This is a genomic window from Winogradskyella vidalii, assembly GCF_013403955.1.
GTDB lineage: Bacteria > Bacteroidota > Bacteroidia > Flavobacteriales > Flavobacteriaceae > Winogradskyella > Winogradskyella vidalii.
This window is the reverse complement of sequence record NZ_JABFDG010000004.1, coordinates 288,358-346,028: the sequence shown is the minus strand read 5'-3', so window position 1 is coordinate 346,028 and position 57,671 is coordinate 288,358. Positions and strand designations below refer to the sequence as shown.

Below are 57,671 nucleotides of genomic sequence, written 5' to 3'. Positions count from 1 at the left end.
GCTTATAATTAATACTAAGTTTTTAATTTTTATGCTGTTTCGTTTTCAATATTATTGACTGAAATTTTAATACGCTTCAATTAGCAGAATTTAGTTTTTAAAATCAACTATTGTTTTTAGTATTTAGCAATACATTTAAAATACCAGTTGCATTATCACTTTACAAATTCCGTTCATTTTCCCTCCAATACTTAAACCTATAGCGATCTAACAACAATGTATGCTATTTTAACCCAAGACAAAATAGCACACATTCATCAGGTTAATTCTGTATATAAAATTGCCAAATTTGTTGTTTTCTATAATCTATAGCCATCATAAATTTGCAGTGTTAAAACGTTGTAACAGCAACGGAGATAAAAGAAGAAATAAAATATTATTAGTTAAAATAAAAATTATGAAAGCATTATTTAAAAACATTTTAGTATTAGCTGTGGTGTTAGGAACATTCACAAGTTACGCAAGCACAACTTTAGAAACAAACACTAATTTTAACGAAGTTAGTAAAGGAGATTACATTTCAGTATCTGATGCTTCAGGTGAAGTAATCTACAGTGGACTTATTAATTATAACGGTAACATTAAAAACCTTTATGATTTCTCACAATTGAAAGATGGTACTTATACTGTTGAGGTAAACAAAGATTTTGAAATTGAAATTAACTCTCTACAAGTAAATAAAAATGTAGTAACTTTTACTAATGACACAAGTAAAACTATCTATAAGCCTGTATTTAGAGCTGAAGATTCTAGAGTTATCATTTCAAAATTAGGTTTAGATATCAATGAAATGACTGTAGAGTTATATTTCAAAAACGAACTTATTCACTCTGAAACTGTAAAAGGAAACGATGTTTTAAACAGAGTTTACAAATTAGATCCATCTGTAAGAGGTAACTATACAGCAATCATCAAATCTAATGGACGTGTGTTCGTTGAAAACTTCAAATTATAGATTTTAAAAATATTTTAAATTGTTTAAAAGAGTGAGCTTTAATCGGCTCACTTTTTTTGTTTAAAATACCTCCTATCAAGACCTCTAGCACTTAAACAGCACTTCTACTCCACACTATCATTTTCTGTTTTCCTACCTATATATAATAGTGCCCTAATACACTTTGACATTCATACATTTTATAACGAGCTTCTAAAGTTTTCTATAAACTTAAAACTTGAGTTCGATATAAGTTTAGTTGTCAGTTGAATCGCTACAATAAATATTGAAACGAAACCTATTCGTAATTCTCGTTTTAATGACCTTTAGTTTTGTTTCGAAAGGTGATTTTAATCAAAATATATCTAGATTTTAGTAATCCTCAAAGTGACAATAATTGATTTCATTAACAAAACCCCTTAGAAATCTCATACATTAAGTTGAAATCACGCTTATAATTAATGCTGAGTTCTAATTTTATGCTACTCCGTTTTCAATATCATTGATTGGAATATTAATTAGCAATATTTAACTTTTTTAAATAAACTATTGTCAATAGTATTTAATAATACGTTTAAAATTCTAGTTGCATAATCGCTTTTCAAATTCAGTTTGTTTTTCCTACAAATCTTAAAACCTATAGCGATCTAACAAAAACATATACTATTTTAACCCAATAAAAAGAAACATAAATTCATTAGGTTAATTATGCATATAAACGTGCCAAATTTGATGTTTTCTATATTCTAAAGCTGCTATAAATTTGCAGTGTTACGTCGTTGTAAAAGCAACGATAATAAAAAAGAAGAATAAAATTATTTAAGAAATAGAATATTATGAAAGCATTATTTAAAAACATTTTAGTATTAGCTGTGGTGTTAGGAGGAACATTCACAAGCTACGCAGACACAACTTTAGAAACAAACACTAATTTTAACGAAGTTAGTAAAGGAGATTACATTTCAGTAGCTGATGCTTCAGGTGAAATCATCTACAGTGGACTTATTAATTTTGATGGTAACATTAAAAACCTTTATGATTTTTCACAATTAAAAGATGGTACTTATACTGTTGAAGTTAATAAAGATTTTGAAATTGAAATTAACTCTCTAGAAGTAAAGAAAAATGTAGTAACTTATACTAATAGCAGAAGCAAAACGATTTACAAGCCTGTATTTAGAGCAAAAGATTCTAGAATTATCATTTCAAAATTAGGTCTTGATATTAACGAAATGACTGTAGAGTTATATTTTAAAAATGAACTTATCCACTCTGAAACTGTAAAAGGTCAGGATGTTTTAAACCGTGTTTACAAATTAGATCCATCTGTAAGAGGTAATTATACAGCAATCATCAGATCTAATGGACGTGTTTTTGTTGAGAACTTCAAATTATAGATTTTAAAATATTTTAAATTGTTAATAAAAGTGAGCTTTAATCGGCTCACTTTTTTGGTTTAAAACAATTTCATTTGTCCATCTTTATAGGACTCATAGAGGCTTGTATTGAGTATTGGCATAGCTTTACCTTTAAAATATTTTAGCCTAGCCAATTTTACCAAATCATTTATTTGTTGAGCAATCTGCCCTTCACCACACATACGTTTACCATAGCGACTTTCATTGAGTGTACCGCCATGGCAACTTTCAATTTGATGCAGAACCTTATTTGCGCTATCTAGCATTGTTTTTTGTATCCAATCTGTAAATATTTCACCGATAGCGCCGTTCAACCGTACAATAGTATGACCAATACTTAAGGCTCCAGCTTCGGAAACTGCTTTAGCCATTGGTAAAATCTCATGACTATTGATTGATGGAATAATTGGCGCCAACATCACATTTACAGGAATCCCATGACCACTTAATTCTCGCACCACCTGAAGTCGTTTTTTAATAGTTGCAGTTCTAGGTTCAAGAATCCGTCTGGTATCTTCAGATAAAGACGTTATAGAAATATTTACAGCTATAAGGTTATCTTTTGCTAAAGCCCTTAACAGGTCTAAATCTCTTATTATTAACGCATTCTTAGTAGTAATACCAACAGGATGTTTGTATTTTAAGAAGACTTCTAAGCATTGCTTAGTGATTTCAAATTGCTTTTCTGCAGGTTGATAGCAATCGGTATTTCCTGACATTACAATGGTTTGCGCTTTCCAACTTTTCTTTTTAAGGTGTTTTTCTAATAGTTGGGCAGCGTCTTTTTTAACTAAAATTTTTCTTTCAAAATCTAAACCTGCACTATAACCCCAATACTCATGCGAATTTCTAGCATAACAATAAATACAACCATGTTCGCAACCTTGATACATATTCATCGAATATGCCATACCTACATCTGGACTTTTTACTTTATTGACAATCGTTTTTGGAAACACATTGAGATATTGTGTCTTGTTTTTATCTACAATTTCTCCTTCTTTATGACAGAACTCCAGAAAATCATCGCGTACTTCGTGAGACAGGTCAAAAAAACGGTTGTGGGTGTTTTGCTGTGCGCCTCGTCCTTTTATAGCTGATTTGGGGTTTATCATACGGTAAAATTAGTATGAAAACACAGCTGGTCTTGCTACGGATTGTAGTTTTAACTTATTGGGTACTTATCTAAAAACTTAGTTATGACAAAAAAGCCTTAATTGAAGATTAAGGCTTTTAAAATCGATTATTTATTATAATATTAATCTATTATTGGTGTTACTGTATAACCTGCGTTTTTAAGTAAGTTTATTACTCCTTGCTCTCCTCCTAAATGCCCACAACCCACAGCATAAAAAACTGAATTATCTTTGGAGTAGGCTTCTATTTTAGGAATCCATTTATTATTTCTGTCGTCGAGAAAACGCTTCACACCTTCGGTATCATCCTGCATATAGTCATCCATAAAGTCATATATACCATCTATATCTTCCGCAAGATAATATTGTAACAATTTGTTATAGAGTTCTTGACTATTTCCATTACTTACCATTTCAACTATAGTATCTATTTGCTCATCATATGGATCTGCGTCAAAAGCATTAATCTGATCGGCAATGTTTTCCAATCCACTCACCTCCTTGTTAGCCGTTTTAGCCATATTTATTAGACTCATCTCATAACTCTCTAAAGGTTCACCTCCAATAGTTGTCATTGTGAATACAGACATCAACATCATTGGTTTAAACATATTGTAATTACTAACGCCCACACCAGTCTTTTCCATTAAGTAAGTATTTAAAATTTCGAATTCAGCATCAGACATATACGATTTTAATGATTCGCCTTCCTTTAACATTGATAATTTTACAAAATCTTTATAATAATTAGGGTCGTCCATATCCAACTCTAATACAACTTTTTCAGAGCTATCAAAAGCACTTTGCACTTTGTTTTTCATTATGAAGTCTTTTTTCGGTATCATATGTATGGTTCCAAATAAATAAGATGTTTTTATATCATTTCCTTCTATTTTCCACAAATTAGTTTTGGTATTATTCTGTGCTACTATGTTAAATGTTGTTGCGATAAATACAACAATGACGAATGTAATTTGATTTAATTTTCTCATGATTATGTTTTTGTTTATGATGATTATTTAGGATAAAATTGTGATTAATGTTTCTATAATTAATTTAACTAGGATTACCATACTGTTTATATTTCTAATTGTCCGTTTTTAATTGTTATTGTGTCGTGTCTATCTTCTGAAATAATATCTAGGCTTATTAAGTTGAAGTTTTCTAGAGATTCAACATCATTTACCAATAATTGATGAATGCGATTGGCTTCTTTTTGTAAGGATTCGTATTTACAGTTCATTAAACTGAAACTTACATGCTCTACAGAAAACCCTTTAACATTAGAATATTGCACTCCTTTAGAATACATATCCTTTGAAATGCTCTCGCAATGGCAATGCGTATTTAAAGAGGCTTCAATTTGATTTACCGTGATTTCATCAGCTGTATAGCTATCATAAAAAGCACTAAAAACACCTACTAGAAAAGCACCTATTGCCATAGCGATTGAGATGTAAATAATTCGTTTTTTCATTTTTAAAAGAGATTTAATTGGTTTGTGATTGTGAACCCAAAGTACCTTTAAAAAAACGCGTAAAACAAAGGAAGCATACCCAGTTTTAAAAAAATAGGGCAGAAAAAACAAATCCTAATTAACTGAAATAAAAGTAATTAGAACACCAACAAGTAGTTTGACAGCGTTTTTATAGTGAAGCCCCTAAATTTATAAATTTAGGGTAAAAATGATTGTATTTCAATCTAAAGCATTCAACTTTTTAATGTAGAACGACGGATTTAATCCGGTTTGCTTTTTGAAATATTTGGTGAAGGAATCTGCACTTTTATAACCTACTTCTTCAGCGATGGATTGAATGGAAAACTTTCTAAAACGATTATCATTTTTGAGTTTTAAAACGGCATAGTTAATTCGTAAATCGTTGATATAGGCATTAAAATTTTTCTGGTAATGAGAATTTACAACCTTAGATAAGTACGACGTATTTGTTTTTATTTTCTTAGCTACATTGTAAGAATTGCAATCTTGCCTTAAAAAATATTCTTGTTCTTCTAACTTATTTAAACCTTCAAGAATCTGACGCTTGATAGTTTCATTTATATCCGAAGGATTAGCTTCTTGAACTTCATCTTTTACATCATCGCTAACAGAACCCACATTGTTTTCTGTATTTACCTTTTCTAAAAGCACCTTAAATTTTGCTTCATTTTTCTTTTTAAGCCTACTGAATCTAAAAAGAAAAACTAACAGAATAAGAATGATTACAACTGAAACCGCCACACTATATTTAAAGTTATTCTTTTCAGAATTTATAGCATCCAATTCGGTCTTAAAAGCCTTTAACTCTTGCTGTTTAAAAACACCTACAACTGTATCTTGAATTTTATTAAGTGCTTCAGTGGTAAGAATATATTTTTCAAAATAAAAATTAGACTTTTCTATATTACCATTGTATTTATAAGCTTTAGCTAACATTTTATAATGGTCCTCCATAAAGCCTTCTTCCTCTTCAGACACCTTATAATTATCTAATCCTTCTTGTAAAACTGTTTGGGCTTTTGCATACGCTTTTAAACCTATATACGCTCTACCATAAAGTCCGGAATAAACTAAAGATTCCAATTCACCTATTGGTAAACAATATGTTTTTGAGGTTTCAAAATCAGAAAGTGCTTCGTTATACTTACCATATAATATATTAACTTCACCTTGAGTTCTAAACAACGTTTTAGAAAGACAACTATCCTTTACAACTTTATTTAAGGTAATGGCTTGGTCTAAATATGCTTTAGCAGAATCTTTTACTTTAGATTTTATATAAGCCAGACTCAAATAATATAATGTAACTGTTTCTTTTTTTAAGTTACTTTCATAAGTAGAAGCGTTACGGTCTAAGTTTTTACGCCTACTTATAGTTAAGGCCTGTTTAAGATATTTTATAGATGCTTCCCGATCGCCAACAAAAGATTTTACATAACCCAATTGCATTAAAATGGTGCTTTCCAACTCCAATTTATTTTGTTTTCTGGCCAAGGCTAAGGCTCTATTTTGCATTTCCGTTGATTTACCAATACGCCCTTGAAAAAAATAACTGCGACCTAGCTGATAAACATTGATCGCCAATTCTTGCTCTAAAAGATTCGTTGTTGCTAAAGCAAACATTTTCTCTTGTTCTGCCTTAAATGTATCAAACTGTCTTAAATTAATATGAAGACCAATAAACTTGGATAACCCCCGAATTTCTTCTTTTGCATTAGATTCTCGCTCTGCTTTTTGAATATAATATGTGATTAACTCTTCAGCAAGCTCTAAGTCTTCTAGATAGCTTTTATCAATTAAACTAGAAAGATTATCGTAAGATTTCAAAAAAAGTGTATCGCGCTCTTGACCATTCAAACAGATCATGAATAGAGAACAAACAAAAACGAGAATTACTTTTTTCATTAAGTAGATTACTTCCCCGGAAACTCCGCTTTACGTTTCCCTAAAAATGCGGTAGTTCCTTCCACAAAATCTTCAGTACCAAAGCAGTTTCCAAAGGCTTCAATTTCAACATCAAAACCATTAACTCCAGTTTCGTAATTAGCATTAATCGCATGGATAGCTTCTGCAATAGCCACTGAAGAATTTCGCATTATTTTACTGGCTATCTTCTCCGCTAGTGGTAATAACTCATCTTGTTCAACCACATGATTTACTAAACCGTAATTTAGAGCTTTGTCAGCATCAATCATACCTGCTGTCATGACCATTTCCATAGCTCTGCCTTTACCTACTAATTGTGGCAAACGTTGTGTACCTCCATAACCTGGAATTACGCCAAGGGACACTTCTGGCAAGCCCATTTTGGCGTTGCTACTTGCCACTCTAAAATGACAGGCCATCGCTAATTCTAAGCCACCACCAAGTGCAAAACCATTTACTGCTGCAATAACTGGCGTACTTAAATTTGCAACAAAATCGAATAATAACTCATGACCTTGTGCGGCTAACTTTCCACCTTCTTCAACACTAAAATCGGCAAACTCACTAATATCTGCACCGGCAACAAAGGCTTTTTCGCCACTTCCGGTTATGATAATTACTTTGGTGTCTTCATCCGTATTTGCGGCATCAAAAGCTTCATGCAGTTCTTGTATTGTAGCTTTATTTAAAGCATTGAGCTTTTTTGGTCTATTGATGGTAATCGTTGTGATTCCGTTTGAGTATTTTGAAATAAGATTGTTGTAAGACATATTTTATTGTATTTTTATTGACTCCTCAACAAGTTCAGAGTGACAATTCCTAATCAATTTATTTTAATTCCTACGAAGATAAGAATTTCGTTACTTTATATTTCAAAGAATTTCTAAAGTTCGCGGTGAAGCATTTCTTTGTTCTGTATACTTTATTTCATTGCAAACCTTAAATAACTAGACTACATTTTTACATTTCAACAATCAGATTTCTGCTTTCAAAAGCCTCTAAGACGCAGGAAATGTAACTGTAAAAATAGTCCCTTTTCCCAGCGCTGATGTAAAGCTAATACTTCCATTATAAGTTTCTACAATATTTTTCACCATACCTAACCCTAAGCCCATACCACTAGATTTTGTGGTAAACTTAGGTTCAAATATTTTTGCTTTAGTATCCTCTGCTATTCCTGCGCCATTATCTTCAATTGTGATGATAACGTTTTCCATATCTGTAAATACACGGACTTCAATCTTAGGGTTTTCAGAATCTTCAGGAATAGATTGAATGCCATTTTTAACTAAATTAGTAACCACGCGTATTAATTGTGTTCTATCGAATTTAGCAATGATTTTATTGGTTTCAGAATGGAATTCTATATTATCTTCATTAAAAATATCGAGCGCTAACTTTACAATTTGTACCACATTAAGTTCTTCACTTTTTTGAGCAGGCATTTTAGCAAAATTAGAAAATGCTGAAGCAATTGAGCTCATCGTATCAATCTGTTGAATAAGCGTATCACTATATTCCTTTAGTTTTTGATGAATCTGTTCATCAGTTGGATCAAATTTACGTTCAAAACTCTGAACGGTTAATCGCATTGGGGTTAATGGGTTTTTAATTTCGTGTGCGACTTGTTTTGCCATTTCTCGCCAAGCTTGCTCACGCTCATTCATCGCTAAAACTACAGCACTCGCTTCAAGCTCATCAATCATACTGTTGTATGAATTTACTAGCGTTTCAATTTCTTCACTCGCCGATTTAATCTGAATTTTTTTATTACGCTTCTCCAATCGTGTTTCATTCATCTTATCACTTATTGTTCGTAGTGACTGGGTAATGAATTTAGATATAAAATAAGCAAAAATGATTGCGACAAGAATTAATACCAAGTAGGCGTAAGCTAAACGTGTTAAAAATTCTTTTAGTTCTTTATTAAAAAAATCATCATTCTCTAAATATGGCAGATTTAAAATGGCTATGGTTTTAAACTTTTCATCTGTAATGTAGGTGTATGAGGACTGAAACGTATGTCCGGCGACATTGTTTTTTACAACATGCCGATGTTCTAAAGTATTAGATAATATATTTAAAATTTCAGGATCTAAATAGTTCCCTATTGTATCGCGTTGTATGGTTCGTTTTGAGCTTTTTAATAGTTGCCCTTCTAAATCATAAAGGTTTATTTGAAGGTTATGAATCGCATCAATTTCAAATATTTCATCTTTAAAAATTAAGGGAATATTTGCTGTATTAACAGGGTACGTTGTTTCTTTAATCACAAAATCTATACTCTGTTTTATGGCTTTTTCTTTACGCTCTAAACGCTCTTTATGGTAATCCTTAGCTTCTTCCTTATATTGATAAATGGTTACTGCGGCGATTAAAACCGAAGCCACCAATACCAGAAGTATCATGTTTATAACTATTCGAGCACGTAAGGACAAACGTTTTATATTCATTGAAATGCCATAGTATGGCTGCGTTTTAATTCTAAAATTTAAATATAGCAATAATCAATCCAAAGACACTAAGTGTAAATTCCTATTTTGAAAAACTCAAGTTCTAATATAGGCATTTTGGAATTTAAATTTTGGGGGATTTTTTAAGCTTCCGGATTTTTAGAACGTATATTTTTATAAAGCTTGAAGCCCAACATGATTAAAACACCTAAAACGATTAAACCTAAAACTCCAAAAATCCAATTAAGCGCACTTTTAAGTATTACTAGAAAAACAACCGCAAACAGAATAAATGTTGCGCCTTCATTCCATATACGCATAAAACTAGACGTTATGTTAACCTCATCGTTTTGAAGCTGCTTAAAATAAACGTGAGTTTTGTAGTGATATATAAACAAGAGTAATACAAATAACAACTTTACATGCATCCACCCTTGGTGAAACCAACTGGGCATTAAAATCATTAACCAAACCGCAAATAAAGTCGCTAAAATAGCAGACGGCCATGTGATAATATACCACAAACGTTTAGCCATAAGTTTTAGTTGTGTTCCAAGAATTTCCTTCTCTGGTGATGGTTTATCAAAAGCTTCTATTTGATACACAAACAATCTCGGGATGTAAAACAAACCCGCAAACCAAGTGATAACAAAAATGAGATGAAAGGATTTTATATAAGGGTATAGGTTTTCCATGATGCAAAAATCGTGAATTTATGTGGTTTAAAAATGCGTTTTACTGAACTAATTTTAGCTTTAACTAAAGGCTCTTTGCACACTTAACAAGTTAATTAACGGCACAACTACCAACCATTACAGCTTCGTTTAATCAATATTAAACCTTTAATAAAATTTACTTTTTTAACGTAAACTACACAACCGCTTCAACTCAAAAGATAATGGGTGAACGCTATACGCTCACTTTTGGCTTTAAGTGTAATTTTAATTCACGATATAAAAAATAAGCAGTTACAATAGTAGATAACACATCTGAAATTGGAAATGCCATCCAAACCCCTAAAGCCCCAAAATAATTAGGCAAAATAAAAATCAACGGAATAAAGAAAAACCCCTGACGTGTTAAGGTTAGCAGTAGTGCCGGAATAGCCTTACCTGCCGCCTGAAAATAAGCTGACCCAATAAGTTGAATAGTAATAATTGGAATGGCTGCAAAGACCCAACGCATCGCCGATGGTGTTTCGGCAAGTACATTAGCCTCTTGGGTAAACAATCTTGTAATTGATTCTGGAAATATCATTAAAAACGCAAAAACAATCGTCGCTAGTAACACACCATATTTAATCGCCGTAAAAATAGCTTCCCTAACCCGTTCATATTTTTTAGCACCATAATTAAAGCCAGCAATTGGTAAAAATCCTTGTGTAATACCATAAATTGGAAATAACGCAAACATCAGCATTCTGGCCACAATGGCATAAGCTGTTACCGAAGTTTCACCGCCTAAATCAAATAGAATATTATTCATCAATAGATAGGTAACACTAACAATAGCCTGCCGTGTTAAGGTTACAAATCCTAGTGAACCAATCTCTTTGACGATAGATTTATTTAATCCAAAGTGATTAAAATTAATTTTTAATTCGGAATGTTTCGATCGGAAATACCAAAGCACAAATAAAAAACACAAACCATACGAAATTGTTGTGGCCCATGCAGCTCCTGCCATTCCCCAATCAAATAGTTGTATAAAAAGCACGTCTAATATAAGGTTTCCAACCGAAGGAAACATCATAGCATACATGGCAAATTTAGGTTTCCCTTCAGCTCTAATAACGGTATTACCCATCATACAAAGGGCTAAAATAGGCACGCCATACAATACAATTCTGTAATAGATTTTTGCAGGTTCAAAAATATCGCCTTTACCACCAAATGCTGGTACAATGGTATTAATATGCCACAGACCAAGAGCTACAAAAACAAGTGTTACTAAAATGGTTAATGTAACCTGATTTCCAAATGTTTTTAAAGCTTTGGCATTATTATTCGCCCCCAAAGCTCTTGATATTATTGAAGACCCTCCAATACCAATAGCCATACCTAAGGCAGCAATAAAAAAGGATACCGGAAGCACCACATTAATTGCGGCAATTGCTGTTGAACCGATCCAGTTACCTACAAAAATAGTATCGACCAATATATTAAGCGACATCACCAAAATACCTATAGATGCAGGTACGGCTTGCTTAATTAGTAATTTCCCAATCCGGCGATTACCTAATTCTTGTGACGATACGTTTGCCATTAAACCTCTGCGGTTTTACTAGTTGAAGCCCATTCTTGTATGATATTGGTGATGACTTGTGCAAAATCTTCACGCTCATTTAAACATGGGATAACAGTAAATTCTTCGCCTCCCATTTCGTGAAAAATCTCTTCACCTTCCATAGCAATCTCCTCTAAGGTCTCTAAACAATCACTGACAAACGCTGGTGTTACAATGGCCATTTTTTTAATACCTTCTTTGCCCATTCTTTCAATAGTTCGGTCTGTGTAAGGTTGTAACCAAGGATCAAAACCAAGTCTAGATTGAAACGTAGTAGAATAGGTTCCATTTTTTAACCCTAATTTTTTAGCCACATTCACAGTTGTAATTTCGCATTGATGACGATAACAAAACTCATGCTGTTTACTCCCCTTTTTAAAACAGCATTTACCGTTCATTTTACAATTACCATTAGTAATATCACTTTTTCGAATATGACGCTCAGGAACACCGTGGTAACTAAAAAGAACATGTTCATAATCTAGCGTGTTCAACGTTTCTCCAATACTTTTTGAAAGTACGTTAATATAATCTTCACGCTTGTAAAATGCTGGAGTTCTTGTAATGGTAACTTCAGGAAAAAACTCAGCAACCAACTCATCAACCTTAACGTCAATGGTCTCTGTGGTTGCCATTGCAAATTGTGGATATAAAGGCAGTGTCTTTATTTCAGTGCAACCTTTATCAACCAATTCTTGAAGTCCTTTTTTTATGGTCATACTTCCATAACGCATAGCTAAAGCCACAGGATAATCTACTTTTTCTTGTACTTTTTGTTGTAAACGTTCTGAAATAACAATCAGTGGCGACCCCTCGTCCCACCAAATTTTTTGATATGCTGCTGCCGAAGCTTTAGGTCTGGTATTTAAAATAATGCCTTTAACCAAAAGCGTACGCGCCCAAAGCGGGACATCAATAACACGCTCATCCATTAAAAATTCTCCCAGATATTTTTTCACATCTTTGGGTTTTGGACTATCTGGAGACCCCAAATTGACTAATAAAATTCCTTTTGACATAATTATATTCCGTAAAGCAGGACGCTTTTAATTCATCTCTTTCTTCAAAGAGCAAAAGTACAACTCTAAATACAATACTTAAGAATGCTTTTATTGGTTTTACTTATACTTGAATTATCAAATAATTTACGAAATTATAAGTTAATTAATTTAAAATAAGTATTTATGTTCTTCATATTTTATCGACTTTTATAAATTAGGTATGGCTATTTAAAGGAATTAAATACCTTTACAAGTCTTGATTAACTTTTAAATTAAGCCAATTATATCAACATTCTATCATTTTAAAACAGTGATAACCGAATAACTAAACGTGCCACCTATTAACTTTAAGAGTCAAGCCTACAAAAATAAACCCATGAAAAAACTCCTATTTATATGTCTTTCATTAGTTACAATAACCGCTTTCTCACAACAACAATATCAAAGTTTACTTTGGAAGATAACAGGTAACGGACTTGAAAAACCGTCTTTCTTATATGGCACCATGCACGTGAGCAAAAAAGTAGCGTTTAGGTTAGATGATGTCTTTTATAAAGCTCTAGAGGACAGTGATTGTATTGCTTTAGAGTCTGACCCAACCACATGGCCTGGTTACAATTATGACACGATGCTGAGCCAAATGGCTGCTTACAGCAATAATAACAATGATTTTTACACAAATTTATTCAAGCTAACGCATCCTGAAGAAATGGCAATTAGAGGGTCTGTAAGAATGGATAATAGTGCTGTAAACGCGTATTTGTATAGAAAAAATAGTGCTTCAGACAATTTTGAAGAAGAGACCTATTTAGACATGTTTATTTTTCAAGCCGGAAAGAAAAACGACAAAAACATATATGCTTTAGAAGATTTAGAAGAATCCCGTTATTTAACTACCAAAGCAGCTTACAATGCCAATAAAAAAGAGCTAGATCCTTGGGTACAAAAAATGTATGCTAAAGAAAATCCTTATTTAATTCAAGAAAACCTCTATCGCGACAGAAATTTAGATTTATTAGACTCCATTGGCGCAGGTGTAAACACTAATTTTTTTAGAGAGAACATGCTCTATATTCGAAATGAAAATATGGTGGTTTCTCTTGAAAAATTAATGCCTAGCAAATCGGTTTTTGCAGGTGTTGGCGCAGCGCATTTGCCTGGCGAACAAGGTATGATAAACATGTTACGCCAAAGAGGCTTTACGGTAGAAGCATTAACCTCCGAGCAAACCGATTATAGTAAAATAGAAAAAACAAAACTCGACAGCCTTTTTGTAGCTCCAAAATTAGAATATCACAGCACACCAGATGGTTTTTTAAGCATGAACACCTATGATGAGTTACGTGAATTCCCTTACGGTGGACAGAAATATTATTTAGACCCTGACATGACCAATGGCGCCTACTTAGCCATAAATAGAATTAGCCGTTTTGTGTATTTACCTAATGAGAAATCCACTATTACCTTAAGAGAGATTGACCATTTATTGTACGAAGACATCCCTGGAGATATTATAAAAAAAGAAGTACTAACAGCGCCGTATCCAGGCATTAGTATCGTTAACAAAACGAAAAAAGGAGAATTTCAGAAATACCATATCTACCAAACCCCTTTAGAGATTATCATCATAAAATTTGCTGGTCGTAGTGATTTTGTGCTCCAACATGAAGCCAAAATTTTTAATTCCATTACTTTAAAAACACCTTCTAATGAAACCCATGTATTGGTGTCGCCAAACAACAAATTTCAAGTTAATTTCCCTAAGTACTACGTAACTAGTAACATGGATAATTACGGTAAAAAATTAGTAGAAGGCTATAAAGACGACGCTTATTATTTTGTTGAAGAAGCCGTTTTAAATGACCTTTCTTACATAGAAGAAGACAGTTTTGAAGCCAAATATTTTCATCATGCTTTGTATAAAAACTATAAGCTTAAAGAAGCTGGTGGTGGATTTAAAGCAGGTGATTATAAAAATTATGAATCTTATGCTGTTTTAGATCCTTCTACAAACAAAAAATTACACCTGAAAACCATTGTTAAAGATGGCAGTTACTATTTACAAGGTTATGTTGGCAGCAATGACACAGATAAATCAGATTTTTTTAAGTCTTTTAAATTCAATAAAACGGATTATACCGGTTTTGAAAAAGTAAGAGATACTTCCTTATATTTTTCAGTTAAAACTAATGCTAAACCACCACTTCCCAATCCGTATAATTATAATAGTGGCCAAAAACCAAAACACTACGAACAAACACTAAAAGAAACTACCTATCTCACACCTACTAACGAAGAAATTTTGGTATCTAGAACTAAATTTCACGATTTGCAAATGTTTCATAACATTGATAGCCTTTGGAAAGAATTAGAAGATAAAGTCAATTATAGAGCGAAGTATTATAACGGTGCAAAAGCATTTAAAATTACGAATCGTTCGTCTGCAAAAAAGGATTCGGTTTACACACATCGTTTTAGTTATTCTGACTCAGCAAGTTCAAAACAAGTTTTAGTAAAAAATATTTTGAAAGAAGGCGTGCTTTTTGAATTGAAAACTTTGGTCGATTCTATTAGTGGCCCTTCAAAGTTTGTCACCGAATTTTACGAGTCCTTTACGCCAAAAGATACACTTCTAGGAAAAGATGTACTTCAAGATAAAACCGATTTATTTTTTAAAGCCTTAAGAGCCAATGATAGTATTGTTTTAGAATCTTATAACCTCGTTAAATTTAAAAAACATAACAGTAAAGATATTATTGCTGTGCTTAAGGATTTTGAATTCGACAAAGACCGTTTAAACATCAAATCTCATTTGGTAGAACAACTTATCACCATCGATTTAAAGAACAATCTGCCATTTATAAAACAATTGTATCACGATAGTTATTCTGACCCACAAACCCAAACAGCCATCTTAGAAGGTCTTTTAGATTCTAACAAAAAAGGAAATTACAAAATTGCTTTAGACCTTATGGAGCGCGATTTACCTCTAGGAAGTGTAGGTGCAATGTTTTACAATTATAACGGTAAAGACTCTTTAGAGTTAAAAGCATCTTTATTTCCTAAAATATTAGAATACAGCACCATTTCAGAATACAAACAACCGCTTTACACTTTATTGGCAAAAGTAAAAGATAGTGGATTTGTAAAACCAAAAACCTATAAAAAATATAAAAACCAGCTGATTAATGATGCTAAAATTGAAGTCAAACGTAATTTAGGAAACACTAACAATTACGGATACAATTCTTATTCTTATAATTTATCGACTTATGTACGGTTAATTTTTCCGTATAGAAATGAGCGCAGTGCAAAAGATTTCTTTGAAAAATTGTTGAATGTAGAGGACACCAACGCCTTAGCAAAATACTATGTTTTATTAACCAAAGCCAAAGAAACCATACCAACAAAACTTACCGAAAAGCTTGTAGAAGACGAGGAGAATCAATATTTACTTTTAGAGGAGCTAGACGAAGCTAAACTATTAAGTCAATTGAAATCGATTACTATTAATCAGCAACAATTCGCCAAATCAAAACTCTTATCAGATGCCAATTTTGAAAAAGAAAAAGACTCCATTCAGTTTCTCTTTAAGCGCGATTTTGTAACCGACAAAGGCAAAAATGCCCTAATGTATTTCTTTAAGATTGATAAAGATGATGAGTATTCTGGAAAGACTGAAGCTTTACATTACATCTCTTTTATTAAGCCAAAAGACCCAAAGCAATTGGTTGTAGATTATTATTCTAAATCTGAAAATTACGGTACCATGGTTGATAAAACGATAGAACCGGAAGAACAATATACCGAGATTATTAATCTAGCGACTTACAAGAATAGACAACGTGTGACGCCAATTGGTGGTGATGGGTATTATGATTATTAACTAGAAGCCTGAATATACTTCTTAGGCGTCGTCCCAAATTTCTTTTTAAAAGCGGCTATAAAATGGCTTCCTGTGCTATAACCTACTCTTAAGCCTACTTCATTCACATTATAATCGCCAGATTCTAAAAGTTTACGCGCCACTTCCATTTTATAATCGAACAAAAAGCTAAACACCGAATCGCCATAAATTTGTTTAAACCCTTCTTTTAATTTTTTAAGGCTTAAATCGATTTCATCGGCTAATTCTTGTAAACTTGGCGGTTCAGCCATATTGGCGATGATAATATCTTTGGCTTTTTTCAGTTTCGCCACATTCACCTCATCCACTAAAAAAGGACATTGCTCAATATCGGCATCTTCACTTCGGTTAAAAAACAGACTCAATAGTTCATAAGCTTTACCTTTAAAATATAGAGGCTTAATAGAACTATTAAGATTAAAACTAATCAGCTGATTTAAAACCACAGCCATCGATGGTGATATTTTTCCATCTTTATAGTATTTTTTATCCTTATTATCATCTGTTAAAAAGGTGACATAATTGGCGTCTTCGGAAAATAAACCATGAAATTTTTTAATAGAAATCACTAAAGATACCAACCAAGAATGTGGTTTTAATTCTAAATGAATCGGCAAATCACGTTGTGGATTATAAAGCAATAATGAGGTATCCTCATCAATGTTCAAGGTATAGTTGCCTTGATTAAATAAAAATCCTGCTGTTCCCTTGTTACAAAAATGAAACTGAATATAACTACTATCAATCTCACGCTCAAGAACTTTAATAGTATCATTGTCGTTTTTGCTTGTTAATACAAAAAAACCTTCTTCAATATATGTTTCTTCAAAAGTACCTTCAGCGATACTTTTTAAGCCTATTTTTCCTAAATCCATTTCAACACTATTTAGATTCGTTCTAAACAAAAAATTATAAAACCCTTTGTTTTACTACAAAAATATGATAATTATCATGTTATCGTTAAAATGAATCATAAAAAACCAGAAACGATACTTTAAGTTCTTCTAGCGTTGTTTTTTTATAAATATCACAATTACATTTGCGCTGTTACTTTCCAAAGTCAGGTAAACGAGCGAACGCAACACATGCAACATAAGAGTACATATTTTTATGCTATTGGTCTCAGCTATAAAAAAGCAGATGCCGAAGTGCGCGGTCATTTTAGTTTAAGCGACACCGCAAAACAAAATGTTCTAACACAAGCTAAGCAAACCGGAGTAGAAAGTCTAGTGGTGGTTTCCACTTGTAATCGTACAGAATTATACGGCTTTGCAGAACATCCTTTTAAGCTTATCCAGCTGTTGTGTAATAACACCAAAGGTACAGTTGACGAATTTCAGGAAGTTGCATATGTACACAAAAATAAAGATGCCATTAACCACATGTTTCGTGTTGGTTCTGGACTAGACAGTCAGATTCTAGGAGATTTCGAAATTATTTTTCAACTTAAAGCTGGTGCAAGAGCCTCTAAAAAAGAAGGTTTATTAAACTCCTTTACAGAACGTTTGGTAAATGCTGTGATACAAGCGAGCAAACGTATAAAAAACGAAACACAATTATCCTCTGGCGCAACATCAGTGTCTTTTGCTTCGGTGCAATACATTATGAAAAATGTTGAGCAAATTTCTAAAAAGAACATTTTACTCTTTGGAACTGGAAAAATTGGAAGAAACACCTGTGAAAATCTAGTAAAACACACTAAGAACCCACACATTACCTTAATTAACAGAACAAAAGACAAAGCTGAAGAAGTTGCTGGTAAATTTAACCTCGTTGTTAAAGACTACGATAACTTAGAAAAAGAAATCAATGCTTCTGATATTGTTATTGTAGCTACAGGCGCACATCAACCTACAGTTTATAAAGATTTAATTTCAACTCAGAAACCCTTATTAGTTTTAGATTTATCCATACCTAAAAATGTCAACGAAAATATTAGAGAACATGCTAATATTACCTTGGTACACCTAGATGATTTGGCTAAAATTACGGATGACACCCTAGAAAAAAGAAAATCATTTATTCCAGAAGCTGAAGCTATTATATTAGAAATTACTGCAGATTTTAACGCCTGGTTAGACACTTTAAAATTTGTTCCTACTATTCAAGCTATTAAGCACAAATTAACCGATTTTAAGAATACAGAACTTAACAATCAACGCAAAAAATTGTCTGATTTTAACGAAGACCAAGCTGAAATAATCAGTAATAATATCATTCAGAAAATCACCAATCAATTTGCACATCACCTTAGAGAAGACATCGACTCTTCAGATGAAAGCATAGCGCTTATCAAAAAAATATTTCAGTTAGAAACTACCCAGAATGTCTAAAATTATTCGCATTGGCACACGCGACAGCCAGCTCGCTATGTGGCAAGCAAAAACCGTTCAATCTCAACTTGAAAGATTGGGACACAAAACCGTTCTTGTCCCTGTAAAATCAACAGGAGATTTAGTCCTCGATAAACCCTTATACGAAATGGGGATTACCGGAGTATTTACCAAAACCTTAGATATTGCCATGTTAAATGGTAGTATTGATATTGCGGTACACTCACTAAAAGACGTCCCAACTAAATTACCAAAAGGCATTGTACAAGCTGCCGTTTTAAAACGAGGCAATATTAACGACACCTTAGTTTTTAAAGACAATGAAGAGTTTCTATCGGCAAGAGAAGCAGTCATTGCTACCGGAAGTTTAAGACGACGCGCCCAGTGGCTTAACCGTTATCCAACACATACCATTGTTGGTTTGCGTGGCAACGTGAATTCAAGATTAGAAAAACTGGAAGCCAACGAAGAATGGAACGCAGCCATATTTGCAGGAGCCGGTTTAGGACGTTTAAATATAACGCCCGAAAACTCTATCAACCTACATTGGATGATTCCTGCGCCAGCACAAGGCGCCGTTATGATTACAGCTTTAGAAGCCGATGACGACACTCGTGCTATTTGCGCAGAAATCAATCATGAAGAAACTGAAATTTGCACCTCTATTGAACGTGAATTTTTAAATCGTTTAGAAGGCGGTTGTTCAGCACCAATTGGCGCCATTTGCTATATAAACAAAGAGGAAGAAGTTAATTTTAAAGGCATTCTTTTAAGTACAGACGGCTCTAAAAAAATTGAAGTCACTAAAGTGGTTCCATTAGGAAAACACGACGAAATTGCTGAGTTCTGTGCAGACTATGTTATTGGTAAAGGTGGAAAGGTTTTAATCGACGAATTAACGCAAGGCGATAAAATCACAAATATCTTTTCCACAAAAAAATTAACTAAAGACCAAGTTGCTAAGTTTCACGATGCTGTTGTGCCTCAAAGCAATGATTTTATAAAGATTAATCCCAATCGATTAGCAAAAAGCATCGTTAGAAACGAAATTGAAAACGTCATTATTACAAGTCAAAATACAGTGGAATCGTTACTCACTAACTTTTCGGCCGTAGAATTACAATTCAAAAATATTTATTGCGTAGGACGAAAAACAAAGCGTTTAGTTGAAAAACGAATCGGAAAAGTGAAGCACTACGAACAGTATGCCAAAGATTTAGCCAATCACATGGTTGAATATATGGAGGGTTCGGAAGTCACTTATTTTTGTAGCAATTTAAGATTAGATACAATTCCAGATATTTTAACCGAAAATAATATTAAAGTCAACGAGGTTGAGGCTTACGAAACCAAATTCGATAGTGAAAAAGTTGAAGGTGATTTAGATGGCGTTATGTTTTACAGTCCATCAACCGTTCAGAGTTTTTTACAACAAAATAAAGCCAAAGGCATTGCCTTTTGTATTGGCGAAACCACCGCTGTAGAAGCTAGAAAGCATTTTGAAGAGGTTAGAGTGGCTAAAGTTCCTTTGGTAGAGAGTGTGGTGGAGTTGGTGAATGCGTTTTATGAGTAGCTGTTGGCTTTTGGCCTTTAGCTGTTAGCAACACTGTTGTCATCCCTGCGCAGGCAGGAATCCAAAATAATAAAGTCTAATTAAATAGATTCCTGCCTTCGCAGGAATGACAGAAACATGATAAAAAACGATTTATTCCTAAGAGCATTAAAAGGTGAAACTGTAGAACGTCCACCAGTTTGGATGATGCGTCAAGCAGGTCGCTATTTACCTGAATTTATGGAAATCAAAGCGAAATATGATTTCTTTACACGTTGCCAAACACCAGAATTAGCCAGTGAAATTACTGTACAACCGATTCGTCGTTACGGCATGGATGCTGCTATTTTGTTTTCAGATATTTTAGTGATTCCTCAAGCTATGAATATTGAGGTACAGATGAAACCGAATTTCGGTCCTTACTTACCAAATCCTATTCGTTCGCAAAAAGATGTAGACAATGTGATTGTTCCAGATGTAAAAGAAGCTTTAAACTATGTTTACGAAGCCATAAAAGCGACTAAGGAAAAACTAAATGATGAGATTCCACTAATTGGTTTTGCTGGTTCACCATGGACTATTTTGTGTTATTGTGTGCAAGGACAAGGCTCTAAAAACTTTGATAAAGCCAAAGAGTTTTGCTTTACTAACCCAATTGCTGCTCATGGATTATTACAGAAAATTACCGATACCACCATCGCTTATTTAAAAGAGAAGGTAAAGGCTGGCTGTAATGCAGTACAAGTATTCGATTCTTGGGGAGGCATGTTATCACCTGTTGATTATCAAGAATTTTCTTGGCAATATATCCAGCAGATTATAGATGCTTTAAAAGACGATGCACCAGTTATCGCCTTTGGGAAAGGCTGTTGGTTTGCATTAGATACTATGGCAAAATCTGGCGCTTCTGCTTTAGGAGTCGATTGGACATGTTCTGCAAGAAACGCTCGTTACTTAACTGGTGGGAATATCACTTTACAAGGTAATTTTGACCCCACACGTTTATTTTCGCCACCAGCAGAGATTAAAAAGATGGTGACCCGAATGATTAACGAGTTTGGAAAAGATAAATATATCGTGAATCTAGGTCATGGTATTTTACCAAATATCCCTCTAGATAATGCTAAGGCATTTATTGATGCGGTAAAAGAATATAAGAGCCCATCCTAGCCTTCTAAGCGAAACGAAACTTATTCTCGTCTACTTTTACTCTTAAAAGTTACGCTATCCTTTTAGGTATAAAGAAATAATGAATTAGACCTACAAGGCATGTACTGAACATGATTCGGTATCTAACCTTGCAGGTCTTCAAGAAAACGCTATGTTTCTATTAAAATCATTAACTTTAAAAACTGATTTTTTTAACTAAAATAAGATTCCTGATTTCGCAGGAACAAAAGGGATGATAAAGAACATATTAAAAGGCATACAAGCGTACTCAGGCACATTCGCTTTAATTTCAAAACTAAAACTTTGGGCGTATTTCGCCATTCCTATTCTTATAAGTATTATTACGGCTACAATTATAGGAATATCTGCCTATGGTTTATCTGACAACATGGGTCGCTTTATAGCCAAAGCCTGGATTTGGGATTGGGGAAAAGAAACCTTTACCACCATCTCTACATTTATTGGTGCAATAATGATTGTAGCTATTGGTTTAATCCTTTACAAACATATTATTATGGCTTTATCTGCGCCATTTATGAGTCCAGTGTCAGAGAAAATCGAAGCTCATTTAACAGGAATAAAACCTAAGAATCATAGAAACAGCTCGTTTCAAGCACAATTATGGCGCGGTATACGAATTAATGTCCGTAATCTAGGCAAAGAACTATTAGTCACATTACCTATTTTACTATTGAATTTTATTCCGCTTATTGGCAGCATTACAGCCACTGTTATCTTGTTTTTAGTTCAGTCTTACTACGCCGGATTTGGTAATATGGACTACACCTTAGAACGTCATTTTAAATACCGTGAAAGCATTCAATTTGTTAGAAAATACAGAGGCATTGCTATTGGAAACGGTATGGTTTTTATGTTGTTTTTATTTATTCCGGTTATTGGTGTTATTATCGTTTTACCCTTGAGTGTAACGGCTGCATCTTTAAGAACGGTAAAGCTTTTGCAAAATGAAAACCTTATAGATGTAAACCATTCTACTTTAGAAAAGTTAAGTTCCTAATCCTGCAAGGTTTCCAAAACCTTGTAGGTATCTAATAAAAAGTAAAATGAAACCAGTTACCTTAGAAAAAGACAATTATTACCATATATTCAATCGTGGAATAAACGGTTGTACCATCTTCAATTCAGATGAGAACAAACGTTATTTTCTAGAATTAGCTGGAAAACACTTAACTAAAAAGGCTTCTATTTCTGCATTTTGTTTATTAAACAATCATTATCACCTGTTAATTAAAGTCAACAGTGATACAGTAGAAATAACTCAAGCTTTATCTAATCTATTTAACGCTTATTCAAAAGCATTCAACAAACAAAACAATAGAACAGGAAGTTTATTTGAAAAACATTTTAAACGAAAAAGTGTAGATTCAGAAGACTATTTTAAAACCGTTATCTGTTATATTCATCGTAATCCAATAAAAAATTGGGAACACTATACATTTTCATCTTACCATCATTATATTGAAGATAAAACGCCAGAATATTTTAAACTAGATAAAATATATTGTTTGAATTTATTTAATGACTTGAATAATCTAAAATATGTTCATATTCAATTTAAGGAAAAAGACCTACAAGGTTTTAAAAACCTTGCAGGTCAAGAAACCAACAACCATAAACCTCACAACCTGCAAGGTCTCGGAGACCTTGTAGGTTTTAAACCCGAAAATACTATCAAAAACAAATTCTTCAACTACATCCACCAATTACAAGATACCATCACTTCTAAATTAGAAGAAGTAGACGGTAAAGCCAAATTTCAAGAAGACATCTGGGAACGCCCTGAAGGTGGCGGCGGAAGAACACGCGTTATAGAACATGGAAATGTTTTTGAAAAAGGTGGCGTTAATATTTCTGGTGTTCACGGCAAATTACCAGATTCTATGCAAAAATACTTTGGTGTAGAAGACGCTGATTTTTTTGCTTGTGGATTAAGTTTAGTCTTGCATCCTACAAATCCAATGGTGCCAACAGTACATGCCAATTGGCGCTATTTTGAAATGTATGATAAAGACGGAAACATTGTGGACCAATGGTTTGGTGGTGGACAAGACCTAACGCCTTACTATTTATTTGAAGATGATGCCAAACACTTTCATCAAACGTGCAAAACGGCCTGCGACAAACATCATCCTGAATTTTATCCAAAATACAAATCGCGTTGCGACGAATACTTTTACAATGCTCACCGTAACGAAGGTCGTGGTATTGGTGGATTATTCTTTGATTATTGCAAAGCCACAGACGACATGAGCATGCAGAATTGGTACGACTTTGTCACCGAAGTTGGCAACAGTTTCCTTGAAGCTTATGTACCAATTGTTGAAAAACGAAAAACGTTAGACTACACCAAAGCGCAACGCGATTGGCAAGAAATCAGAAGAGGACGTTATGTAGAATTTAATTTAGTTCACGATAAAGGCACTTTATTCGGACTGAAAACCAATGGACGCATAGAAAGTATCTTAATGAGTTTACCACCACATGTACAATGGGTTTACGACCATCAACCAGAAACTGGAAGTGAAGAAGAAAAACTGATTAAGGTCTTACAAAACCCTGTGGATTGGGTATAAACAGTTGACACTATCTCAGACCTAGCAGGTTTTCCAAACCTTGCAGGTCTCTAAAAAAATAGCATCCATGAATTGCCATTGCGGAAACGATAAAACCTATAAAGCTTGTTGTGAAGTATTTCATCGCAACAACGGAAAAACAGACACCGCCGAACAACTGATGCGGTCGCGTTATTCAGCGTTTGTTTTAGCGAATGGCAATTATTTAATGGCCACGCACCACAAATCTACACGACCAACAAAAGAGAAAAAAGCCATTGTAAAATGGGCCAAATCTGTGCAATGGATACGACTCGAGGTTTTAGAATCAACCAAAGGAACACAAAACGACACGGAAGGTACCGTAACCTTTAACGCGTACTTTTTTGAAAACGGAAACGTAGATGTCATTCATGAAAAATCAGCTTTTGTTAAAGAGAATGACCAATGGTTTTACTTAGGGTTGAGTGAATAAACATTAAAACTAAGACCTGACCTTGCAGGTTTTAAAAACCTAGCTGGTCTGCATGATAATCTAATATTACTTCCAAACCATTACCTCTTTAGTCACCTCTTTAAAAGCATTATACACATGAAACAATCGTGCTTTTAAGAGTAGTTTTCGACCTTCTATACGACGTGTAAATATGAGTTTTGTTTTTCCGAAATGAGAATTCCAATACTTCTGAAACACTAAGGCATTTTCCTTTTTATCCCCAAACAATTCTGGAACAGGATAGAAATTTTCAACATCTAAACGTTTTCTGAAAAGATTCGTTTTTATAATTAAATATCGAGGCGATTCAATCGGTTCTAAAAGTTCGCTCAAAGCTTTGGCGAATAATGAATTTTCAAGCGCATTGGCACCGACTAAATTACACACTACATCGCCTTTTCCTAATAAATGAGAGGTCACCAAAATAGCTTTTCTGTTGGAAGTAACATATCCCAATTCGTCTAAAGTATCTAAGATAACCCATCCCATTTTTTTGATTTTTTTATAGAGGTAGCCATGACGCAGATAAAGTTTTACAGCCTTGTAAAGTTTATAACCAAAAGTACCCAAGGCTGCAGCTAAAAAAGCATAGATGAAATAGTAAACTCCGCGTTGTAAAATAAGGTTATAACTATGTACTATAAATTCAACATAAAAAAGCATTATGGCCAAGAACAATTCTACTACAAAAAACCGAAGCGCATCAAAATAATAGATTTGATTCTGCTTTTTAAAAGGCCGTTGTCCGGAATGTAAAATCTTAACTTCTTTAGTTAGTTTCGTGCCTTTTCCGATGGCATTATTCCATTTTTCGGTAATTAAAACACGTTTTGTTGCCCGATTTATCGTTTCAGCATTTAAAGTTTCAAGAGATTCTACATTAATTTCGTCAGGAATATTTAAGCGTTCAAAACCATTTGAAATAAAAGGAATGGTGCTATTTGTTACACCTACAAATGCTTCGAAGCGTCGCTTTAAAGTATCTACTTCTTTTCCACCATCTATAGCGGTTGGGTCTACACAGGCTAAATGCCAAATGTTTCCGGTTTTGTTGGGTGCCTTTGCATCTTTCCGGATGGCGCGTCCGCGCATTTGATTAGACGACACAAACGAGCCAATAAATGACGCCAAAATTAAACTGTTTATAGATGGCGCATCCCAACCTTCTCCCAACAAGGATTTTGTACCAACGAGCACTTTAATATTTCCTGCTTCAAACAATTGTGTGACGATATTAACAATAGAATTTTTAGATGTTCCTTTTGCGTTCACTAATAAAAACGACGCGTCCACATCCAAAGGCGAAAAGCTAAAATTATCTAAGGTGGTAAGCGCTTTAAAAGCATTTAAAATGGATTGATGAATGATAACAATACTTCCTGAAAGTACCGCTAATTCTTCCGGCGAATTACAAAAATGTCTTATATATTGAAAAATAGGAAGCACACCAATTCTGTTGATGTCTTCTATGCTTTCTGCTTTACTATTTAAAAATTCCTTACGAATATAATCGGTAAGAATCACACATCGTAAATCGGTTTTTAAACTTTCACGCTCAGCATTAACAATGCTTACAATACTTTTTAGTTTACTCGGACTATTAGACAACGATTTGTAAAGTAGGTTTTCGCCTATAAAATCGACGGATTTCCGTTCAAAAACATGTAATCGTCTTAAGCGTTTTTCTATAGTTGAAATGTACTTTTCTTGGTCAACTAATTGTTCTCTATCAGAAACTAAGATATTCTGAAATAAAATGCCCAACCAATGTAAATCGAGTTGAGGAAACTGAATCATTTCTTTTTTATCAAACCCTAAAACTTCTAATTTTTGATGGTCGATTTCAAAACCACAAGCATATAAAAATATGAGAATAGCCGAAAAATACTCGGTATTCACATAAAGTTCATCCAAATGCCAATTCGGGCTTTTGTAAAAACGATGTTGGGTTAAAAAGGCAATAAAGTCTTCATCCTTTAGCAATTCATCCTTAAAACCGGCAATATTTTTTCGGTATTCAACAATGAAATTTATCTCTAAATCTTCGGGTTTTGAGAAGTATACAAAGTCTTGGTGTGGACACAAATCCCCTTCACGCACCAAATCTGGAACTGCAATTTCATCATCTACTTCACCACAAAGTGTAAAATATTTAGACACTTCTGCTCTACTACTATCGTATGGCGGTGTTGCTGTGAGCGCCACCAAATAAAATTCAGAATTTCGTTTCAAGTCCATTAGGCAAGTCCACCACGCATTTTTTAAATGATGGGCTTCGTCTAAAACAAGGGTTTCAATTTGATGTTTTTTAAAGAATTGGTAGTAGTCATTTTTATCTTCAAAGGTCTTATAAAAGGCATGAAGCGACTGATATGTTGAAAAAGTAACATCACTAGGTGCTTTTAAATCGAAAGAAAAAGCTTCAAAATCGGAATTTTTCGTAAAAAAAGATTGCAATCTGTTTTCCCATTGATTCCGAATGGTCAATGTTGGCGCAAGCACCAATGTTTTCTTTCTTAGCTTCCTTACAATCTCTAATCCTAAAATAGTTTTCCCAGAACCTGGAGGTGCAATCACATGAAAATGTTTATCCGCGATATGACGATTAAAATGTTTTAAAAGTTCCGCTTGGTAGCTTCGCCATGGAAAAATAAATTCTAAATCATCTAAGGATTTGAGCACTCTAAAATGGGTTTAAATCGTTAACTTTGCAAGTGATAAAAGTAATCATAATACTCACACATAAAAAACCTCTCAGGTTTTAGATACTGAATTAAATTCAGCACAATACCTTACAGGTCTGAAAATATAGCATCATGTATCCATTACGAAGAAACAGAAGACTTAGAACTAACGAAGCCATTAGAAGTTTAGTTAGAGAAACCTACATTACACCCAACGATTTTTTAGTGCCACTTTTTGTGGTTGAAGGTAAAGGCGTAAAAGACGAAATCCCATCAATGCCAAACTACTTCAGGTACAGTTTAGATTTACTTGAAGGTGAAATAAAAGAATTATGGAGCTTAGGTTTAAAAGCCGTATTATTATTTGTAAAAGTCCCGGATAATTTAAAAGACAATAAAGGCACGGAAGCTCTAAACCCAAACGGCTTAATGCAACGTGCTATAAAAACAGTAAAAAATGTTTGTCCGGATATGATAGTGATGACAGATGTTGCTCTTGACCCCTATTCTTCAGTAGGTCATGATGGTATTGTTGAAAATGGCATAATCATCAACGATGAATCGGCCGAAGTTCTAGCAAAAATGGCTTTAACACACGCCCAAGCAGGATCTGATTTTATTGCACCTAGCGATATGAATGACGGAAGAACTTTACAAATTCGTCAATTATTAGAACAAGAAGGCTATAAAAACACGGGTATTATGGCTTATACTGCAAAATATGCTTCAGCGTTTTATGGTCCATTTCGAGATGCTCTCGATTCGGCTCCAGTTGATTTAGTAGATGTACCAAAAGACAAAAAAACCTACCAAATGGATTTTGGTAACCGTATAGAAGCCGTTAGAGAAACTTTAATTGATATTAAAGAAGGTGCCGATATTGTTATGGTAAAACCAGGCCTTTCTTATCTTGATATTTTAAGAGAAATTAAAAATGAAGTTGATGTTCCTGTCGCCGTGTATCAAGTATCGGGAGAATATGCCATGATTAAAGCAGCAGCTGAAAAAGGCTGGTTAAACCACGACCAAGTTATGCTAGAAACCACAATGGCTTTTAAACGTGCTGGTGCGGATATTATCACCAGTTATTTTGCTAAAGATGTTGTGAAAATTATTAATGGGTAAAAAATTATTCAAGTCTTAAACGTCTGATTATTTATACCAAAAAGCTTAAAAAACACTAAAAACACGCTAATCAAAACTAATTTTTAATTAATAATCAATCTAATATTCATATATTTGATTTTGAATCGTTATAACAACCCCAAAACCGATTTGCAATCGAAAAAATGGACAAAATTGACAAAAAAATAATAAAATTGCTTTCTGCAAACGCTCGAGAGTCATTTGCAAACATCGGAAAGTCGGTAGATTTATCGGCACCTGCTATTGGAAAACGTGTTAAACAGTTAGAAGAAAAAGGCTTTATTCTAGGCTATTCACTTCGACTTAATCATGATAAATTAGGTATGACTACAAGAGCGTATATCAATCTAAAAATTCATCAATCGAGCACTTTAAGAACAGCATACAATCAAATTAAAACCTTTAAAGAAGTGCAACGTTGCGACCGTGTTTCTGGTGAAGATAGTTTGTGTATTCTGGCATATTTTAAAAGCAATAAGGACCTAGTTACAATGCTAGAACGCATTTCACAATATGGTGTGCCTGATACTAGAATTATATTAGAGAGTTAATGTTTGTTAGACTAATAATTCTATATTATTTATCAGCAAAAGGATTACCGCTACGCTTTATATACTCTTCTTGTGTCATTAATTCACCTTCAATAGGCTCAAGTATATCATTAGCTTCAAGGTGATTAAAATCTATTTTCACCACTGTCCATAGCAATACAACATCTTCAATTTCCATAATTAAACCTGGTAACCCGTTAAAGCCTCTTGGCCCATGTTTGACAGGAATTTCTGGTGTAAACCAGGCTTTTAATTTCGTATCATTAAGCTTATCTATAGTTGCTAAATAGCATGTATAGCCATCTATAATTTTTGATTCTTCGGTAATAGTCCATTCTTTTGGTTCTTTAATGATTCGTTTGGTTGGTCCCACTATCGCATTTTGAGTAATACTATAATCGCGACTCCAATCATTGTAATAAATTGAACTACCTCCAGCCTTTAACCAGGCGAGATTAATTTTGCTTCTTGTTATTATAAGTCCATCATTGCCATTATTCCAACCAGGAATATCAAGTTTAGGTTCTACTTTATAAATGGCAATACTATCATTAAACACTAAATAGCCTTCTACAGGTGTTGATTCTTGCATCATTAAAAATACTTCATTCTGAGCATCAGTATTCTTAGAATTTTCAAAAGGTTGTTCTATACTGTCCTTAATGATTTCGATACGATAGGTTACTTTTCCTTTAATTTGCGCTGACAAACCATAAGAAACTAATAAACCGGTAATTAAAAGAATAGTTTTCATAATGCAATGTAATGTTTTTTTTAGGATTCATTTTGTAACTTTGTGTATCTAAAACTTCAAAACATTAATGGGCTTACTCATTTTTTACGCTGTCATATCTATCTTCTTTTCATTTATATGCTCCATTTTGGAAGCTGTTCTCTTAAGTATCACCCCAACTTTTCTTAACCTTAAGAAAAAAGAAGGCAATGCTTATGCTACAAAATTAGAAGAATTAAAAAAGGATGTTGACCGTCCGTTAATCGCTATCCTAACGCTTAATACCATTGCCCATACTGTTGGTGCTATTTTGGTTGGTGTACAAGCCAAAGTTGCATATGTAGAACTGTATGGTAGTACCGAACATAGTATTTTAGGCGTTAGTTTTACAGAAGAACTCATGGTTGGTCTTGTTTCTACGGTAATGACGATTCTTATATTAGTCGCTTCAGAAATCATCCCAAAAACCATAGGGGCAACCTACTGGAAACAACTTGCAGGCTTTACAGCTACTACACTTAATATTTTAATATTTCCTTTAAAATATACCGGTATTTTATGGATACTTCAACTAACAACTAAGCTTATTGGTGGTAAAGGTCACGGCAGTATTTTAAGCCGTGAAAGTTTTGTTGCCATGACAGAAATCGCACACGAAGAAGGTGTTTTTGAAGAAAATGAAAGTAAGGTTATTAAAAACTTACTCAACTTTAAGGAAGTCCACGCTAAAGATATTATGACACCAAGGACGGTTATGAAAGCTGAAAATGAAAACGACACGGTTGAAGCTTTTTTTAATGTCAACTCTAACATCCGATTTTCAAGAATTCCAGTATTTACAGACGATGCTGATAACGTCACAGGACTCGTTTTAAAGGATGAAGTTTTTAAAGAAATGGCCCTTGGTAATGGATCTAAATTATTAAAAGACATCAAACGAAATATTATTATAGTCAACCGAAGTTTACCAATCCCAAGACTTTTTGAAGAACTTGTAGAAAGCCGAAATCATATGGCTTTAGTCGTGGATGAATACGGTTCGGTTAGTGGTTTAGTGACTATGGAAGACGTTATTGAAACCCTTCTTGGTCTCGAAATTATGGACGAAAGTGATAACGTTTCAGATTTACAATTATTAGCCCGACGAAGTTGGGAAGCCCGTGCTAAAAAACTAGGTATATTAGAAGATAAACCCGAAAATCCTTCAGGAGAAACCAAATAAAATGGAATCCTGTATCATTAACTCACCTTTAGGTTATACTAAAATTATCGGTGATGAAAATGGTATCGTTCAGGTTACGGTTTTAAATTCCGAAGCACAAATAACAGCTAGTATTCCTGCTGTCTTAGAAGATTGTGTACGGCAACTTCAAGATTATTTTGAAGGGTCTCGAAAGCAATTCCACTTAAAACTTAATCCTAAAGGTACCGCGTTTCAAAAGAAAGTTTGGAAACACCTCAACACTATTCCATCAGGTAAAACCCTATCCTACCTTCAATTATCAACACAATTAGGCGACCCAAAAGCGATTAGAGCTGTCGCTAATGCAAATAGCAAAAACCCACTTTGGATTTTAGTGCCTTGCCATAGAGTTATTGGTAGCGACGGAAGTCTTACAGGCTATGCTGGTGGACTCTATAGAAAACAATGGCTACTTAATCATGAAAGTCAATACAAACAACAGTCCCTTTTTTAGCGATACTTTTACTATATTTAGTTTTTATACCTTTTTCTTATGAAACAGGCGCTCTCAAAAAATATCAAATCAACACGTCATATATAGCGAACAGCATGTGACCATAAAAAACTTAGAACAGACACATGAAATTCCTAAAAAACACACTTAAAGTTATCGTGGTTTTAATCGCAGTAAGCATCGCTGTTTTATATATCACAGACACAGACTACCTCTTAAAAGCGGTAAGAACAATTTATATGAACGGCCACTCAACAGCCTATTTAGAAGACTATAAAAAATTCGATAATCAGCCTATTGAAGCAAGTTCTCATCCACAACCTTGGCCAAATCACACCAATTACAACACCGTAAAAGAAACAGAAAAACTTACCGAATTAAATAATTCGTCCGGTACTATCGCCTATGTTATAATTAAAAATGATAGTATTTGGTTTGAGGATTATTACGATGGTTTTAATGAGGATTCAAAAACTAATAGTTTTTCTATGGCCAAAAGCTATGTCTCGGGATTAATGCAAAAAGCTATTCAAGATGGCTACATAAAAAGTTTAAACCAACCCGTTTGCGATTTTCTACCGGCATTTTGCGAAGGGAAAGCAGCACAAATGACGGTTGGCGATTTATCGAGTATGAGCTCTGGCACCAATTGGGATGAAGCTTATTATTCGCCATTATCCATCACTACACGTGCGTATTTTGATGATGACTTAGCCAAAGTTATAAATGGTTTAAAAATGGAGAAAGCCCCTGGTAAAAGCTATAAGTATGCTAGTGGCGATACACAAATGTTAGCTATGGTCATTGAAAAAGCAAGTGGTAAAAAACTCTATAACTATTTTGAAGAAAGTTTCTGGAAACCCTTGGGCTCAGAAAACGAAACCTTATGGCAGGTGGATAGCGAAGGTCATGATTTGGTAAAAGCCTATTGCTGTATCGCAAGTAATGCCAAAGACTTTGCGCGTTATGGGAAATTATTTAAAGACCATGGCAAATGGAATGGCAAACAGATTTTAGATTCTACATTTGTAGCCAAATCTGTAAAACCACGATTTGAAGATGGCGAAATGTACGGCTACGGCTGGTGGTTAGCAACACATAATGACAAATCTATTTTCTATATGCGTGGGCACTTAGGGCAATTAGTGATTGTGATACCAGAAGACGACCTTATCATTGTTAGATTAGGGCATACTATTGCAAAAGCAGAAGGCGACGACCATTCTCCAGATTTTTATGTTTATATTGAAGAAGCGTATGCGATGATGGAGAAATAGACTTATTTCAAATTAAAACCTATCAGGTTTAGAAAATTAACACAGATGATTTCAAAACTCAACTTAGAACATATCCTTTTCTTAGACATTGAAACCGTTCCTGAAACGGAACATTTCTCTGATCTAGATGTGACCAAGCAAGAGCTTTGGGACGCCAAATCACGCTACCAACGAAAGGACGAATTTACAGCTGAAGAATTCTACGATAGAGCTGGAATTTGGGCTGAATTTGGTAAAATTGTTTGTATTTCGGTTGGATATTTTAAGATGGAAGGCGAATCTCGAAGTTTTAGAGTCACGTCGTTTTACGGTAATGAAATTAAAATTCTACAAGATTTTAAAAATTTAATAGAAACACATTTTAGTTCTAACAAACATTTGCTTTGTGCGCACAACGGCAAGGAATTCGATTTCCCATACATTGCTAGACGTATGATTATTCATAATATAGAATTGCCACACAAGTTAAATCTCTTCGGAAAAAAACCATGGGAAGTGCCACATCTAGACACTTTAGAACTCTGGAAATTTGGCGATTATAAAACCTATACCTCTTTAAAATTATTGACTAATGTTTTGGGTATTCCATCACCGAAAGATGATATTGATGGTAGCGAAGTGTATCGTGTTTATTATAAAGAAAAAGAAGTTGATAGGATAATTGTGTATTGTGAAAAAGATACCATAGCTGTAGCTCAGATTTTCCTAAGATTACGAGGCGACGAATTGCTTCATGATAATGAAATAAAACATGTATAAAAAAAGTCCAGATAAAACATCTGGACTTTTTATTTCATCTAATTCATATGGTTATCATTCTTTAATAAATCGCTTTACTTTAGTTTTCTCACCTATATTTAATTTTAAGATATAAACACCACTATCAAATTGTGATACATTAATTGTAGATGTATACCTTCCTTCAGCCACAACTTGACCCAGCATATTTACAATTTCATAGGTTTGTGCTTCATAACCTAATAATTCAACATTTAATGTTTGTTTCACAGGGTTTGGATACACATTAAAATATTGATTTGGATTATCAGCAATAGTTCCTGGATTAGAATTCAGATTAGAATTAGAATTTCCTAAGCAAAAATTAGTGGTTTGAGAACTTGTAAATTGCCCGCCTGATGCTAAAATAATTCCTGTATCTGAGTTTGTTAACGTGTACGACCCATTACCATAAGAGCAGCAAATTCCATCACCATAAGCATCGGTAATTACAAAATCGTAACAGCCATCGTCTAAACAACCAACGTCAATTGTTAAAGTAGAACCATCTGCCTGAGAACCATATGTTCCTCCAGAAGCTACCGTAGTACCAGAGGCATTTTTAATACTCCAAGCTGTTTCTTCAGGGTAATTATCAAACGTAATGGATAGTGACACATCAGAACATGAAACTGTATCTCCTTCAGTAACAACAATAGACCTTGTAAGTTGTGTGGCAGGATTTCCAGCGGCATCGCTAACATTATAATACTTTGTGTAGGTACCTGCAACATTGGTATTCACTGTTCCTGTAATAACAATACTAGATGTTAAACTCCCATCAATATTGTCTGTTGCAGTTGCGCCTAACTCGGTATAAGTATCACCAACTTCAAAATTAATTGTAGAGTCGCCATTTAAAGTAATAACAGGTGCTGTTGTATCTGGAGTACCTCCAATTAAGTTAACCGTATAATCTTCAACTTCACCATAGGTAAATGACTGACAAGCTGTAGGAACCGCATTATAACTCATAGACACACGCATTCTTGTGTTTCCAGAATGGGTTCCGGAAGGAATTGTAAAACTTCCACTAACAGGTGATGTTTGAGTTGCCGCTTGCGAGAATACTTGTTCTCCTGCATCTGAAAAATCGCCATCATTGTTGTAATCAATCCATACCGAATAACCTTCGGCATAAGTGGTTCCTGTCCAAGTTGGAGTTACAGTTACCGTATAAATTTGACCTTGCGTTAAATTGGTTGAGATATTGGTGAAATCGGAATAAAATTGTGCTCCAGAGGAATTATTAATAGTTCCTATTTGTACGCGACTAATAAATTCGTCATTAACATTACTACTTGTCGATGTACAATAATTAAGCTGTACTTCTGTAGTTGTAAAATTCACAGAACTTGTATAACTGGATGTTGAGCCATCTGCACATTTACTTCTTACTTGTACTTGATATGCTGTTTCTGGAGATAAACCAGATAATGCCATTGAAGTTCCTGAAACCGAAGATGTCGTCCAAGTTGATGTGCCTGATTCTCGGTATCTAAAATCATAAGATGCAGCAGCAACCGCATCCCAAGAAATAGTTGCTGTTGAAGAACCATAACCATCAACAGCTAATCCTGTTGGTGTAGTTGCACTACAAACTTCTGCCGTTCCAGTTAATCCTGTTACAATTAAAGAATAATTTTGACTTCCACCAGTTAATGAACCTTTGTGCGTAATAGTAATGGTATAAGTCCCTGATGCATTTGCTACATCCACACGTTCGTAAGGATCTTTTGTATTATCTCCTTTACCATTTGTAGAGACGCCTGTTAGTCGCCAAGGTGAGTAGGTTGTTCCACTTTTGGTAACTTTAATATCTAAATCATTAACTAAATTAGAAGCCGTAGAATTTACCGTAGTTGAAGCTGTTCCTGCTCTATCGGTCCAAGACACAGAAGCATACAAATCATTAATACCATCAGAATTGACTGTAATTTCATACGATTGCCCATTAGATAATGTTAACTCTTCAACTATAGATTCGTCGCCATTATTTGTTATCGCTTCAGCAGCGCGCTTACTATTCATTAAGCCCCAACCAAAAATAGCATCTGGACCCGTAGACCCAACATCATCTGCCGTATGAAGCGTTAGACCTTTTAAAGTGGCAGCACGCATATAACTACCATTAACATTATTTGCATGCTGTTGTAATAATAATAAAGATCCAGCAACATTTGGCGATGCCATTGACGTTCCTGTTATACTATTATATGCCGTATCACTAGACTCATAGGTAGAATATACGGAAGTTCCATTTCCGGTGATGTCTGGTTTAATTCTATAATCATCCGTTGGCCCTTCACTACTGCTACTATTAATTGTAACACTCACTAAATTTCCGTTGTTATCAATATTAGCATCATTCGCATTAGCCACAACCAATCCATTTTTTGCGGTAGCATGTCCAGATAATTTATCATAAGATGAATTACCATCTAAAGGTGATGAATTTGCAGAATTGTCTGAACCATCATTCCCTGCAGCCACAACCATTAAATAATTTGGTGCATTAAACATAATCTGATCCCAATCTCTGGAATCTGTAATATAACCGCCAAAATAATACGCAGGAAGTTGCGGTTGTCCATAAGAATTTCTAGCAGCATAGCCATAAGAATGATTAGATATTAACATCCCATTTCCTGCTGCTGATGTCGCTTCAGAAGTATCATTATTCCAATCGTAACCTACAGCACTAGCGTGTGGAGCCATACCTTTTGAATTTGCAACAACACCAGAAGCAATTATAGTTCCAGTAACATGAGCAGAATGATAATTTAAAGTTGACGTACCATCACCTATTGAAAATCGGTTGTTACCACCTGGCCCATCATATTCTTGGTGTGTGCTTCTTGCTAAACCTCCATCCCAAACATGAGCTGTCATATTCAGACCATCGAGACTTAAGCCTAACGAGCCCCCAGAATTTAAATGATTTGCCCGTGTAGATTTTGCTGCTGCGACATTAAATGTGCGATAATAAATAGGTTTCCCTTCCGATGAAATTTTCTGAAGTTCCATATAAGCATCTTCAGTTTTAATTATAAGTGGCCAACCATTAACCAATGCCATTTGCGTAGCAAAATCTTTCTCGGCTTTAGCTTTTTTCTTAAAATTTTCACTTAAGTCTTGAATTACTTGTTGATTATACCTACTTGTAATTTGTTCTTTTTGGGGATTAGTTTGTGCATATACTGACATCATAGACATCATGAATACAATTACACAAATCCCATTTAAATAGTTTTTTTTCATAATAATTATTAAAATTTAGGGGTTATTTTTGCTTTAATCTCTTTCAAATTATTAAAATTATGTTAAGATAGAGACCTTAAAAAATCGTTTTCGATGAAATACATGCCTATTGTTTAGAGTTACGGTTTTACCACAGTACTATTGAAGAAATTAACTACATTTACGTATGGCAAATGAAAAATTACTAGATGTTAAAGGGTTACGTATCTCCTTTTATAAAGACCAAATAGAAAATGAAATCATTAAAAATATTTCCTTTTCTATTTACCCAAATGAAATTGTAGCTGTTGTAGGAGAATCTGGCTCCGGAAAGTCAATATCATCATTGGCTTTAATGGGATTATTACCCAAGCAAATTTCAAAAATCACATCAGGTTCAATATTTTTTGAAGGTGAAAATTTAATAGACAAATCTGAAAAAGAATTTCAATCATTAAGAGGAAAAGAAATCGCTATGATTTTTCAGGAACCTATGAGTTCTTTAAATCCGTCTATGCGTTGCGGCAGACAAGTTGAAGAAATCTTAAAACAACATTTTAAATTATCTACTTCGGCATTAAAATCTGAAGTATTGAGCCTCTTTGAAAAAGTAAAACTGCCCAAACCCGAACGGATTTATAAAGCTTACCCTCATGAAATTTCAGGAGGTCAAAAACAACGGGTTATGATAGCCATGGCCATTGCTTGCAAACCCAAATTACTCATTGCTGATGAGCCTACTACAGCTTTGGATGTTACTGTACAAAAAGAGATTTTAGAGCTGCTTAAAACGATTCAAATCGAAACAAAAATGAGTGTACTTTTTATATCTCATGATTTGTCTCTAGTGTCTGAGTTAGCCGACCGCGTACTTGTAATGTATAAGGGTGAAATTGTTGAACAAGATACCACTGAAACTATATTTAAACACCCAAAAAACAACTATACCAAAGCCTTAATTGGCGCACGACCTTCAACTGATTTTAGATTGGCGCAACTCCCAACCATTTCAGATTTTATGACAGATAGTGTTAATAAGGCTATTGTTACCGATGCTGACCGTACTGAAAATCATAAAAAATTATATGCGCAAACGCCGTTATTAGAAGTCGTTGACGTAGAAAAATCATACCTCTCTAAAACAGGTTGGTTTTCTAAACCCGAAACATTTAATGCAGTAGACGGTGTAAGCTTTAAAGTATATCCCGGAGAAACTTTAGGCTTAGTTGGGGAATCTGGTTGTGGAAAATCGACCTTAGGAAATGCTATTTTACAGTTAGACAAAGCCACAAATGGACAAATTTTATACAAAGGAAAAGATATCACTAATTTAAAGACGTCGGAGATGCGAGCCTTACGAAAGGATATACAAATTATATTTCAAGATCCATTTGCGTCTTTAAATCCACGATTAACAGTTGGTAATGCTATTTTAGAACCCATGAAAGTTCATAAAATTGGTACTTCTAATAAAGTCCGAAAAGAAAAAGTCATAGCTATCTTAGAGAAAGTAGGCTTAGATGCTTCTGCATTTGATCGTTATCCACATGAGTTTTCAGGAGGACAACGGCAACGTGTAGGTATTGCAAGAACAATTGCACTAGAACCTCAGCTAATTATCTGTGACGAATCTGTTTCGGCATTAGATATTTCGGTACAAGCACAGGTTTTAAATCTATTAAATACGTTGAAAGCCCAATTCGGATTTACCTATATATTTATTTCACACGATTTAGCCGTGGTAAAATATATGGCTGATCAGTTGCTTGTTATGAATAAGGGTAAAATTGAGGAAATTGGAGATGCAGATATAATTTATACATCTCCGAAACAAGATTATACAAAAAAGTTGATTCATGCCATCCCTAAAGGATTATAGCATGAATACTTTTTTTGCTAATTTAAAGACATCTGATACTAACTCAATGGTGTTTTCTAAAATTGAAAATTCATAATTTTCATTTAAAGTAGGTTCTGGTAGATTTGATTTAGTTTTCATAAGCGGTAATTCTTGGTAGATTTGGGGCAAAAAGGTAATTCTCGTTTTATGTTTAAATCAGATTTATAAATTAGTATTATTTGTGACTGCAATATGAAACTTATTTCTAATAAATCAGTTCAAATACAATGTAAATCGATGAAATACGTATTTTTTTAACATTTAACATCTTGTATTAAGATTTTACGCACAAAAAAAACCGCTAATTAATAGCGGAATAAATTTTAAACTCTTACGTTTTTAAAACTTTTTAAATACGCATTTCTGGAATATCACCCTCAATAATTAAATGACCCTCGGTAGCTTTTTTAATGTCCTCTACAGAAACTCCTGGTGCACGTTCTAAAAGCTTAAACCCTTTTGTTGTTACTTCTATAACCGCCATGTTTGTTACAATTTTCTTCACACAACCTACACCAGTTAACGGTAAAGAGCAGTTTTTCAACAACTTAGAGTCACCTGCTCTATTAGTATGCATCATGGCTACTATAATATTTTCTGCGCTAGCCACTAAATCCATAGCTCCTCCCATACCTTTAACCATTTTCCCTGGAATTTTCCAATTAGCAATATCACCATTTTCTGACACTTCCATCGCTCCAAGTATAGTTAAATCAACATGTTGCCCTCTAATCATTGCAAAACTCGTTGCCGAATCAAAAAAAGAAGCACCTGGCAAAGTTGTAATTGTTTGCTTACCAGCGTTAATAATATCAGCATCCTCTTCACCTTCAAAAGGAAATGGTCCCATCCCCAGAACGCCATTTTCACTTTGAAATTCGACTTCGATATCATCTCTTACAAAATTGGCAACTAAGGTCGGAATACCTATGCCTAAGTTCACATAATAGCCGTCTTTTACTTCTTTGGCGATACGTTTCGCAATTCCGTTTTTATCTAACATAACTATGCTTTTTGTCTAACTGTTAATTGTTCTATTCGTTTTTCATAGGTTTCACCTTGAAAAATACGCTGTACAAAAATACCAGGAATATGGATTTGGTTAGGATCTAATGTACCTACTGGAACTAATTCTTCAACCTCAACTACAGTAATTTTAGCAGCGCCACACATATTAGGGTTAAAATTTCGAGCGGTACCTTTAAAGATTAAATTCCCTGCAGCATCGCCTTTCCATGCTTTTACAAAAGCAAAATCAGCTTTAAAGGCATGTTCTAAAACATACATTTTCCCATCAAATTCGCGTGTTTCTTTACCTTCTGCGACTTCGGTTCCGTAACCCGCAGGTGTATATATGGCGGGAAATCCAGCTTGTGCAGCTCTACAACGTTCGGCCAGAGTGCCTTGAGGAATTAATTCAACATCTAGTTCGCCAGAAAGCATTTGACGTTCAAATTCATCATTCTCGCCAACATAAGATGAGACCATCTTTTTAATCTGCTTTTGATGCAAGAGCAAACCTAAGCCAAAATCATCGACGCCTGCATTATTAGAAATACAGGTTAGACCTTTAATATTACGTTTTACAAGCGCGGCAATAGCATTTTCTGGAATACCAGAAAGCCCAAAACCACCAAACATAAAGGTCATATTATCAGCTACACCCTGAAGTGCTTCAGAAATATTTGCCACTTTTTTATTAATCATACCTTGAGGAGTTTTCTTTTAAAAATACAAAACTAAGTCCAAAAGGTACGATTTAAAATGCTAAAATAGAAGTGAGATTATATGCTGTTTTTAGAAATCAAATTCAATTACATCTTCTGGATCTTGATTTCCACCAAGATCACCTTCACCTGTAACTTTGCAATCAATGTTAATTTTTAAATCAGCAGGCTCTTCAAATTCTTCCTTAGATATGTTTAAGGTTTCATCTTCATAACAGGCTTTCATGTATAAGCCCCAAATTGGTAAGGCTACAGAAGCACCTTGTCCATAAGTAATGGTTCTAAAGTGTGCCGCTCTATCTTCTGCACCAACCCAAACGCCAGTGACTAAGTTGGGCACCATGCCCATAAACCAACCATCACTTTGGTTTTGTGTGGTTCCTGTTTTTCCTGCAATAGGGTTTTGTAAATCATAAGGGTAACCGGTCATAATCTCCCTATACATCGTATTGTATTTATCCACACCTTTTGATCGTAAACGACCGCCTGATGAACCTGCTTTTGTAACCCCTTCCATAAGATTTACAGTGACATAAGCCACTTCTTCACTTAATACATCCTTACTTTCTGGTGCAACCTGATATAATACAGTTCCGTTTTTATCCTCAATACGCGTAATCATAACAGGCTTGTTATAAACCCCTTTATTAGCAAAGGTAGAATAAGCCGCTACCATTTCGTAGACGCTAATATCTGGTGTTCCTAAGGCAATAGCTGGAACCGGTAAAATATCTGAAGTAACACCTAATTTTTGAGCCATTTCTACTACAGGTTGTGGCCCAATCTCATTCATTAAACGAGCGGTTACCGTATTGGTAGAACTCGCTAAAGCATCCTTTAAAGTTTGCTTACCCGAATAATTACCATCAGAGTTTTTAGTCGTCCATGGTTCTGGATTACCGTATTTATTAGCTGCAATAGTAATTTGTGTTCTTGGGAATGAATCGCAAGGGGATAACTGTAACTGATCGATTGCTGTAGCATACACAAAAGGTTTAAATGTTGACCCCACTTGGCGTCTTCCCTGCTTTACCATATCATACTGAAAGTGTCTGTAGTTCATACCACCAACCCATGCTTTTACATGCCCCGTTAATGGATCCATAGACATCATTCCTGGACGTAAAAACGATTTGTAATAACGCATAGAATCCATAGGTTTCATCACCGTATCTACTTCTCCTGCTTTACCATCGATCCATTTAAAAACTCTCATTTCTGTTGGCTCATGAAACGAAGCTTCAATTTCTTTGTCTGATTTACCTTGATTTTTTAAGATTCTCCAACGCTCACCACGACGCATACCGTTATTCATTAAGGTATTAATTTCAGACTGGCTCAATTCTAAAAATGGGGCTGTTTTATTACGGTCTGGTGTATTTTGGTTATCGAATTCGGCTTGTAATCTTGGCATGTGCTGCGCAATAGCATCCTCAGCATATTGCTGCATACGTGAATCAATGGTGGTGAAGATTTTTAAACCATCGCTATACAAATCATATTTGCTGCCATCTGGTTTTCTGTTTTCTTCTTTATTGGCCCATTCTTTCATGAAACCGCGTAAATATTCTCTAAAATAAGTCGCAATCCCCTCACGGTGATTTTCTGGAGAATAATCTAAGTCTAATGCTGTTTTTTGAAGTGAATCTTTAACCTTATCAGTTATAAATTCATACTTATTCATTTGAGATAAAACAACATTCCGCCTGTTTCTTGTTCCTATAGGGTTTTTGTGATCTCTTGGGTTATAGAGTGAAGGGTTTTTTAGCATCCCAACCAACATGGCAGACTCTTTAATATCAAGATCTATTGGTTCTTTTCCAAAATATATTCTTGAAGCAGAACGAATACCATCAGCATCGTTAACAAAATCAACAATATTTAAGTACATGGCTATAATCTCCTCCTTGGTATATTGGCGTTCTAAACGGATAGCAATAACCCATTCTTTCACCTTTTGAAAAAGACGTTCAATCTTGTTAGCAGACACTTGTTTTGTAAACAAATTCTTTGCTAATTGCTGAGATATTGTACTGGCTCCACCTCCGCTTCCAAGCTTAAATATTGCTCTAAGTGTACCTCTACCGTCTATACCAGAATGGTCGTAATAACGCACATCTTCTGTGGCAATTAGGGCTTCTATTATATTTTTTGGCAAATCTTCATAACCAATTGGTGTTCTATTATCATCAAAATAAAACTTACCTAAAGTTTCTATATCTGAAGAAATGATTTCTGAAGCTAAATTGGTATCAGGATTTTCTAAACGTGTATGATCGGGCATTTCACCTAGAAATCCCCATGAAGCGAATAAAAATAGAAATACAAAAGCTGTGATACCACTTAAAAATAAGATCCAAAACCAACGTACGTATTTTGAAAAATCTAAAGTTTCTGATTTAGATTTCGTTGTTTTCTTTTTTGCCATAATTACTCCTTTTGAGCTTGTTCTACTCTAAAACCAATATCTGTTATACCTTCTAAATTTTCTACACCATTAACGTCACCATTATTCCGCATTGCATGCTGGATATTGACGAGATAATTACCTTCTTCATCAAACTTAAATGGTTCTTTGTAGCCTCTAAACCATAATTTATTTTCTTTTACATCAGAAAATCCTGTGCCTAACAACTCACCATTAGGTGCTGCCATTCGATACTCTAAAGTATCTTTTACAGCTTTTCCGTTGGGGTAATTTAATTCAACAATAAGAAATAAGTTACTAAATTTATAGGCGTTTGTATTTCTTAAATTAACGTACAAATTATAATTTTCTAAGGTATCAGGTGCTTGAAAATTAAATTGGGAAATCGAGTCTTTATGCCATTGGTTGGGTACAGGGTTGTACTGATCAAAAACAGCGTTTGAATCACAACTTGTGACTAAAAAACAACCGATTACAGCCAAAAATAATCCACTAATTTTTCTTAGCATTGGTATTAGATTTTGATTTTTGATTGCGATTACGATTGCGATTTTGAGTTTTGTTATTGTTGTTCTTATTATTGTTGTTGTTTCGATTTCGCTTATTTCTATTATTCTTATTGTTTTTACGTTTCTTATTCGATTTTGGATTATCGAAACGCGTTAAGCTATCTTGTCCTACAACGTTTTCAAATTCATTTTTAGTATCTGAAATGTGTTCAGCGGCATACTCTTCAAGGCTTGCTACTTTTTCTCTCTTTTTATTTTTTGCAATAATTTCATTAGCTTGATCAGTAGTAATCACGTGCCAATTCATCCATTCGCCTTCATAAGCATACCACATAAGACCTTTAAAAATGTCGGTCTTTTGGCATACGGCATTTCCTTTTTCGGTATATAATTTTACATCTGATTTAGGGAAGGCTTTTAAGGCATCTAAATACGCATCTAATTCATAGTTAAGACAACATTTTAACTTACCACATTGACCTGCAAGTTTTAGCGGATTTAAAGACAATTGTTGGTAGCGTGCTGCCGATGTACTTACCGATCTAAAATCGGTTAGCCATGTAGAACAACACAACTCTCTACCACAAGACCCAATACCACCAAGTCTTGCTGCTTCTTGTCTAAAGCCTACTTGTTTCATTTCAATACGCGTTCTAAATTCGCGGGCAAAGACTTTAATCAATTCTCTAAAGTCTACACGTTCTTCTGCTGTATAGTAAAACGTAGCTTTACTGGCATCGCCTTGAAATTCGATATCTGAAATTTTCATTTTCAGATTTAAATCAATTGCAAATTGACGTGCTTTCACCTTCATGGGCTCTTCGCGGTCTCTGGCTTCAGACCAAACATCAATATCTTTTTGAGAGGCTTTTCTATATATTTTTAAGACGTTTTCGCTGTCGTCGAGTCTTACTTTTTTGCGTTTCATTTGTATACTTACCAGCTCGCCAGTAAGCGTAACCATACCAATATCATGACCAGACTTTGCCTGTGTTGCCACAATGTCTCCAATGCTTAATGTTAGATTTTCTGTATTTTTATAATAGTGTTTTCTGCCATTTTTAAAACGTACTTCGACACCAATAAAGGGTTCTTGTCCGTTAGGAAGCGACATATTAGCTAACCAATCAAAAACAGTGAGTTTATTGCAACTATCTGTGCCACAAGTCCCGTTGTTTTTGCATCCTTTTGGTTGGCCATCTTTACCAGTTGAGCAACTGTTACAAGCCATAAAAATTTTATATATTAAAATCTAAATTTTAAACTCATTTGAACGTTTTCTAATTGCTATAAAAATGTTCTTTAAGCGTCAATAAAAAAATTTGATGAATTTGATTTAAAAAATCTAGATATAGGATTCATAAATAATTAATGAGTAAAGATAATATTATTTCCTGAGTTTACTAGATTCTGACGTGTTAATGCGACATTACAGTCGTTTAATTCTACTTAAAACACATCAAAAAATACGTTGAAATCGCTTTAATTATTCAATTATTTTCAATCTATTTGGTGGAATTTATGAGAATTCAATCTCATAATTCAATTTATTTGAAAGTGATTTCATGGTTTTTTTAGATCGAAAAACATTCGCTAGTAATTCGCTACTCCAGCCGATTTTTTTAGAATACTCATTAAAACTTTCTTCGCGCCAATTAAAGCCGTCTTTCCAAAATTTCTTAGGTGAAATATAACAGAAGGTATAATCGAAAATAAAACTCGATTGGTTTTCTGAATTCAACGTTGTAATGGATTGGGGCGCCATGAGAATAACACCATTCTTAGCACAGGTTTCTCTTATTGATTTAATAAGCCCTGGATAATCCTTAGCTAAGGAAGAAATATCAAAATCATTATATTCTGTATTTCCTATTTTTTGTATTGGACGAATTTGAAGAATATCGAAACTCTTAGCATCAAAATGATTAAAAAATTCACTGAGCTCGTAAAAATTATCTTTATTAAAGGTGTAATTTATTCTGACTTTGAAGTCATAATTTTCTTTCAATTTTTTAAACGTATTGAAAACACTATGAAACTTGTCATAGTTGGCTTTTTTCATAAAGCCTTCATAACTTTCTTTTGTGACGCCATGTAAGGAAATTGTAAATTCGTTTAAACCAGCTTTTAAAAGCGCTTCAATCTTTTCTTCCGTTAACAAATTAGCATTGGTTGTAATTGAAATATAAGGCACTTTATATTCTTTACCCAAGGCTACAATACGCACTAAGTTTTTATACAATGTTGGCTCTGTGCCACAACCGATTTGAAGTTTTAATGCACGACTAAAAATAGATTTTGCTACGACATCTAAATCTTCATCTTTAAATTGTCCTTTGAGGGTTTTAAGATAATCTGCATCCGTAAAATAACACATCTTACAACGTAAATTACAAGCTAGAACAGGATCTAAATTAACGGCTAAATAACGCTTATTAAATTTATGCAACAGAAAAAGACCAAAGAATTTAATTCTATGACTTTTAATTTTTCTGTTTAAACTTAATAGTTTGTAAATATTCATTCTTAAATCGCTTTTATCAATTAACTTTTACGCTGATAATTTTAACCGGACAGGCTTTTGATGCATTTTCACATGCCTCTAAAATACCATAATCGTTAGATTTTAAGGTGTAAAATCCTTTTTTTTCTTTGGTATTAATCAATACGGTTTTTCCATCTTTCTTGGACATTTGAAATTGATTAGGTGCCATCTCCACACAGTAATTGCAGCCAATACATTTTTTTCGTTGTAAAGTAACAATAACCATTAGGCTTCTACTTTATTTTCTACAATTTTATAAAGCCTATCTGATGGTCTAATTCTAAATTCTACTGGAATAGTTACTAAATCGCCTTTAGTCCCTTTATCAGTTTTTACATCGTTAACCATCATTTCTTTAACATCCATTTCTTTAGCGCCTGTAGTTGGCCCAGTGATTAAAATGGTATCACCAACTGCAACATCAAAAGCTTCAATTTTAAATTCTCCTATGTTTGCTTTAGGGTAAAAATGCGTACCTTTTCCTAAATACACTTTCTTTTGTACTGCGTGAGATCCTGAACCTGTACTCCATTCTCCCAATTTTTGACCTAAATAATAACCGCTCCAAAACCCACGATTATAGACTTTTTCTAGGTCTTGCATCCACGAAATGACTTTATCTTTATTATAAGTTCCATTTTCAACACTATCAATAGCGTCACGATAGCATTTTATCACTTTAGCGACGTATTCTGGTGCTCTACCACGACCTTCAATTTTTAAAACTTTAACTCCGGCATCTGCAATTTCATCTAAAAAATCGATGGTACACAAATCCTTAGGAGACATAATATATTCATTATCGAGCTCCATTTCAAAACCAGTTTCCTGATCTATCACCGTATATTTTTTTCTGCAATTTTGTTTACAAGCACCTCTATTTGCTGAAGAGTTATGCGAATGTAAACTCAAATAACACTTCCCAGAAACCGCCATACATAACGCACCATGTCCAAATATTTCAATTTCGACCAATCGCCCTGAAGGCCCCTTTATTTGTTCCTTTTCAATTTGTGCTGTAATGTGTTTTACTTGGCGCAAACTCAACTCTCTACTTAATACCATGGTATCTGCGAATAGCGCATAAAACTTAACGGTTTCTATATTGGTGATATTAATTTGCGTGGAAATATGTACTTCTATACCGTGTTCTCTAGCAACAGCAATTACTGCCTGATCCATAGCAATGACCGCCGTAACACTAGCTGCTTTTGCTTTTTTAATTAAGGTTTTAACGATGGATAAATCGTGATCGTAAATTATAGTATTTAAAGTAAGGTAGGTTCTTACATTATTAGCTTCGCAGCGATTAACAATTTCAGGTAAATCATCTAATGTGAAATTAATTGAAGCTCGGGCCCTCATATTGAGTTGCTCCACGCCAAAATACACCGAATCAGCACCATTATCTAAAGCCGCCTGCAAGGATTCAAAATTTCCAGCAGGTGCCATTAATTCTATCTTTTGCATAAGGTTTTAGATTTTATCGGTTTTTAACGTCTCAAAAATGTTACGCAAGTCCTTTTTATAGGGTAAGTGATCCGCTCTTCCTTTTTTGAAAATATCGTTGCTATTCCCCTGCCCTTTTCGAAGTGCTTTTTGTTCTTCGTAAGGCAAACGGTTGATTTCCATGCAGCTTGTAGAACAGCAATTTTCCATTTTTTCTTTACAGGAATCACACTGAATGAACAGTAAGTGGCAAGCTTCGTTAGCACAATTGGTATGCAAATCTGCGGGCTCTCCACATTGATGACAATGCGCAATAACATCATCACTGATACGTTCGGATCGGCGCTGATCGAACACAAAGTTTTTACCTAGAAATTTATTTTCTAAGCCTTCCGCTTCAATCTGCCTGACGTAATTAATAATGCCACCTTCAAGCTGAAATACATTTTTAAAACCCTTGTGTTTATAGTAGGCGCTCGCTTTTTCACATCGAATACCTCCCGTACAATACATCACTAATTTTTTGTCCTCCTTATGTGCTCTTAAATCTTCTTCAATTAAATCTAAAGACTCTCTAAAGGTATCCACATCTGGTGTTACCGCATTTTTAAAATGACCAATTTCACTTTCGTAATGGTTTCGCATATCTACCAAAACCGTGTTTGGATCTTCAATAAGTTCGTTAAACTTTTCGGCATTAACGTGCACACCTTTATTGGTAACATCAAAAGACGTATCGTTTAATCCGTCTGCCACGATTTTGTTTCGGACTTTTACTTTCAACTTTAAAAAAGCAAAATTATCGTGCTCAACAGCAATGTTTAATCTTACATTTTCTAAAAATGAAATGGTATCTAAATGTTTTTTAAATGCTTCAAAATTTTCTGCAGGCACAGATAATTGTGCATTGATGCCTTCGGTTGCCACATAGATTCTTCCAAGGACTTCTAATTGGTCCCAGGCTAGAAACAGGTGATTTCTAAAAATTTCGGTATTGTTAATTTTGGCGTACTTGTAGAAAGAGATGGTTAAGCGTTCTTTTCCCGCTTGTTCAATAAGTTCTGCTCTTTCTTTAGCACTTAAGTTATTGTACAGTTGCATGCTATACTAATTTTTAAGGTTAAAGAATAATGAGTGGCAAAGGTATTACTTTTAGTGAAAACGGAATACTGAAGCACAAAAAAAGCACTCTGAATATCTCAAAGTGCTTTTTAGATTAACATTTTTTACTTAAAACAAATTAAAAAAGTTAATCCGCATTGGCTTTATAGTTACTGAGGTAAAATAAACACTAACTAAAACACCTCATGTTTTGCTTATTAAAAGGGTGTTTTTTTAATTAACCTCGACACAACCTTTTAATCTTTTTCATAGCAATTTTATTCTCTTTTTCATTTAGTAGATGTGAAAAGTGTAAAATGGTTGCGTGCTAAAATTGAAATAATTAAAAATAGCCGTATTTTTGATGCCTAATCTAATAATAATTAGACGTCACTTTTATAGTTCATTAAAACTGTAAAAGTTAACGAGAATTTAAAGAAAAACAGAACTATGAGTAGTGAAAAAGACGCAAAATTAAAAGCTTTAAAATTAACTTTAGACAAGTTAGATAAAGCTTATGGAAAAGGAACAGTAATGAAAATGAGCGATCAAGCTGTGGTAGATGTTGACGCGATATCTTCGGGCTCATTAGGCTTAGATATAGCTTTAGGTGTTGGTGGTTATCCTAGAGGACGTGTTATTGAAATATATGGTCCAGAATCTTCAGGTAAAACAACCTTAACCCTTCATGCTATTGCTGAGGCACAAAAAGCTGGTGGTATTGCTGCATTTATTGATGCAGAGCACGCTTTTGATCGTTTCTACGCTGAAAAATTAGGTGTAGACATCGATAATTTAATTATTTCTCAACCAGATAATGGTGAACAAGCTTTAGAAATTGCTGACAACCTAATTAGATCTGGCGCTATTGATATTGTAGTTGTCGATTCTGTTGCTGCCTTAACACCTAAGAGTGAAATTGAAGGTGAAATGGGAGACTCTAAAATGGGCTTACATGCACGATTAATGTCACAAGCACTAAGAAAACTAACTGCATCTATTAGCAAAACAAATTGTACCGTTATCTTTATTAACCAATTACGTGAAAAAATTGGTGTTATGTTCGGTAATCCTGAAACAACTACAGGTGGTAACGCCTTAAAATTTTACGCTTCAGTTCGTTTAGATATTAGACGTTCTACACAAATTAAAGATAGTGACAGTAACGTAATGGGTAATAAAACCCGAGTTAAAGTTGTTAAAAACAAAGTAGCTCCACCGTTTAGATTGGCAGAGTTTGATATTATGTATGGCGCTGGTATTTCTAAGGTTGGTGAGGTTTTAGACATCGCTGTAGAACACGATATTGTAAAAAAGAGTGGTTCTTGGTTTAGCTATGGCGACACCAAACTTGGACAAGGACGTGATGCTGTAAAAATGTTAATAAAAGACAATCCAGACCTTATGGATGAACTAGAAGAAAAAGTAAGAACATTAATTAATGATGATAAATAAATCATTTATTTGAACACCCAATGTTCTAACAATAAATTTAAAACGCTCTGAAAAATTCAGAGCGTTTTTTTATGTTCATACTATTCACCCCTAAGTTTTAACAAGTCTATTTTTAAAATACTTTGCCGTTTTAACAAAAAAGTTATTTGCTCGTATTCTATTTCAAATTCTACAATTACTATTAAATTAACTTGGTGAAATTCAACTTTCAACAGTATTCTAAATAAGATTATTTTACGAATAAAGCCTAAGTTAATAGGCGTTTTTTCATTCCATATGCAACTAAAGACCCCATAAAACACACATTTCAAACAACTTATATCAGTCTAATATATTGAGTCCTTGAAAGCAAAAAAATAACCACTCCTTTATTTGTATTTAGTCTAAATAAGGTTAAATTTGCCCCAAAAATAGGTCACTTGAATAAATCAACCCTCCTTTTAATTGTATTAAGTTTCAGCTTTAGTCTTGTAGCGCAAACAGGCCGTGTATCTGGCTATATAATGTTTGACGATAATCAACCTTCATTAGGAGTCTCTGTCATTATTGAAAATGAATCTTTAACAAAAGAAACCTCAGCAGGTGTTAATGGTGAGTTTAGCTTTAAAGATATTCCTTATGGTAATTACACCCTTAAAGTGTATTCTATTAATGCTAAAAGTGTCACAAAACCTATCACATTAGATTCCGATTCTAAAACTGTGACAATAATTTTAGAATTAACCGACCATCAAGACTTAGAGGAAGTTTTAATAAGAACAAAAACTGAAAAACGAAAAATAGAAGACCAAGGTTTTGCTGTTAACGTTGTTGAAACTAAAGAAATTAGTCAAAGAAACATTCAGGTTAACGAAATATTAAACACAACGGTAGGTGTTAAAATACGTCAGAATGGTGGTTTAGGCTCTAATGCAGAATACAGTTTAAACGGTTTATCTGGTAGTGCTGTACGTATTTTCATAGATGGAATTCCGATTTCTATGTATGGCTCATCATTCAACCTCAATAGTATTCCGCCATCGATGATTAAAAATATTGAAGTCTATAAAGGTGTTGTCCCCGGACACTTAGCAGACGATGCTTTAGGAGGCGCTATCAATATTGTACTTGAAAAAAGTATAAAAAACAGCTTAAATGCTTCGGTCTCCTATGGTTCATTCAATACATTTCAAGCCAGTGTAAATGCGCTATATCGTTTTGAAGAATCTGGACTAACGATTAAAGCTAATGGTTTCCATAATTATTCAGATAACGATTATGAAGTTTCAGGAAGAAGTGTTGTGGTTACCGGTCTTGGTGGTGTGCAAACACCCGTTACTGCAAAACGGTTTAACGACGCCTACCGATCAACTGGTGGTATGGCCCAAATTGGTTTTACCGATGTAAAATGGGCCGATCAATTTTTTGTTGGTGTAACAGGTTCTGATGATTATAAAGAAGTTCAGCATGGTGCTTTTATGACCATTACGCCCTATTATGGACGGTTTTTAGAATCAGACGCTTTATTAGGAACATTAAATTACCAAAAGAAAGACTTATTTACTAAAGGACTAGACGTTACAGTCAATGGTTTATATGGAAATAGAAACCGAGTTGTAAATGACACCGTCGCTTGGGCTTACAGCTGGAGCGGAGAAAGAGCAATCGATTTTAGAGGAGACGAATACCAATACACATGGGGCTCTCAACAAGAAGGAGGGCCAACATTGGCAACTATTAAACGAAAAGTTTCTTCTATTAGAACCGGCGTATCTTACGCTATAAATAATAACCATAAAATTTTAGTAAACCATGTTTATAGTGGTATAGATAGAGAAGATAATGATGCTTTAAAATCCTTATTAGCAAACACCTTTACAGGAACAAGAGATTTGTATAAAAACATCTTTTCTTTAACCTATGAATTAAATGCTTTTGAAAACAAATTAAAAGCTAATGTATTCGGGAAATATTATCATCAAAAAACAGTTAGTATAGACCCAACCATCGGCACAGATAGCAATGGAAACAGTATAATTGTAGATGAAATTGTAAACAGTAACAACAAACACGAGGGTTATGGATTTGCAGGCTCATATGCAATAACGCCCGAAATAACACTGTTAACCTCAGCAGAAAGAGCCATAAGATTACCTAATGAAACCGAAGTCTTTGGTAATGATGGTGACAATGTTGTGGCCAACCCAAATATTAAACCAGAGCTTAGTGACAATTTTAATTTAGGTTTTAGGTTTGGAAGCTTCCAAATTAAAAAACACGAATTCGCTATTTCCACCAACCTATTTACACGAAATATTACAGATAGAATTGGTTTACCGATAGAAACCTCATTAAATGTAAATGACGAATTAATATTATATGTTAACCAAGGAAATGCAAAATCTAAAGGAATAGACGCACAACTAAATTATACCTATAACAACAATTTGGGACTTAATTTTAACGTCTCTCATTTCGATTTAACAACCGAAACTGCAAACGGCACAGAAATCGCTATTCCAAACACACCATTTCTAACCATGAATGGAAGTTTGCGCTATTCATTTAAAGATTTAATTCAAAAAAAATCAACTTTAAACGTTTTCTATACCACATATTTTACGGATGAGTTCTCATATTTAGTTCCTCAAGGATCAAACACTGTTGGTGATGATTTTTTTAAAGTCCCACAGCAATTAACACAAGACTTTGGGCTTAGCTACACCTTTCCAAACCAACAATTAATTATGAGCTTTGACATTAAAAACATTTTTGACAAACCCGTATATGATAACCTATCCGTACAAAAGCCAGGACGTGCTTTTTATTTAAAACTAAATTATTTCATTAAAAATTTCTAAAATCAATATACATGAAAATTCAATATTCAAACTTTAAAATTTTTGCTTTCAGCGCATTATTATTAGCATTTAACTGTAGTGATGACGATATAAACACGGCACCAGACGGAGGTGGTACGCTTGAAGAAGGTACTAGATGGATTACCGTTGCAGCAGCCAGAATGGGAGAAGAAGCCGGAGACGGTAATGGCGGAACATTAATTTATTCAATAAATAGTGATGATGCAAAGGACCCAACAGTATCAATAGAACCTTTTGAAAATGGTTTTATTGCCCCTTCTAACAGAACTGCCAGATTACAATCTTCTGAAGATGGTAATACTATTTTTAATATTAGCTATGCCGGAGAAACAGGTGGTAATTACACCAAATACACTGTAGAAGGCGGACAAAATTTTACGCCTACTGGTTCTGAAATTAGTATTGCTCCTTATGTGGGAACTGCTCCAAGATGGATTAAATTATTTGACGGTGACCAAACAGGATCAGCAGTTTACGTAAATACAGAAGATCAGTTAAACGACAACGGGACACCAGAAGATGAAACTGATGATTTTTACAGCTATACAGAAGCTAAAATTGGTGTTGTTACGTTAGATTTAGTTAACTCTTCAATTAATGAATTTGAGGAACACGTCGTACGTTTAACTCCAGAAGAAGAAGCTTTAGGCTATTATATTTCTAGAATTGATATGCCAACCTTAAATGAAGCTGGAGATAAGTTATACATCGGTGCACGTTTAAGTAAAATAAACCCTGCTACCTTAGAAAGTGATAGTGATTATGAGATTTTAGGCTCTAAAACAATCGTATTAGATTACCCATCTTTATTAAACCCAACCGTGATAACTTCTACTGTAGGATACGGTAACACTAACGGATACCGTAGCATCAACGCTTTTGAATACAACGGTAGTGTTTATCAAGCCAACCAAAGTGATCCTAATGGTTCTCATATTTTAAAAATCGATGCAGATAATGAATATGATAATACTTACGACTTTAGCTTAGATGACGCTTTAGGTACTCAAGATGCTTATATTCTTGCATGGAGACCAGCTGCTAACGGAAAAGCTGTAGTCGCTTACCGTGATGCTACCTCAATTGAAGGTGTTGCAGGAGCTCAAGGATTTTTTGCCCTTGTAGATTTAAACGCTAAAACGGCGACAAAAATAACTGGCATCCCATACGATCCTGATTTCTACTTATTCCAATACCAAGGTTTTGTTGTTGACGGAACAGATATCTATTTAACTCAAGCTCCTGTTGGACAAAATGGAAACATTTATATCGTAGATACAGTAACTGGTGACGTAACTGTAGGTGCTGAACTCGTAAATGTAGAAGGAAGTCACTTTATAGGCGTCTTCTAAAATAAAGCGCTATTTTAAAAATTAGCGTATTTCTTTTATACTTTTTAATTCAAATTTTAAAATCCTGAAATTAATTTTTCGGGATTTTTTATTTTATTTCACTAACCCTAGTCACAACTAAACATCGATTTTTTATAGTGAATTGCCTAATTTTTGATAGTCGAAGTTCAAAAATTATTTATAAAAATAAAGTTACATTTACTAAAAGCGACTAGATTACAGACTAAACTATTCAAAAAAAATCCTTCGTAAATCAGGATTTTTTGTGGTTTTAAACGCAACCCTTTTATGTTTTTGACATCTATAAAGTAAAACGATTATATATTATTATGAAAAAATTTGCCCTTTTATCCATTTTATTTATTTCAGTATTTACATCTTGTAATTTAGATGATGTTGATAATAATAATTATTTGGGTACAGAAGTTTTACCCATTGAAAGTGTTGAGATGCCCGAATACTTTGTTATTGGTGAAACTTATGAAATTTTAATAACTTATGAGAGACCTTCTAATTGCTATCAATTCTATACTTTTTTGTATGATATTCATGAAAATGAGCGCACAGTTGCTGTAGTAAATGCAGTTTATGCTAATGATGCATGTGTTGAGGAAACTGAATCTGTTACTGTAAGTTTAGATTTTAGAGTCACAGGAACAGAGACTTATTTATTTAAATTCTATCAAGGTCTAGATGAAAATGGTGAAGAACTTTACTACATTGTAGAAGTACCTGTAGAAGAAGAATAAGTACTTTTTTTATATCAAAAAAAAACGAATTATTAACTAACCCAAGCTAATGTGAGTTTAGACCAACTCATAAAAAATTGTAGTCATCAAGATGCTCAAGCTCAAAGCCAATTATACAAGCTATATGCAAGTAAATTATTTTCGCTTTGTCTTAAGTATTCTAAAAACTATGCTGAAGCAGAAGACAACCTGCATGATGCATTTATTACGATTTTCAGCAAAATAAAACAGTATAAAAACAAAGGTTCTTTTGAAGGTTGGTTAAAACGTATCGCAATTAATACGGCATTACAACGCTACAGAAATGATGTTGGTGTTTACGACATTATTAATGAAGCTAGTATTGAAGATGTTTCTGTTGTTGTTAATGAAACTGATGTAAGTATTGATTTTTTATTGAAAATAATTCAAGAATTACCAAACCGCTACCGATTAATTTTTAATCTGTATGTTTTAGATGGTTATTCGCATGTTGAGATTAGTAAATTGATAAATATCTCAACAGGAACATCAAAATCAAACTTAGCACGCGCTAGAATGATTTTAAAGGAAAAAATAGAAGTTTATAACGCGACACAAAACTCGCAGAGTTTATAACTAATGAATGATAATAAAAACATAGATAGACTTTTTCAGGAAAAGTTTAAAGATTTTGAAAAGGCTCCCGATGATGCCGTTTGGAATCGCATTAATGAAAGTCTTCCCAATAAAAAGAAAAAGCGCAGAGTTATACCATTATGGTGGCAAATTGGTGGCGTTGCAGCTGCTATTGCACTGTTGTTAACTATTAGTGTTTCGGTGTTTAATTCCGAAGAAAATCCGAATCTAAATTTACCGGTTGTTAATACGGATAAAACTGATAATACACCTGAAGATAATAATGCTAAAACTTCGACTAAAAATAATCAAAACCTACGAGATACAATAAAAGATACGACTTCAAAAATTGTAGATTCGAATTCAAATTCAGAAGAAAATTCAAGTTTAGAAATTTCTGAAAATGATTCGTCTCAAAATAAAAATGCTCCAAATCTACTGTCAACTTCAGATAAATTAAATGAAAAATCAGAAGCTGTTGCCACAAGATCAAATTTAAACGAAAAAAGCAAATCTTCTGAAAAACGTCGTAGTCTTTCATCAAATACAAACGATGATGAAAACACTAAGCTTGCTAATCAAACTAAGACATCAAAAACTGATTTACAAGACCATAAAAAATCGACTGTAGATAAAAGCGAACAATCACAATTAGCTTCGCAAACCAAAATTAAATCTACGATTAAAAAGTCCATTGAAGATACGCAAACAGCTATAGTAAAACAGACCACAGCAAAACAAATAACGACCAATTCTACTGATGAAAACGGAGATAAAACAGAGGCTTTAAAAACTGAAAATTCAATTATTGAAATCCCAGAAAAAGATGCTATTGATAATGCTATAGCAGAAAATAACGAACTGATTAATGAAGAAGAGAAAGAAAATAACCCAAGCAGGTGGAGCATTACGCCCAATGTTGCACCTGTTTATTTTAGCTCATTAGGAAAAGGCTCTGCTTTAGATCAGCAATTTAATGACAACTCTAAAAACAGTGATATTAATATGAGTTATGGTATTGTTGGTAGTTATGCTGTTTCTAAAAAATTAAAAATAAGAGCAGGTATTAATCGTGTTAACCTTAATCAAGCCACTTCAGATGTTTTTGCTTTTACAGGAGCACAATCTTTGGTTATTGGCGAAGATGCTCAGTTCAAAAATATTTCATTTAACCACAATGAACAACAGGTCTCACTTATGAGCACTATTACCATGAATAGATTTACGACTCCTGAATTATTTAATACTAAACTAACAGGTAATATTGACCAACAGTTTGGTTTTATTGAAGTGCCTATAGAATTAGAATACCGCTTATCAGATCAAAAATTTGGCATTAATGTCATTGGCGGGTTTAGTACTTTTATATTGAATGAGAATGAAATCTATGCCGATGTTAATGGATCAACCACATTAATTGGAAAAGCTAACAATATTAATAATACTAGTTTTAGTGCCAATTTTGGTTTAGGTATGGATTATAGCCTTTCTCAACAATGGTATATTAATCTCGAACCAACATTTAAGTATCAAATAAATACATTTAATAACACCTCTGGAGATTTCAAACCCTTCTTTATCGGTGTTTATACAGGATTAAACTATAAGTTTTAGGTTAAGTGTTAGGTTATTGCAAAAAGCTATGATGAATGCAATAATAACAAAAGCTACTCTTGGTTAGGGTAGCTTTTTTTTGTTTTTAATACCAGCGTTCAATTCCTCTAAAATTAGAGTCCTCACGTCCTTATTTAAAGTTTTAGTATCGGTTGTCGTTAGTCCAGCTGTAGGAATAAATTTATGAATCTTAGCCCGCATTTTACCTGGACTTCCACTAAAGAATGTATAAGAAAATCGTTTTTTATTATCGTAAAATGTAATCGGAACTACAGGTATTTGATGATTTATAGCCAAACGAAATGCACCATCTTTAAAATTATCTAATATTATATGTTCTTCGGGCACACCACCTTCTGGAAAAATACAAATACTAACCCCTTGTTTTAAGCGGCGTTGCGCTCTTAAAAACACGGCTTGGCGGCTTTTAGCACTACTTCGATCTACCAAAATACAAGTACGCTTATAAAAAAAGCCAAAGAGTGGAATTTTAGTCAGTTCTTGTTTACCTACAAATACAAACGGATTTTTAACCGCCACTAACATTAGCATTATATCTGCCATTGAGGTATGGTTTGCCACAAACATATAACTCT

Annotated in this window: 46 protein-coding genes and 1 pseudogene (1 of these 47 running past the window's edge); 23 read left to right on the top strand and 24 right to left on the bottom strand. The window is 34.0% G+C overall.

The features are described 5' to 3' along the window. Positions 1–397 precede the first annotated feature (397 nt). Both HM982_RS11925 and HM982_RS11920 read left to right on the top strand, forming a co-directional pair. Positions 398–955: a hypothetical protein gene (locus HM982_RS11925; RefSeq protein WP_179353461.1), complete on the top strand. Its 558-nt coding sequence runs from the start codon at positions 398–400 to the stop codon at positions 953–955. 815 nt (positions 956–1,770) lie between these two features. After that, the gene (locus HM982_RS11920) at positions 1,771–2,331 is read left to right on the top strand and encodes a hypothetical protein (RefSeq protein ID WP_179353460.1); all 561 of its coding nucleotides are present in this window, start codon (positions 1,771–1,773) and stop codon (positions 2,329–2,331) included. 59 nt (positions 2,332–2,390) lie between these two features. Here the strand turns inward: HM982_RS11920 and HM982_RS11915 are convergent, their stop codons facing one another. From HM982_RS11915 to hemH, 9 genes are all read right to left on the bottom strand, one after another. After that, positions 2,391–3,467 carry a PA0069 family radical SAM protein gene (locus HM982_RS11915; RefSeq protein ID WP_179353459.1) on the bottom strand — a complete coding sequence of 359 codons (1,077 nt, stop codon included), beginning with the start codon at positions 3,465–3,467 and terminating at the stop codon, positions 2,391–2,393. A gap of 143 nt (positions 3,468–3,610) precedes the next feature. Beyond that, positions 3,611–4,480 (bottom strand): TraB/GumN family protein, encoded by an 870-nt coding sequence (locus HM982_RS11910; RefSeq protein ID WP_179353458.1) that lies wholly within the window; start codon positions 4,478–4,480, stop codon positions 3,611–3,613. 86 nt (positions 4,481–4,566) lie between these two features. Further along, on the bottom strand, positions 4,567–4,965 hold the full coding sequence (locus HM982_RS11905) for a hypothetical protein (protein WP_179353457.1): 399 nt from the start codon (positions 4,963–4,965) through the stop codon (positions 4,567–4,569). Between the two features lie 219 nt (positions 4,966–5,184). Further along, on the bottom strand, positions 5,185–6,891 hold the full coding sequence (locus HM982_RS11900; RefSeq protein ID WP_179353456.1) for an AraC family transcriptional regulator: 1,707 nt from the start codon (positions 6,889–6,891) through the stop codon (positions 5,185–5,187). 8 nt (positions 6,892–6,899) lie between these two features. Beyond that, positions 6,900–7,682 carry an enoyl-CoA hydratase/isomerase family protein gene (locus HM982_RS11895; protein WP_179353455.1) on the bottom strand — a complete coding sequence of 261 codons (783 nt, stop codon included), beginning with the start codon at positions 7,680–7,682 and terminating at the stop codon, positions 6,900–6,902. Positions 7,683–7,910: 228 nt separating this feature from the next. Continuing rightward, entirely contained in the window at positions 7,911–9,320 is a 1,410-nt protein-coding gene (locus tag HM982_RS11890) for a sensor histidine kinase (RefSeq protein ID WP_179353454.1), read from the bottom strand. 188 nt (positions 9,321–9,508) lie between these two features. Further along, entirely contained in the window at positions 9,509–10,060 is a 552-nt protein-coding gene (locus HM982_RS11885; protein ID WP_179353453.1) for a CopD family protein, read from the bottom strand. A 214-nt stretch (positions 10,061–10,274) separates the two neighbouring features. Further along, positions 10,275–11,630 (bottom strand): MATE family efflux transporter, encoded by a 1,356-nt coding sequence (locus tag HM982_RS11880; protein WP_179353452.1) that lies wholly within the window; start codon positions 11,628–11,630, stop codon positions 10,275–10,277. Further along, complete coding sequence (gene hemH / locus HM982_RS11875) at positions 11,630–12,670, bottom strand: ferrochelatase (RefSeq protein ID WP_179353451.1); 1,041 nt, start codon at positions 12,668–12,670, stop codon at positions 11,630–11,632. Before hemH ends, HM982_RS11880 begins: the two co-directional genes overlap by 1 nt. Before the next feature lie 358 nt (positions 12,671–13,028). On the opposite strand from hemH, the gene HM982_RS11870 reads away from it, so the two are divergent. Further along, positions 13,029–16,538 carry a TraB/GumN family protein gene (locus HM982_RS11870; RefSeq protein WP_179353450.1) on the top strand — a complete coding sequence of 1,170 codons (3,510 nt, stop codon included), beginning with the start codon at positions 13,029–13,031 and terminating at the stop codon, positions 16,536–16,538. On the opposite strand, the gene HM982_RS11865 is transcribed toward HM982_RS11870, so the two are convergent. After that, positions 16,535–17,434 carry a helix-turn-helix transcriptional regulator gene (locus tag HM982_RS11865; protein ID WP_179353449.1) on the bottom strand — a complete coding sequence of 300 codons (900 nt, stop codon included), beginning with the start codon at positions 17,432–17,434 and terminating at the stop codon, positions 16,535–16,537. The genes HM982_RS11870 and HM982_RS11865 overlap by 4 nt on opposite strands. Before the next feature lie 210 nt (positions 17,435–17,644). Between HM982_RS11865 and hemA the strand changes: the two genes are divergently transcribed. The 7 genes and pseudogenes from hemA (at position 17,645) to HM982_RS11835 (ending at position 24,662) form a co-directional block, all read left to right on the top strand. Beyond that, positions 17,645–18,892, top strand: coding sequence for a glutamyl-tRNA reductase (gene hemA, locus HM982_RS11860; protein ID WP_179353448.1), 1,248 nt, complete (start codon positions 17,645–17,647; stop codon positions 18,890–18,892). Continuing rightward, positions 18,885–20,465 (top strand): hydroxymethylbilane synthase, encoded by a 1,581-nt coding sequence (gene hemC, locus HM982_RS11855; protein ID WP_179353447.1) that lies wholly within the window; start codon positions 18,885–18,887, stop codon positions 20,463–20,465. Before hemA ends, hemC begins: the two co-directional genes overlap by 8 nt. Before the next feature lie 117 nt (positions 20,466–20,582). Continuing rightward, on the top strand, positions 20,583–21,614 hold the full coding sequence (gene hemE / locus HM982_RS11850; protein ID WP_179353446.1) for a uroporphyrinogen decarboxylase: 1,032 nt from the start codon (positions 20,583–20,585) through the stop codon (positions 21,612–21,614). Positions 21,615–21,846: 232 nt separating this feature from the next. Beyond that, positions 21,847–22,632, top strand: coding sequence for an EI24 domain-containing protein (locus HM982_RS11845; RefSeq protein ID WP_179353445.1), 786 nt, complete (start codon positions 21,847–21,849; stop codon positions 22,630–22,632). 46 nt (positions 22,633–22,678) lie between these two features. Beyond that, a pseudogene (locus HM982_RS18540) lies at positions 22,679–23,032 on the top strand (transposase); the annotation flags it as partial. Between the two features lie 273 nt (positions 23,033–23,305). Next, a complete protein-coding gene (gene hemF / locus HM982_RS18535) occupies positions 23,306–24,208 on the top strand; it encodes an oxygen-dependent coproporphyrinogen oxidase (protein WP_317167430.1) in 903 nt (300 codons plus the stop codon). Positions 24,209–24,275: 67 nt separating this feature from the next. Beyond that, a complete protein-coding gene (locus HM982_RS11835; RefSeq protein ID WP_179353443.1) occupies positions 24,276–24,662 on the top strand; it encodes a YchJ family protein in 387 nt (128 codons plus the stop codon). A 66-nt stretch (positions 24,663–24,728) separates the two neighbouring features. Here the strand turns inward: HM982_RS11835 and HM982_RS11830 are convergent, their stop codons facing one another. Beyond that, positions 24,729–27,365 (bottom strand): DEAD/DEAH box helicase family protein, encoded by a 2,637-nt coding sequence (locus HM982_RS11830; RefSeq protein WP_179353442.1) that lies wholly within the window; start codon positions 27,363–27,365, stop codon positions 24,729–24,731. A gap of 134 nt (positions 27,366–27,499) precedes the next feature. On the opposite strand from HM982_RS11830, the gene hemB reads away from it, so the two are divergent. Next, the gene (hemB, locus tag HM982_RS11825) at positions 27,500–28,492 is read left to right on the top strand and encodes a porphobilinogen synthase (protein WP_179353441.1); all 993 of its coding nucleotides are present in this window, start codon (positions 27,500–27,502) and stop codon (positions 28,490–28,492) included. A 164-nt stretch (positions 28,493–28,656) separates the two neighbouring features. Beyond that, the gene (locus HM982_RS11820; RefSeq protein WP_179353440.1) at positions 28,657–29,064 is read left to right on the top strand and encodes an Lrp/AsnC family transcriptional regulator; all 408 of its coding nucleotides are present in this window, start codon (positions 28,657–28,659) and stop codon (positions 29,062–29,064) included. 25 nt (positions 29,065–29,089) lie between these two features. On the opposite strand, the gene HM982_RS11815 is transcribed toward HM982_RS11820, so the two are convergent. After that, positions 29,090–29,818 carry a GLPGLI family protein gene (locus tag HM982_RS11815; protein ID WP_179353439.1) on the bottom strand — a complete coding sequence of 243 codons (729 nt, stop codon included), beginning with the start codon at positions 29,816–29,818 and terminating at the stop codon, positions 29,090–29,092. A gap of 67 nt (positions 29,819–29,885) precedes the next feature. On the opposite strand from HM982_RS11815, the gene HM982_RS11810 reads away from it, so the two are divergent. The 4 genes from HM982_RS11810 to HM982_RS11795 all read left to right on the top strand — a co-directional run bounded on the left by HM982_RS11810 (position 29,886) and on the right by HM982_RS11795 (position 33,530). Beyond that, complete coding sequence (locus HM982_RS11810; protein ID WP_179353438.1) at positions 29,886–31,019, top strand: CNNM domain-containing protein; 1,134 nt, start codon at positions 29,886–29,888, stop codon at positions 31,017–31,019. Between the two features lies 1 nt (position 31,020). Then, positions 31,021–31,494, top strand: coding sequence for a methylated-DNA--[protein]-cysteine S-methyltransferase (locus HM982_RS11805; RefSeq protein WP_179353437.1), 474 nt, complete (start codon positions 31,021–31,023; stop codon positions 31,492–31,494). Between the two features lie 125 nt (positions 31,495–31,619). Beyond that, positions 31,620–32,771 (top strand): serine hydrolase domain-containing protein, encoded by a 1,152-nt coding sequence (locus HM982_RS11800; RefSeq protein WP_179353436.1) that lies wholly within the window; start codon positions 31,620–31,622, stop codon positions 32,769–32,771. A 45-nt stretch (positions 32,772–32,816) separates the two neighbouring features. Then, positions 32,817–33,530: a 3'-5' exonuclease gene (locus HM982_RS11795; protein WP_179353435.1), complete on the top strand. Its 714-nt coding sequence runs from the start codon at positions 32,817–32,819 to the stop codon at positions 33,528–33,530. A 54-nt stretch (positions 33,531–33,584) separates the two neighbouring features. On the opposite strand, the gene HM982_RS11790 is transcribed toward HM982_RS11795, so the two are convergent. Further along, complete coding sequence (locus HM982_RS11790; RefSeq protein ID WP_179353434.1) at positions 33,585–36,809, bottom strand: S8 family serine peptidase; 3,225 nt, start codon at positions 36,807–36,809, stop codon at positions 33,585–33,587. 166 nt (positions 36,810–36,975) lie between these two features. Between HM982_RS11790 and HM982_RS11785 the strand changes: the two genes are divergently transcribed. Then, the gene (locus HM982_RS11785; protein WP_179353433.1) at positions 36,976–38,667 is read left to right on the top strand and encodes an ABC transporter ATP-binding protein; all 1,692 of its coding nucleotides are present in this window, start codon (positions 36,976–36,978) and stop codon (positions 38,665–38,667) included. Here HM982_RS11785 and HM982_RS18625 read toward each other — a convergent pair. The 10 genes from HM982_RS18625 to trhO all read right to left on the bottom strand — a co-directional run bounded on the left by HM982_RS18625 (position 38,662) and on the right by trhO (position 48,447). Beyond that, the gene (locus HM982_RS18625; RefSeq protein ID WP_262886540.1) at positions 38,662–38,787 is read right to left on the bottom strand and encodes a hypothetical protein; all 126 of its coding nucleotides are present in this window, start codon (positions 38,785–38,787) and stop codon (positions 38,662–38,664) included. The two genes, HM982_RS11785 and HM982_RS18625, sit on opposite strands and share 6 nt — an antisense overlap. 250 nt (positions 38,788–39,037) lie before the next feature. Beyond that, positions 39,038–39,691 carry a CoA transferase subunit B gene (locus tag HM982_RS11780; protein WP_179353432.1) on the bottom strand — a complete coding sequence of 218 codons (654 nt, stop codon included), beginning with the start codon at positions 39,689–39,691 and terminating at the stop codon, positions 39,038–39,040. A 2-nt stretch (positions 39,692–39,693) separates the two neighbouring features. Next, the gene (locus tag HM982_RS11775; RefSeq protein ID WP_179353431.1) at positions 39,694–40,395 is read right to left on the bottom strand and encodes a CoA transferase subunit A; all 702 of its coding nucleotides are present in this window, start codon (positions 40,393–40,395) and stop codon (positions 39,694–39,696) included. A 90-nt stretch (positions 40,396–40,485) separates the two neighbouring features. Further along, positions 40,486–42,843 (bottom strand): transglycosylase domain-containing protein, encoded by a 2,358-nt coding sequence (locus HM982_RS11770; protein WP_179353430.1) that lies wholly within the window; start codon positions 42,841–42,843, stop codon positions 40,486–40,488. Between the two features lie 2 nt (positions 42,844–42,845). Beyond that, a complete protein-coding gene (locus tag HM982_RS11765; protein WP_179353429.1) occupies positions 42,846–43,352 on the bottom strand; it encodes a gliding motility lipoprotein GldH in 507 nt (168 codons plus the stop codon). Continuing rightward, positions 43,336–44,583 carry a PSP1 domain-containing protein gene (locus HM982_RS11760; RefSeq protein ID WP_179353428.1) on the bottom strand — a complete coding sequence of 416 codons (1,248 nt, stop codon included), beginning with the start codon at positions 44,581–44,583 and terminating at the stop codon, positions 43,336–43,338. The genes HM982_RS11765 and HM982_RS11760 overlap by 17 nt, the downstream gene beginning before the upstream one ends. Positions 44,584–44,871: 288 nt before the next feature. After that, on the bottom strand, positions 44,872–45,876 hold the full coding sequence (locus tag HM982_RS11755; RefSeq protein ID WP_179353427.1) for a radical SAM protein: 1,005 nt from the start codon (positions 45,874–45,876) through the stop codon (positions 44,872–44,874). A gap of 16 nt (positions 45,877–45,892) precedes the next feature. Continuing rightward, positions 45,893–46,123, bottom strand: a complete 231-nt coding sequence (locus HM982_RS11750) for a ferredoxin (protein WP_179353426.1) — start codon at positions 46,121–46,123, stop codon at positions 45,893–45,895. Next, positions 46,123–47,367, bottom strand: a complete 1,245-nt coding sequence (locus tag HM982_RS11745; RefSeq protein ID WP_179353425.1) for a peptidase U32 family protein — start codon at positions 47,365–47,367, stop codon at positions 46,123–46,125. Before HM982_RS11745 ends, HM982_RS11750 begins: the two co-directional genes overlap by 1 nt. A 6-nt stretch (positions 47,368–47,373) precedes the next feature. After that, a complete protein-coding gene (gene trhO / locus HM982_RS11740) occupies positions 47,374–48,447 on the bottom strand; it encodes an oxygen-dependent tRNA uridine(34) hydroxylase TrhO (protein WP_179353424.1) in 1,074 nt (357 codons plus the stop codon). A 450-nt stretch (positions 48,448–48,897) separates the two neighbouring features. Here trhO and recA point away from each other — a divergent pair, with 450 nt between their 5' ends. The 6 genes from recA to HM982_RS11710 all read left to right on the top strand — a co-directional run bounded on the left by recA (position 48,898) and on the right by HM982_RS11710 (position 57,075). Further along, a complete protein-coding gene (recA, locus tag HM982_RS11735) occupies positions 48,898–49,902 on the top strand; it encodes a recombinase RecA (RefSeq protein WP_179353423.1) in 1,005 nt (334 codons plus the stop codon). A gap of 419 nt (positions 49,903–50,321) precedes the next feature. Next, positions 50,322–52,742, top strand: a complete 2,421-nt coding sequence (locus HM982_RS11730) for a TonB-dependent receptor (RefSeq protein ID WP_262886539.1) — start codon at positions 50,322–50,324, stop codon at positions 52,740–52,742. An 11-nt stretch (positions 52,743–52,753) separates the two neighbouring features. Beyond that, positions 52,754–54,115, top strand: a complete 1,362-nt coding sequence (locus HM982_RS11725; protein ID WP_179353422.1) for a hypothetical protein — start codon at positions 52,754–52,756, stop codon at positions 54,113–54,115. 329 nt (positions 54,116–54,444) lie between these two features. After that, positions 54,445–54,864, top strand: coding sequence for a hypothetical protein (locus HM982_RS11720; protein WP_179353421.1), 420 nt, complete (start codon positions 54,445–54,447; stop codon positions 54,862–54,864). A 51-nt stretch (positions 54,865–54,915) separates the two neighbouring features. Then, a complete protein-coding gene (locus HM982_RS11715; protein ID WP_179353420.1) occupies positions 54,916–55,461 on the top strand; it encodes an RNA polymerase sigma factor in 546 nt (181 codons plus the stop codon). Between the two features lie 3 nt (positions 55,462–55,464). Further along, positions 55,465–57,075, top strand: coding sequence for a hypothetical protein (locus tag HM982_RS11710; protein ID WP_179353419.1), 1,611 nt, complete (start codon positions 55,465–55,467; stop codon positions 57,073–57,075). Between the two features lie 63 nt (positions 57,076–57,138). Here the strand turns inward: HM982_RS11710 and HM982_RS11705 are convergent, their stop codons facing one another. Further along, positions 57,139–57,671, bottom strand: partial view of a lysophospholipid acyltransferase family protein gene (locus tag HM982_RS11705; RefSeq protein ID WP_179353418.1) — the 3' portion only. Its footprint extends 223 nt past the window's final position; the window shows 533 of its 756 coding nt (coding positions 224–756); its start codon lies off the right edge, out of view — the gene reads right to left on this strand; it ends in the stop codon at positions 57,139–57,141.

What these genes read in the sequence shown, in the direction of transcription:
- HM982_RS11900 (WP_179353456.1), bottom strand. Translation starts at nt 6,891, where the DNA reads ATGAAAAAAGTAATTCTCGTTTTTGTTTGTTCTCTATTCATGATCTGT.
- HM982_RS11710 (WP_179353419.1), top strand. Translation starts at nt 55,465, where the DNA reads ATGAATGATAATAAAAACATAGATAGACTTTTTCAGGAAAAGTTTAAA.
- HM982_RS11835 (WP_179353443.1), top strand. Translation starts at nt 24,276, where the DNA reads ATGAATTGCCATTGCGGAAACGATAAAACCTATAAAGCTTGTTGTGAA.
- HM982_RS11795 (WP_179353435.1), top strand. Translation starts at nt 32,817, where the DNA reads ATGATTTCAAAACTCAACTTAGAACATATCCTTTTCTTAGACATTGAA.
- HM982_RS11810 (WP_179353438.1), top strand. Translation starts at nt 29,886, where the DNA reads ATGGGCTTACTCATTTTTTACGCTGTCATATCTATCTTCTTTTCATTT.
- HM982_RS11785 (WP_179353433.1), top strand. Translation starts at nt 36,976, where the DNA reads ATGGCAAATGAAAAATTACTAGATGTTAAAGGGTTACGTATCTCCTTT.
- HM982_RS11760 (WP_179353428.1), bottom strand. Translation starts at nt 44,583, where the DNA reads ATGGCTTGTAACAGTTGCTCAACTGGTAAAGATGGCCAACCAAAAGGA.
- HM982_RS11790 (WP_179353434.1), bottom strand. Translation starts at nt 36,809, where the DNA reads ATGAAAAAAAACTATTTAAATGGGATTTGTGTAATTGTATTCATGATG.
- HM982_RS11755 (WP_179353427.1), bottom strand. Translation starts at nt 45,876, where the DNA reads ATGAATATTTACAAACTATTAAGTTTAAACAGAAAAATTAAAAGTCAT.
- HM982_RS11890 (WP_179353454.1), bottom strand. Translation starts at nt 9,320, where the DNA reads ATGATACTTCTGGTATTGGTGGCTTCGGTTTTAATCGCCGCAGTAACC.
- HM982_RS11725 (WP_179353422.1), top strand. Translation starts at nt 52,754, where the DNA reads ATGAAAATTCAATATTCAAACTTTAAAATTTTTGCTTTCAGCGCATTA.
- HM982_RS11775 (WP_179353431.1), bottom strand. Translation starts at nt 40,395, where the DNA reads ATGATTAATAAAAAAGTGGCAAATATTTCTGAAGCACTTCAGGGTGTA.
- HM982_RS11750 (WP_179353426.1), bottom strand. Translation starts at nt 46,123, where the DNA reads ATGGTTATTGTTACTTTACAACGAAAAAAATGTATTGGCTGCAATTAC.
- HM982_RS11910 (WP_179353458.1), bottom strand. Translation starts at nt 4,480, where the DNA reads ATGAGAAAATTAAATCAAATTACATTCGTCATTGTTGTATTTATCGCA.
- HM982_RS11845 (WP_179353445.1), top strand. Translation starts at nt 21,847, where the DNA reads ATGATAAAGAACATATTAAAAGGCATACAAGCGTACTCAGGCACATTC.
- hemE (WP_179353446.1), top strand. Translation starts at nt 20,583, where the DNA reads ATGATAAAAAACGATTTATTCCTAAGAGCATTAAAAGGTGAAACTGTA.
- HM982_RS11920 (WP_179353460.1), top strand. Translation starts at nt 1,771, where the DNA reads ATGAAAGCATTATTTAAAAACATTTTAGTATTAGCTGTGGTGTTAGGA.
- HM982_RS11770 (WP_179353430.1), bottom strand. Translation starts at nt 42,843, where the DNA reads ATGGCAAAAAAGAAAACAACGAAATCTAAATCAGAAACTTTAGATTTT.
- HM982_RS11915 (WP_179353459.1), bottom strand. Translation starts at nt 3,467, where the DNA reads ATGATAAACCCCAAATCAGCTATAAAAGGACGAGGCGCACAGCAAAAC.
- HM982_RS11865 (WP_179353449.1), bottom strand. Translation starts at nt 17,434, where the DNA reads ATGGATTTAGGAAAAATAGGCTTAAAAAGTATCGCTGAAGGTACTTTT.
- HM982_RS11885 (WP_179353453.1), bottom strand. Translation starts at nt 10,060, where the DNA reads ATGGAAAACCTATACCCTTATATAAAATCCTTTCATCTCATTTTTGTT.
- recA (WP_179353423.1), top strand. Translation starts at nt 48,898, where the DNA reads ATGAGTAGTGAAAAAGACGCAAAATTAAAAGCTTTAAAATTAACTTTA.
- HM982_RS18625 (WP_262886540.1), bottom strand. Translation starts at nt 38,787, where the DNA reads ATGAAAACTAAATCAAATCTACCAGAACCTACTTTAAATGAAAATTAT.
- HM982_RS11815 (WP_179353439.1), bottom strand. Translation starts at nt 29,818, where the DNA reads ATGAAAACTATTCTTTTAATTACCGGTTTATTAGTTTCTTATGGTTTG.
- HM982_RS11805 (WP_179353437.1), top strand. Translation starts at nt 31,021, where the DNA reads ATGGAATCCTGTATCATTAACTCACCTTTAGGTTATACTAAAATTATC.
- HM982_RS11880 (WP_179353452.1), bottom strand. Translation starts at nt 11,630, where the DNA reads ATGGCAAACGTATCGTCACAAGAATTAGGTAATCGCCGGATTGGGAAA.
- HM982_RS11745 (WP_179353425.1), bottom strand. Translation starts at nt 47,367, where the DNA reads ATGCAAAAGATAGAATTAATGGCACCTGCTGGAAATTTTGAATCCTTG.
- HM982_RS11720 (WP_179353421.1), top strand. Translation starts at nt 54,445, where the DNA reads ATGAAAAAATTTGCCCTTTTATCCATTTTATTTATTTCAGTATTTACA.
- HM982_RS11820 (WP_179353440.1), top strand. Translation starts at nt 28,657, where the DNA reads ATGGACAAAATTGACAAAAAAATAATAAAATTGCTTTCTGCAAACGCT.
- HM982_RS11765 (WP_179353429.1), bottom strand. Translation starts at nt 43,352, where the DNA reads ATGCTAAGAAAAATTAGTGGATTATTTTTGGCTGTAATCGGTTGTTTT.
- HM982_RS11800 (WP_179353436.1), top strand. Translation starts at nt 31,620, where the DNA reads ATGAAATTCCTAAAAAACACACTTAAAGTTATCGTGGTTTTAATCGCA.
- HM982_RS11780 (WP_179353432.1), bottom strand. Translation starts at nt 39,691, where the DNA reads ATGTTAGATAAAAACGGAATTGCGAAACGTATCGCCAAAGAAGTAAAA.
- hemB (WP_179353441.1), top strand. Translation starts at nt 27,500, where the DNA reads ATGTATCCATTACGAAGAAACAGAAGACTTAGAACTAACGAAGCCATT.
- HM982_RS11870 (WP_179353450.1), top strand. Translation starts at nt 13,029, where the DNA reads ATGAAAAAACTCCTATTTATATGTCTTTCATTAGTTACAATAACCGCT.
- HM982_RS11895 (WP_179353455.1), bottom strand. Translation starts at nt 7,682, where the DNA reads ATGTCTTACAACAATCTTATTTCAAAATACTCAAACGGAATCACAACG.
- hemA (WP_179353448.1), top strand. Translation starts at nt 17,645, where the DNA reads ATGCAACATAAGAGTACATATTTTTATGCTATTGGTCTCAGCTATAAA.
- HM982_RS11925 (WP_179353461.1), top strand. Translation starts at nt 398, where the DNA reads ATGAAAGCATTATTTAAAAACATTTTAGTATTAGCTGTGGTGTTAGGA.
- hemH (WP_179353451.1), bottom strand. Translation starts at nt 12,670, where the DNA reads ATGTCAAAAGGAATTTTATTAGTCAATTTGGGGTCTCCAGATAGTCCA.
- trhO (WP_179353424.1), bottom strand. Translation starts at nt 48,447, where the DNA reads ATGCAACTGTACAATAACTTAAGTGCTAAAGAAAGAGCAGAACTTATT.
- HM982_RS11905 (WP_179353457.1), bottom strand. Translation starts at nt 4,965, where the DNA reads ATGAAAAAACGAATTATTTACATCTCAATCGCTATGGCAATAGGTGCT.
- hemC (WP_179353447.1), top strand. Translation starts at nt 18,885, where the DNA reads ATGTCTAAAATTATTCGCATTGGCACACGCGACAGCCAGCTCGCTATG.